This is a genomic window from Auritidibacter sp. NML120636, assembly GCF_003185945.1.
Taxonomy (GTDB): Bacteria; Actinomycetota; Actinomycetes; order Actinomycetales; family Micrococcaceae; genus Auritidibacter; species Auritidibacter ignavus.
The window spans coordinates 230,686-288,356 of sequence record NZ_QHLO01000002.1 but is presented as its reverse complement, the minus strand read 5'-3'; the positions used below and the strand labels follow the sequence as shown (position 1 = coordinate 288,356).

Genomic DNA, 57,671 nt, shown 5'->3' with positions numbered 1-57,671 from the left:
CATCGTCTCGCTGGCGTCCACCTCCGGTATAGCCGGTAACCGTGGCCAGACCAACTACGCGGCCTCCAAGGCCGGGATCATCGGGTTCACCCAAGCTTATGCCGACCGGCTGGCTACCAACGGCGGCAGCATTAATGCGGTCGCTCCCGGTTTCATCGAGACCGACATGACCGCAAAAATGCCGACGCTCACCCGTGAGGTCGGTCGTCGCGTCAACTCCTTGAGCCAGGGTGGCCTGCCGGTGGATGTGGCCGAAGCGATCGGCTTCCTCCTTTCCGATCAGTCAGCCGGCATCAACGGGCGCACCCTGCGCGTGTGCGGTCAAGCAGTGATGGGGGCCTAACCGATGACCACACCACCTCTCCTGCACGACGTCACACCACCGACACACTGGAAACATCAGGAACAACTTCCCAGCCTCGGGGCACTGTATGGCAAGGTGGCAGCCGGAACGGTCGGGGCCACCCTGTCGTCACTGATTGGCAAGATCACCCCGGGAACCTCGGCGACGGGCAAGGGCTCCGGCTCGTTGCCCACCGCCGGGTGGAAAGTCACCGGCCAGGCGGTCTCCCGCCAGCAAGTCGATGACTACATTCAGCTCTTTGGGGCCACCGGGGCTATCGGTCACGACACGGTTCCGTCGTTGGCCTTACACATTGCCACGTTCCCGTTGTCCATGGGAATGATGGCCTCCAAGAACTTCCCGCTACCACTGCTGGGCCTGGTGCATCTAGACCACACAGTAGATCATCTGCATCCGGTGGCGATCGATCAGCCGTTGATCGTGACCACCTGGGCGGATTCTCTGGGGGCACACCAACGAGGAACGACCGTGGCGATCTGGGTGCAGATCCACGATGAGGCGAACCCGCGGAAACTGCTCTGGCAGGGCCGGGCCACCTATTTATCCCGAGGAATTTTCCTCGCCGGCCGGCCCGAAGCGGAAACCGGCTCCGAAGACAGTGACTCGACAGGCTCCGCGCACCGGGATTTCCAGCCACCGGTAGCCACCGCCTCCTGGAGGTTGCCGGCTGATACCGGTCGGAACTACGCCGGGGTGTCTGGAGACGTCAACCCGATTCATATGAATCATCTGACCGCCAAAGCACTGGGGATGCCCGGGATGATTGCCCACGGGATGTATCTGGCCGGACGCATGCTGGCCGGGCGTGAGCCCCAGGCACCGTTTTCGTGGCAGATCAGCTTCGCCAAACCGGTGACGCTACCGACCACGGTCGCGGTGGCCGTGGAGCACAACTCGGAAGAGGTTACCGAGTTCACCGGCTGGAACCCGATGAAGAAATTGCCGCATTTCTTCGGTCAGCTACGAACTGCATCACCCGTTGCGCCGAGGTCTGCCAGCTAAAGCCTTGGGCATGGGCAACCGCTGCGCGACCGTAGTTCTCCCAGACCTGTGGCTGGGCCAGCGCCTGTTTCAAGGCGGTGGCCCACGTATCTGGGTTGAGGTCCTCGAGAAGTTCTCCGGTGTGACCGTGGTCGACGACAGTGCTGAGCCCTCCGGCTCGGTGTGCCAGCACACCGGTGCCGCAGGCTTGGGCTTCGGCAGCAACGAGACCAAAGCTTTCGGTCACACTGGGCATAACCACCAGATCGGCGGTGCGCATCATGGCAGCCAGCTTGGTGGGTTCCACCGGCGGGATAAAGCGCACCACGTCGGAGACTCCCAACCGATCGGCGAGCTCGGGCAGGTGCTGTGCTACCGCCCCGGACGGTGCTCCAGTGAAGATCACGTCCAGTAGCCCGGTCTGTGGCGAGCGCTGCCGATCGAGGTCCGCTTGTACCTGTGCTAAGGCGTGGAGCAGAATCTGCGGGCCTTTATGAGGTTGGAAACGACCAGCGAAAAGGATGCGGAATCCGGACTCGGGGCTATCTTCAGCGGTGCTGGGCCACCATCGGGGGCCGTGTTCGGTGTAGATCCGGTGGTCCACCCCGGGGGTGATGATCTGGATCTTGTCCGGATCGGCCCCACAATAGGTGACCAGCTCTTCAGCTTCGGTGGCGGTATTGGCGGTCAATATATCAGCTGCGGCGACGATCTGAGTTTCACCGGCTTCGCGCGCCGAGGGCTCGGGGTGAGACCGTTGGCCGGAAGCGTCCTGCCAGGCGTGGGCTTCTCCGTGATTTTTCACCGCGGCGATGGTGTGCATGCAGTGGGCGTGGGTAATTCGGACCGCCTGGTGCTCATCGCGTAGCCGGGCGACGAGGCTCCGCCCAGCCAAGCCCGATAGCCAGTAGTGGCTATAGACCAGAATGTCTTCGTCGAACCCAGGCAGGTGGCTTACGGGCCCAGACAGGTGAGCGTGGACGGCTTGCGCAAATTCCTCAACGTATTCGGACAGGGCTTCTTTGGCGATGGGCTGGCGTGGACCTGCGGGGACGGAAATTTCTGCAACATCCTCGGTGCCCGGTAGTAGCCGCCCGGCGGGCAGGGCCCCGGCTTGCGGGTCGGTGACCGGTTCGGTCGCACGGGTGTAGATCACCACCCGGTGGCCGAGGGCGCGCAGTGCCCGGGCCATATTGGCCACGTAGACGTTCATCCCGCCAGCGTCGCCGGACCCAGGCTGCGCTAAGGCTGAGGTGTGCATACTCAGCATCACCACCAGGCAACGTGGCCCCTGAGCCAGCGAGGTTCCACGACTGCTGGTTGAGTGAGCACGATCAGCTTTAGTCATGATGGATGGCAGTGTTCATCACGCGGAAGAGCTCACGGTATTCCGGGGTGGTTTCCAGATCGTCGACCAGCACCGGGTCACCGTGCAGGTTGGTGAGTGGTTGGCACCAGTTGGGATACTGGTCCTGGGTGGTGCCGGGCTGATTCTGGATGCGTTGATCAGCCACGGCATCGACCAAGGCCACGGCATGGAGCCGAGAGGGTGCGCGAGCAATGAAGCGGTGCAGCGCCTGAATCACGGGAATAAGGGGAATTTCGTCGAGGTCGTGCACACGGGCCGAACTGGCCGTCAAGAGTCCGCGTTGGACCAGGGCCTTCAGGTAGCCGCGTATATCACGGAGGAAGGTGGCTCGCTCGGCCTCGGCAGAGGTGGTTAGCAACTGGAGTTCTTCCCGTAAATCCAGGTGGACTCCGCGCAGGTAGCCGGCGGTGGGTGGCAAATCGTGGGTGTTGACAGTGGCTAGGCACAACCGGCGGTACTCGGAGGGATCGTGGGGGATGCCGTCATCTTGTTCAAACCAGACAATACTGGTGCCCAGAATCTTTCGGGAGGACAGTTCGGTAACCACCGAATCGTCGACGGTCCCCAGGTCTTCTCCGACGATCAGCACTCCGGCGCGTTGGGCCTCGAGTGCAAGAATGCCGAGCATGGCGCGGGAGTCGTAACGAACGTAGGCCCCATGGTTCGGCGTGGTGCCTTCGGGGACCCACCACAGGCGGAACTGGCCCAGAATATGGTCGATACGCACCGCACCGACCCCGGCAAAGACACTACGAAGCATCTGCCGGTAGGCCCGGTATCCGGTGGCACCGAGGGTCCGAGGGTTCCAGGGGTGCTGGGACCAGTCTTGTCCGAGCTGGTTGTACATGTCCGGGGGAGCACCTACCGAGAATGGCTCCACCAGCGCGTCCGGATGCATCCAAGCATCGGCGGTATACCGGTCAGCTCCCACTGCGAGATCCACCATGACCCCGGTGCGCATCCCGGCCTGTAGCCCGCGCTTGTGGGCTACCCGGAGCTGGGTGGTGCATAGGAACTGAAGCCAGGCGAAGAACAGCAGTCGTGAGGAATCGATCTGAGGGTGATGGTTCAGATCGTGGTCGAGCAACGACCGGCATGCTGGCAGGTCGCTCAGCTGAATCTGGTCGTCTCGTCCGTCTTCGCGCAAGACACACCAGGCAGCGAAATTGCGCAACTGAGCACCACGATCCTGGCAGAAATCATGGAAGGCCCCGGCCGTGATGGCCTTGGTCGTGAGTTCTTCTTCGAACCGGGTGAAGATCAGGCGCAACGCCTGAATTTTGGCCCGGTAGCTTGCGGTACGGTCCAGCCGGTCTGCGGTGTTGTTCGTGGCCTTCAACGGGCTAGCCAGCTGGGCAATCCGGTTTTGATCATCCACCGACAGGCCCTGGTATTCGGCCACATCTTCTACCCGGAGATACAGCGGGTTGAGGAAACTTCGCGTCACCGGCGAATACGGTGAGTCAAGAAGTGGCGGTACCGGCTCTGAGGCGTGCAGCGGGTTGGTGAGCACAAAATCGGCGCCTTCTAAGGCTGCCAGTTCCATGATCCGGGCCAGGTCGGCAAAATCACCAATACCCCAAGAGTCGCTGGAGCGCACCGAGTATAGCTGAACGGTCACGCCCCAACCGCGACGGTTGTCGTATCTTGCGGTGGCCGAAATCGTGGAAGGCACCACGATGACTGAGAGATCGACCACATCTGAAGCCGGCGCAGTCAGTCTCAGCTGGTAATCACCGACCGGAAGCCCGGCCGGAAAAATCAGTCGCGGGGCGGTTTCGGAACAGTCTGTTGAGACCCGCTGAGGCGCATGCTGTATCTCAGGGAGCAACTCCTGTGTGGACCACTCGGTTGCGATGGTCTCATGGCCTCCGAGCACATCAACGGGCTGGAATGATTCAACCACCCAGTCGCCAGTTTCAAACGGCAAGGACAGCTCTCGGCCCTGGTCGCTATCGACGATGACCGTGGTCGTGAAGGGTTGTTCAGTCGGTCGAGATTTTGCCTCATCGATGGCTTGACGTAGATCGAGTGCGCTGAGGTCGGCGAACTCCTGCGCTTGATCGGGCAGGGGTGCGGCGAAAAACTGGAGTATCTGCACCACGGTGTCGAGGTCCACGCTGGCGTCGTCCCCGTTTTGGGCTGTGAAATGCGTTTGCACCCCGTAGTATTCGGCTAGCTCCGTCAGCAACCGTTCGCGCAACGGCTGATGTGTAGGTTGACGTGCAGGCATCTGGCTTCTCCGTGCTCAAGACTCAGCGGGACTTCACCCTTTAGTGTCTCACTTTTCTTCGCCCTGGCTGAACCTTTGTCGATACCCCGACATCCTCAACATGCCTACTCAAGATGATGAGTCGTGCTTCACCCAGCATAGGTCTCAGTGAAGTGTTGATGGACGGAGGAGCTAAACCATTGTGATAGTTGCACTTTCTATATACAGTGTCCTATTGTCATCAACTTCTGACGAAAACAGCACTGAAGACTATCAGGGCTTTCGTTCGACCAGGGGTTCTCGTCACTCCGTCCGATTCACCGACCTCTTGCGGGCCATTCGTGGCACCCACACACTGCGCTTAATGATTGGCTTCCGACCTCGTTTCCAACTCATCTCGTGGGAGACCGTCAACACACTCACGAGCGGATCCACGAGACCAAAACGGTGGTCTATGGTGGCCAGTCAACGCGATGGTATCGCCTGAGGTGCGCGGTATGGTCCACCGGTCGAGGGTTGGCGATTGGGCGGTACAACACCGCGGAGGATTACCATGACTCAACCCGAAAACCAGCAGCCCCAACCACCACATGATCGCTCACAGCCACAAGCACCAACCGCCCGCTGAACTGCACACCAAGTAGCACCAGGACCAACCAGACAGTCTGCTCAGCAACAAGCTCCTGGACAGGAGCTCGGCGCCACGAAATCCTGGGTTCCCGTGGTGCTGGCCGTTCTCACCGGGGTGGGCACACTATCGCTTTTCATGCCATTAGCACAGGTTTCGTATTCTGGCGGAATTTTTTCATTCTCGGAGCCCTTGTCGGCGTCCGTCTCGGCCTTGGAGGAGGATGCTGAAACCCTCGGCTGGGTTCACCTGCTCCTGTTCCTGGTCACCCTGGCGTTCAGTTTGCTGGCTTTAGGCAAATCAGCTCGTAGCTTTCAGTTCACCACCGCGCTGTTGGCAGCCCTGGTCGGTGCCTTCCACATCATCTACATGCTGTACTGGATCAACGAAGAAGCCGGGTATGACTACACCGTTTTCTTCTTCGAAGACGGCGGGATGGCCGGAATCGGTATGTGGCTGTTGTTGCTGGCATCCTTGGGTATGGTGATCTTTTCCATCATGCTTTTGGTGCAGCTACTCGGTCGGAAGCGCACTGTATAAGCACCGCTTAAACGTAGATGAGCCCCGGAATGTCACGGCTCAAAACAGTTCGAGCCTGGGAGCAAATGCTCTCAGGCTCGAACTGTTTTCCATCCGTGCGCGGAGGGGGACTTGAACCCCCACGACCGATAAAGGTCACAGCGACCTCAACGCTGCGCGTCTACCAATTCCGCCACCCGCGCGGGTGAAGTAATGTCCCACCATGAACGGTTTAGACCGGCATCGGGGAGTGGCAACCTGTACATCTTAGCACGAGAAAAAACGTTCTGCGGTAACAGTGCTATAGCGCGTATCGTCTCACCGCGAATCTGTGACCAATTTAGCCCCTCCCGTTAGAGTGGGATACATGACAGCTTCACCGGAGTCGCACATTCCAGAACCCGGTCTGCTCAGCCAGCGGGTCGCGCAGATCACCTCGGATTTGATTCGCATTGACACCACGAATTTCGGGGGTAATAACTGTCGCGGAGAACGCGAAGCAGCCGAGTACTGTGCCCACGTGATGTCGGATCTGGGCATGAATCCCGAAATCATCGAATCGGTACCGGACCGGTTTTCGGTCATCGGTCGCTTAGCCGGGTGGGACGCGGAGGCTCCAGCACTGATTCTGCACGGCCATCTCGACGTCGTCCCGGCTCAAGCTGAAGAGTGGTCCCGGGACCCGTTCAGCGGTGAGATTGACGAGGACGGCATGATCTGGGGCCGTGGTGCGGTGGATATGAAGGGCATGGATGCCATGATGCTCACCGCACTTGAATACCTGGTCCACAACGAGCTTCGTCCCCGTCGTGACATCATCTTATGCCTGTTCTCCGACGAAGAGGCCGGGGGAGTCTACGGAGCCCAGTGGATGGTGCAGAACCGTCCGGAGCTACTTACCGATGCCACCGAGGCCATTTCCGAGGTGGGCGGTTTTTCCGCGGAGATTGCCGGGCAACGGGCTTATCTGTTGCAAACCGGCGAGAAAGGCATCGCCTGGCTGAATCTCACCGCCACCGCCTCACCGGGGCACGGATCCTCGGTGCACCCCGATAATGCCGTCACCCGACTGGCCGGAGCCATGGACCGCATTGGCCGGCACACCTGGCCACTAAATTACACCAAGACCACGCGGGATTTGATGGAGCAGGTCTCAGAGATGATGGGGGTCGATTTTGACGAGACCGATCCCTCCCCGCAGTTGGAAGCTTTGGGTTCTGCGGCAAAATTCGTCGGTTCTACCTTGCGCAATTCCGCCAATCCCACAGGCATGACAGCCGGATATAAACACAACGTCATTCCGGGGACAGCACGAGGCACAGTCGATGCTCGCGTGTTACCGGGTGAAGACGACAAGGTCATGGAACAGCTTCGTGAACTGGCCGGTGACGGCATCGAGTTCGACTATGAACACAAGGTCTCGTCCTTAGAGGTGCCCTTCTCTGGCGATCTCATTGAGCTGATGGTCGCAGCCATTGAAGCCGAAGACCCCGGCGCTCGGGTGTTGCCCTTTATGATGTCTGGTGGCACCGACAATAACCACCTGTCCCAGCTCGGCATCACCGGGTATGGTTTCATGCCTCTGAAACTTCCGGCTGATCTGGACTTCACGGCCCTTTTCCACGGCATCGATGAACGTATTCCGGTGGATTCCTTGGACTTCGGAGTACGCACCCTGGTGCGCGTGCTGGAACCCGGACACGATGAAAGGAATCGGTGAGACTGTTGACGCAGATCACCTCAGAGCATTCAGCAAAGATCAGCAAAGTTCTCACCCCTGAACTCTTAGAAACACTGCGGGCTCGCGCCGTCGAGCACGATGAAAACAACACGTTCCCACACGACGATCTCCAGGACTTAGCCGAGACCGGCTATTTGCGCGCCCAAACCCCAGTGGATTTGGGCGGGCTTGGGTGGGACTTCGCCGTGATCACCGAAGCCCAGCGGCTGCTAGCCACCGCCTCTCCGGCGACCGCGTTGGCGGTCAATATGCACCAGATCATCAACGCGGTCGCCTCGGTCTTCGCCATCCACGGAGATGACTCGCTGACGTTTATTCATCGTGGCTCTGCCAATGGTGAGATATACGCATTTGGTATCTCCGAGGCTGGCAATGACGCCGTGCTGTTCGACTCCAGCACCGAAGCCGTGGCGAACCCCGACGGCTCGGTGACGTTGACCGGAACCAAGATCTTCACCAGCCTCTCACCGGCCTGGACGCACCTGCTGACCTTCGGGAAAACGCCCGACGGATCGCAACTGATCTTCGGCGTCCTGGATCGTAGCGCTGAGGGGATCAGCGCCGATGATTCCAGCTGGGACATGCTCGGCATGCGCGCTACCTTCTCACTCGTTACCCGCTTGGAGCAGGCCACAATCTCAGCAGAAAAAGTCATTCGTCGCTTACCGGTAGGCCCCAACCAAGATCTGCTGGTCTTCGGGATTTTCTCGACTTTTTTGACGCTACTGTCTGCGGTCTACACCGGGATCGGGGACCGGGCGGTGGAACTGGCCCAGCAGGCTTTGGCTCTTCGCACCTCCACAGTTCAGGGCATCACCTTGGATCAGGATCCGGTGTTGCGGTATCACGCCGGTGAAGCAGCGCTGCGGCAACTCACCCAGAACGCGCAACTGCGCTACCTGTCCGAAGCAATCCGAGACAACAAAGACTTCGGCCCGGAGTGGTTCCCACGACTGGTGGCCAATAAGACTCACGCGGTGCGCACCGCAAAAGAACAGGTGGATTACGCGTTTCAGATATCGGGTGGGGCCAGCTTCAACCGCCACACCGAGATTTCACGGCTTTATCGTGACGTGATTGCCGGTTTCTTCCATCCCTCCAACGACGCGTCGGCACACAACACGTTGGCCACCTGGGCGCTCGGTCCGCTTGACCAGTAGCCACGGACCGGGATCCCCCAGTCAGCCCGTCTAGAGGGTGGACGCGACTTTATAGATCTTCCGACGCATCCAGAATCGGCGTGCCCCACCGCGGTAGATCAAGGACCGTTTCAGTTCCCATTTACCGTACTCGGCGTGCTCGACCAGCCGGCGACGAGCCTCTGGGAGGGAGTCATTCGGGGCAACTGTCAAAACCAGGTATTCCCAGCGGTCCTGGCGAGTCAGACTATCGACGGTTGAGACCACGGGATCTTCGCGCACAGAGCCTTCTCCTTGACGTTGTGGTGGGACCTGCACGCGTGTGGGGTGCAGGCATCCTCAGCTGGAGTCCAGACTAGCCGATCAAGGACACTCCAGGCAGGTGGGCGTAACACCGTATTGCTTACCGTGAAAGAAAATCGGACACAGATGCCGAATAAAGGTGTACCACGCCACGATTTCCAGCTAGCGTATCTACTATGAGTAGCGATCCACGCGTAGAGCTCCAGTCGTTAGTATCCGCCCTGCAGGAGCACATGATGGCGGCGTTGAATAAGGACGATTCGGACACGACCACGTTGGAGTCTGCCGAAGACGCCCTGGTTGAGGCATTTGAGAACTACGAGGACGCCCTCTACAACGTCACCGGCGAGGTCACCCCTCTCGACATTTTCGAAGATGACGACATCGACGACGATGACGACGACTTTGACGATGATGACTACGATGAGGACGACGAGGACGAGGATTACTAGGCTGGACCATCTGGTCTGATCGTCTTTCTGAACGTATATCGCTGGCCTGGGCGGATGAACCCTGTTCGACCACCACATTTTTCGACTCACCCGACCCGTGTCTAAGGTTCTCAGAGAACTGACGTAGAATCGTCCGGCGTGAGTTGGATTGAGGCAATCATTCTCGGGCTAATCCAAGGCCTGACAGAATTTATTCCGATATCGTCGTCGGCGCACCTGCGTATCGCCGGAGAGTTCTTGCCCCGGGCCGAAGATCCCGGTGCTGCATTTACTGCGATCACCCAGATCGGTACGGAACTGGCCGTGCTGATTTTTTTCTGGCGAGATATCGTCAACATCATCAGCAAATGGTTCCAGGCTTTAGCGCGTAAAGTACCTCAATCCGATCCCGACGTGCGCATGGGCTGGCTGATCATTGTCGGTTCCATCCCCATTGGAGTGCTGGGATTGCTGTTAGAAGACTGGATTGATACCAGCTTCCGTTCGCTATGGATCGTGGCAACCATGCTCATCGTCTTCGGTGTGTTGCTGGCTGTCGCCGATACGTTGGGTCGCCAGGTCAAACCGCTGGAGAAACTCACCTGGCGTGACGGTATTCTCTACGGTTTCGCCCAAGCGCTGGCGTTAATACCGGGTGTCTCGCGTTCTGGTGGCACGATTACTATGGGGCTGGCGCTGGGCTACACACGCCAAGCAGCCACCCGCTACGCCTTCCTGCTGGCGGTGCCGGCCGTGTTCGCCTCAGGTTTTTATAAGCTCTTTGGCGCCCTGACTGACCCCGCCGAAGCCCAAGGAGCCTTCGGGTTAGGTGAGACCTTCGTGGCCACCGTCGTGTCTTTCGTTGTTGGGTATGCCGTCATTGCCTGGCTGATGCGGTTCATCTCGCAGAACTCGTATAAGCCCTTTGTGTGGTATCGCATTGCGCTGGGTACGGTGCTGTTCGTTCTGCTGGGCTTTGATGTCATCTCGGCCTAATCAACATGACCAGATCAGCACCGTCGATTAGAGTCAAGACGGTACCAACGACGTTGTGAGATGACGTCGGCCATCACTGACAACACCGCTTTCAGGAGGGTCCGTGGAATCCTGGTCTGCCACACAACCACCGTCGCTTCCACCGCAATCAGCTCGCCTCGAGCTCTTCGATTCCGCAACCCGGTCCCTGCAGGATGCGACGGTCACCGGCGATCAGGCCTCCCTATACGTCTGCGGTATTACGCCCTACGACGCCACGCACCTCGGCCACGCCAACACCTACGTAGCCTTTGATCTGTTGAACCGGTTTTGGCGTAGCGCTGGCAAGTCCGTGGTCTACACCCAAAACGTCACCGACGTCGATGACCCGCTATTTGAACGCGCCCAATCCACCAACGTGGACTGGCAGCAACTCGCTGAAGACCAGACCAATCTGTTCCGCTCAGATATGGCCCAGCTGAACGTATTGCCACCGGATTACTACCTCAGTGTTTCCGAGACGGTGGACTGGGTCATTGAGATCGTCACCCAGCTCTACGAGCTCGGTATCGCCTATCCGGTGCCCGGAGACAACGGTGACCCCGACGGCGACCTCTATTTTTCTATTGAGGCTGCCGAAGCTGCCTGCAACTGGCGCTTGGGTAGCGTGTCCGGGATGAGTCTGGCGGAGATGCAGGAGGTCTTTCCCGAACGTGGGGGAGACCCGCAACGTCCCGGCAAGAAGAATCCGCTGGACCCGCTGGTATGGAAGGCCGCCCGCGAAGGGGAACCCTCCTGGGATGCGGCCGTCATCGGTCGAGGTCGTCCCGGCTGGCATATTGAGTGCTCAATGATTGCCCGCAAGACCCTCCCGGCCCCTTTCGACGTGCAAGCTGGAGGCTCCGATCTGCGGTTCCCGCACCATGAATTCTCTGCTGCCCACGCCACCGCCGTGGATCACACGCCGATGGCACGGTTATATGTGCATGCCGGGATGGTCGGTCTCGACGGGGAGAAGATGTCGAAGTCCTTGGGCAACTTGGTTTTAGTCTCCCAACTGACCGCCGACGGACACGAGCCGGCAGCGATTCGGGCGCTCTTACTCAACCACCACTACCGCACCGACTGGTCATTTACCACCCGAGAGCTCACCGACAGCGCCGATCGGATCGCTGGTTGGCGCCGAGCCCTGGCCGGTGAAGCAACACAGGATGGGGCCGAGTTGCTCTCTGCCATACACCAAGCCCTCAGCCATGACCTGGATGCTCCTACGGCACTGCAGGCCGTGGATGTCTGGGCAGAAAGCGCCCACGCACGAGGACCGCAACCCTCGGCTCACGCCCCAACCGAGGCACGCCCCGGTGTGGCGGAGGTTATGGAGGCGGTATTGGGGATCCAGCTGATTACTGCTGATCATCCCGTCGACGCAGAAACCGCTCAAATTCCCGGGCAATAGATTCACCCGAGGCCTCGGGCAGTTCTTCGGTGTCCTGGGCTTTTTCTAACCGGCGAATGTAATCGGAAACTTCCTGATCCTCCTCGGCCAGCTCATCAACGCCACGCTCCCAGGCCTCAGCGTCTTCGGTCAGCGAGCCCACCTCAACCCGCATGCCCAGTAGCTCCTCGAGCCGGGTCACCAGGCCCAGCTTCGCCTTCGGGGAGGGCGCCTGGGACACATAGTGGGGAACGACGCTCCAGACCGAGAGCACCGTAAAACCGTCACGGGCGGCTTCCTCGGCGATCACTCCGGTAATACCGGTCGGGCCTTCATAATGGGGGCTGAGCACATCCTCTAAACCGGCCCGTACCGCCGACTGGGTCGAGAACAAGGTCGCGGTCAGCGGCCTGGAGTGTGGCACGTCAGAAAGATACGAACCGACCATCACCACCGCGTCGAGGTCGAGGTCTTCGGCTACGTCCACGATCTCGGACACAAAGGCCCGCCACCGCAGTGACGGCTCGACGCCAAGCATAAAATACAGATCCGGCTGGTCTTCGGTGGTGGTTCCGGCAGCAGAATGCAGAATCCGGGTCTGTGGCCAGTTGATCTGCCCCAGGGAGTTCTCCGCACGAGTGACCACCGGGCGAGTCATCTGAAAATCGTAATAGTCGTCATCGTTGACCTGCCGGTACTGCTCGGCATGGGCCTGGGTGGCGAGTTCTTCCACCGCGTCGGTGGCCGCCTCACCGGCATCGTTCCACCCCTCAAAGGCCGCAACCATAATCCGCAACGGTCCCGGGGAACGGTACGTGGGCTGTTCTGCACGGTAGTGCAGGTAGTCCGGCAGAGACCGCACCGGTTCCCGATCATCCGGCTCGGCCTCGGCTGGCCGATCCATGGATTCTTCAAAACTCACGCTCGTTTCACCTCGGTCAACGCAATAGAGACTATTGATCCACCTTACCCACTACCGCTGGAGACATCCGGGAAATCTCCTCACGTTCATTATTGGATAAGTGCCGAGTCGGCGACGGTGAGCGAAAAGATCAGTGGGGAATGCCCACGGCGAGCGCTAGAGTTAACCTTTAGTCCTGATGCCACCGAACGTCTGAAGGCCAACCATCACCACTGTGACTGACACCAACCGCTGTGACATTCCGCCCCGAGCACTGCAGGCCGTGCTGTGGGACATGGATGGTACCCTCGTGGATACCGAACCGGCCTGGAACGCCGCCCATGCCGCGATCTTAGCCGAGCACGGTGTGGAGTTCACCGACGAGCTGGCCCACCGGCTCCAGGGCCAGACCATGGCCGCGACCGCCGAGATCTTCAGCTCACTTGGTGTACAAATTCCGGCCGAGGAGCTGACCCGGATGGAATATGAGCGAGTCACCGCCCAGGTGGTCGGCCATGCGCCGCTGACCCCGGGAGCAGCCGATCTACTGGCGGACCTCAACAAGCGCGCGGTTTTACACGCGGTGGTCTCTGCCTCGTTTACCTCCCTGATTGAGTCCGTGTTGTCTGCCGTGCCGAACCATGGGTTCACCGCCACCGTGGGGGGAGACCAGGTGACCCACGGCAAACCGGACCCAGAACCTTACCTCACCGCCGTTGCCCGGCTCGGGCTAGACCGGGCCGCTGAGTCTGGTCGCGTGGTGGTTTTAGAGGATTCGGTCCCCGGGATCCTGTCTGGACTGAGCGCCGGACTGCCCACCGTGGCCATCCGGCGCACTGGCTCGGTCCCCTTACCCGACCAGATCACCGAACACCGGCTGGCCCGGTCCGGGAAGTTGTTGGTGGTGAATTCACTCACCGAAGTGAGCTATCAGCGTTTGCAAGACTGGGTGGCCCCATCGTGAGTGCCTCATCAGCCACCGTCTCGGAGCAGGGCATTGTCATCGCCCGCTACGGTCGGACCCCGATCCGGTTGGCCTGGAGCTGGTGGATCTTCGCTACGGCCTTGCTGATCCTGATTCGCCCGTTCTTCGTGATCCTCACCCCGCCGACGGCCCCGGGCTGGTTGCCTTGGTTGCTCTCGGCGTTCTTTGTGCTCGGGCTACTGATCACGGTGCTCTGCCACGAGCTTGCCCACGCCATCGCCGCCCGGTCGTTCGGGTGGCGAGTCTATGAGATCCGACTGACCCTCTGGGGCGGATACACCTCCTTTGCTGAGCACGATGGCAACCATCCCCGCACCCCGATGCGCTCCATGGTGGTGGCTCTGGCCGGCCCGGCTGCCAATATCCTGCTGGCGCTGATATTGACCCTGGTGGCTGAGCTGACCGGCCCACACCTTCCCAGCCCCTGGCTGGGCCTGATCTCCGTGCTCACCACTGGAAACTGGCTGATCGCTGCCTTTAATCTCCTGCCTGGGCACCCGCTGGACGGTGGTAGCGTGGTGGAAACCATTGGCTGGAAGATCACCGGTTCCAAGGCCCAAGGATTGATTGCTGCCGGCTGGTCTGGGCGCCTGATCGTCGCCGCGCTGATCATCGGGGTGGTGGCTGTGCTCATCCTGAGAGGCGATCAGCTACCCATCCTGTTATTGGTCGTCGTCGGGGTGCTGGTGCTGATGCTCTGGGGGGCTGCCGGCGAGGGAATTAAACGTGGCAACGCCCTGCGTCGTGCCGAGGCGACGGTGCTGGCAGAGCTCGCCGTTGCTGTCATCCTCGTCAGTGCAACCACCCCGGTGGCCCAGGTGATCGACAAGTTGCAGAAATACCCGGCCGGCTATCACGACCAGCCACTTATTGTGCAACTCAGTTCGTCGCAGGAGACCGGTCCCCCTCGGGTGACCGGTCTGATTGATCCGGCCACGCTGGCCCAGGTACCGACCGAATTCCGCCACCAGACCAGCGCCCACGAGGTCAGCCAGGCCTTTACCGGAAGCACCCACTACGTGCCCGCGGACCGGCGGATCTCCGAACTAGGTTCGGCCCTAGCCACAGATCCCGATCAGGTCTTCCTGCTCACCCCTGGCTCAGGCACCCCGGCCAGCACCAGCCAGCTCCCGGCGGCAGCTGTGTTGGGCAGTCGCATCGCGGTATATCTGTCCACCGGCCGATAAGCCTGCGACCCCGGTCCTGGCTCCCGCACAAAAACAAACGCTATCCCTCAACCCCACAGGAGACGTCTTCAATGCCGTACACTCCCTGCACACCCGGCACACCCCGACCTACCGGCCTGACCGCCCGGCGTGGCCCATTGCTGGCCGGCCAGCGGGTGCAACTCACCGATGAGAAGGGCAAGATGAACACCATCACGCTGGTACCGGGAGAAGTGTTTCATTCTCACCAGGGGTATTTATCCCACGACGAGTTGATTGGCGGACCCGACGGCGTGGTGGTCACCAATTCCTTGGGCCACCAGTACCGGGTGTTGCGACCGCTACTGAACGACTTCGTGCTCTCCATGCCACGCGGAGCCACCGTGGTCTATCCGAAGGATTCCGGTCAAATTCTGCAACAGGCCGATATCTATCCCGGCGCCCGGGTGCTGGAGGCCGGAGCCGGATCCGGGGGACTGACCATGTCGCTGTTGCAAGCGGTCGGTGATCAGGGACAGGTGCACTCCTATGAACGTCGCGAGGACTTCGCCGACATTGCCCGAGGAAATATCGAAACCTATTTCGCCGGCCCCCACCCGGGCTGGCACCTCCACCTCGGCGATGTCCAAACTCAGGCGTTAGCGGACCACGAACCGGGCAGCTTCGACCGCGTGGTGCTGGATATGTTGGCTCCCTGGGAGTGTGTGGAGATGGTCCGTGAGCTCCTGGTACCCGGGGGAGTGTGGCTGACCTACGTGGCCACGGCCACCCAGCTGTCTCGGACCGCTGAAGCCATTCGTGAGTCCGGATCCTTTACCGCCACCCGGGCTTCGGAAACCATGATGCGGGATTGGCACGTTGAAGGTCTGGCGGTCCGCCCCGAACACCGGATGATCGGACATACCGGATTCCTGTTGGTCACCCGCCGGATGGCCGATCACCAAGAGTCTTTGCAGTTGCGCAAGCGTGATAAGTCCGAAAAGTTCAGTGACGACGACATTGAGTTGTGGACGCCCAGCGACGAGGCGCGCTGGGTACCCGAAGAACACGGCCAACGCGAGGCCAAACCCAAACGTGCCCGCAAAGAAGCCCGCGCGGCAACCCGGTACGCCCAACACGCCGCCACAGCACAGCGCACCACCCAGGTCACCACACAGCAACATTCCGGTGAGCTGGGGGAGAACAACACTCAACCTCCAGGGTCCACCGCGTAGGATACGCGTAGAATAGAAGGGTGACCTCAGAACGTTAGGAGGGTCTTCAATGACGGAACCGGCACGCGTTGATTCCGCAACCACCGCCGAGCAACAGCTGTCCTCCATGCGGCGCCGTCTGGGCTCATTGGTGGAGAAGAATCGGCAGCTACGTCATGACATTGACGCCGCCTCCCGCAATAACCGGCGGATGGTGGAGATGCTGGACCTCACCCGCGAACAGATTGCCACGTTAAAGCAATCCATTGAAGACGCAGCACTGCCACCGTTTAATTTTGCCACCGTGTTGCAGTACCACCCGGCCCGCCAGGCGGTGGAGGGCACCGAGCTAGCTGCCACCACTCGGGCGAGCGTGGATGTGCTCTACAACGGCCGTAAACTCCGCACGCACCTGTCCCCGTTGCTGGATGCACAGCAGGTCGTCTCAGGTGCCGAGGTGTTGCTCGACGAATCCCTCTGCGTCATCTCGGTCTTGGGGCACACCACCACCGGCGAGCTGGCTCGCGTGAAAGAAGTACTCGATGACGGGCTGTTACTGGTAGTCGGTCGCGCCGATGACGAGCACGTGATGCGGCGGGTCCACGAACTGGCCGACCGCCCGATCCGTGTCGGTGATGCGGTCACCGTGGACGTGAAGTCCGGTTATGTTTTCGACGTGGTTGCTCTCTCCGAGGTCCAAGATGTGGTGTTGGAGAAGGTCCCCAATATTTCCTATGACGACATTGGCGGACTGGGCGATCAGATTGAGATGATCCGCGACGCGGTCGAGCTACCGTTCACCCACCCTGACCTCTACCGCGAACACGGGTTGACCCCGCCAAAGGGCGTGTTGCTGTACGGACCCCCCGGTACTGGTAAAACCCTGATTGCCAAAGCGGTGGCCAACTCCTTAGCCCAACGTGGCTCCGGGGATCGCACCGCCTACTTTTTGAACATCAAGGGCCCCGAGTTGCTGAATAAGTATGTGGGGGAGACCGAACGCCATATTCGCACACTCTTTGCTCGGGCCCGGGAAAAAGCCTCGGACGGCTACCCGGTGGTGATCTTCTTCGACGAAATGGAGTCACTGTTCCGCACCCGCGGGTCCGGGACGTCCTCCGATGTCGAAACCACCATCGTCCCGCAGTTACTGGCAGAAATTGACGGTGTGGAGTCACTGAATAATGTGATTGTTATCGGTGCGTCCAACCGGGAGGATATGATCGATCCGGCCATCCTGCGCCCGGGTCGCCTGGACGTCAAGATTCGGGTAGAGCGCCCCAATGAGGCCGAAGCTCGCGAAATCTTTAGCAAGTACGTTACTGCTGAGGTGCCGTTGCACCCCTCCGAGCTGGCGGTGCACGGCAGTCGTGAGGCCACGGTGGAGTCGATGATCTCCACCGCTGCAGCCTACATGTACGCCCGGGTGCCACAGACCGAGTATGTGGAGGTGACCTACCTGGATGGCTCCACTCAGGTGTTGCACTTTGCGGATTTCGCCTCGGGGGCTGCCATCGCCAATGTGGTGGACCGGGCCAAAACCCATGCCATCAAGGAGTATTTGGCCGCTCAAGACCATCACCCGCAGGCAGCCAAGGGACTGAAGACCCAGCACCTGGTTCGGGCGGTCTCTGAAGAATTTGCCGAACAGCAGGATCTGCCCAATACTTCCTCCCCGGAGGAGTGGGTGAAAATTTCTGGTCACCGCGGACCCCGGGTGGTGGGATTACGGATGCTGTGTGAGGCCTCGTTCTTGGGCGATAAGAACGAGAATGCCCGCCGGGTCGAAGAAGCGGTTAAAGCCAACCAGGCTCAGCACACCACGTCAGCCAACACCACCTCAGCGGGGGAGTAATCCGGTGACCGAGCACCAGCAGAGCTCCAGCCAGCGCCCACCAACGCTGTTGCCCGCAGGCGCCCAAGACCTCGTCCCCGCCGGACGAGCCACCGTGGGATGGGGTGTCCACCGGGTGGTGGGATTAGAAACCGAGTACGGGATTCACGCCCCCACCCAGCCGGGGGCATCCCACGCAGCCCTCTCGTTCGATGTCGTCAACGCCTACGCTCAAAAGCTTCAGGACGACCACGTCCCGGTGGCCGGCACCGAGTGGGACTACGGGGAGGAATCCCCGTTGATGGACGCCCGCGGATGGCGGATCCCGGTTACCGAAGCCCACCCCACCCAGCTAACCAACCAGCCACTCAACGATGCTGAGGGCAAACCGATCCACCAGCTGGTCAACACCTTATTGCCCAATGGGGCACGGTTCTACGTTGATCACGCCCACCCGGAATATTCCTCCCCAGAGACCACCAACCCTTGGCAGGCGATGATCTACGACCAGGCCGGGGATCTGATCATCGGCTCGGCGGTAGCGTATCTGAACGCCCACAGCCATCGGGCCGCGGTCCAAATCTATAAAAACAACACCGACGGCAAACTCGCCTCCTATGGGGCCCACGAGAATTACCTGGTGGACCGAGGCCTGAATTTCGAAGAACTCACCGCCCGACTCCTGCCGTTTTTCGTTGCCCGGCAGGTGATCACCGGCTCGGGCCGGGTCGGGATCGGCATCAGCGACCGCCGGGCTGGGTTCCAGCTCTCCCAACGCGCAGATTTCTTTGAAGAAGAAGTCGGGATCGAGACCACTATTCACCGCCCGATCGTCAATACCCGCGACGAACCACACGCGACCGCCTCCAGCTATCGGCGGTTGCACGTCATTATTGGTGATGCCAACCTCAGTCAGTGGGCCACCTGGATGCGGGTGGGCATGACCTCGCTGGTGTTGCACATGATCGAGCTAGGAACCGCCCCCGCCCTCGAGCTGGCCGACCCGGTCGCAGCGTTGCAAACCATCAGCCACGATCCGTCGTTGCAGGCCACAGTGACCGTCAATGGTGCCGGCCAATATACCGGGCTGGATTTACTAGAACGCTACCTGGAGGCCGCCGAAGACCACGTGCAACGTTTTCAGATCACCGATGAACAGACCCGTCAGGTGCTCTACGAGTGGCGGACTGCCGTGGACGGGTTGCGCACCGACCCGTATCAGTTCAGTGACCGGATCGAGTGGCTCGGCAAATACCGGTTGCTCGATGCCATGCGCGCTCGGACGGCCACTGGCAGGTGGGACGAGGCCAAACTGGCCATGATGGACCTGCAGTGGGCCGATATTCGTCCCGACAAGGGCCTCTACCACGCGCTGGTAGCCCGGGGGAGCATCCGCCAGCTCGTCGACGATACCGTCGTTCACCGGGCGGTGATGGACCCGCCGGAGGACACCCGGGCTTATACCCGCGGTCGCAGTATTGGCATCTTTGGCGCCCATCTGGCCGGGGTGTCCTGGGACAACCTGGTCTTCCGGCCCTACCACGAGGGCCGGCTCTACCGGCTGGACCTGCGTGAGCCCTTGGCCGGTAGCAAGGCCGAAATTCGCCACCTGCAAGAGCTGTCTACCGGTGCCCCGGTTGGGGAGGACACCGAGATCTTCCGCCCCGGACGCGAGCCAGTCCCGGCGACACCCTCACCGCAGACCAATCAGGCACTCACCGAGGTGCTCACCGTGCTGAGCCGATACCACAACGGGCCACGCTCTCAACGCAGCACCCGGTATGACCGCTAGGCTCAGGACCACCACACACCATTAGGACCGATCAGGAGGATCACCATCATGGCAGCTCAACAGAACTCACCCCAGTACCGCGACCAACGTGAAGATCAGGGCGACCCGGGCACCCCGGAACCGGCGACCGCACCGGCGACCAGTAGCAGCTCCTCGGCCGGGGACCTGGACTCGTTGCTCGACGATATTGACGACGTCTTAGAAACCAACGCCGAGGAATTCGTCAAAGGTTTCGTCCAAAAAGGTGGCCAGTAAACCCTCGATAGCACCACCAGCACCACGAAGGCCACAACCGTCTCAGACATTGTACCCTCGGCGTGGCTGAGACACAGAAAGGGGAGCCTCACACCATGGACCATCGCGCTTTCGGCGTGGAAACCGAATATGGGGTGCACTATGTTCCCTCCGGAATTGACCCCCGCACCGGCAGTCCCACCGGCCGGCTGAACCCCGAGGACGTGGCCCGCTACCTGTTCCGGCCGGTGGTGTCCTGGGGTGGCTCCTCCAACGTGTTCATCTCCAACGGGTCTCGGCTCTATCTGGACGTGGGCTCCCATCCCGAATACGCCACCGCCGAGTGCAGTCTGCCCAGTGAATTGATCGCCTCGGACAAAGCCGGTGAGCGCATCTTCGGTGAGCTGGCCCACCGGGCCGAAGCGGCCCTGGCCGAGGATGGATTTTCCGGAACCATCTATCTCTATCGCAATAACGCCGACTCCCAGGGCAACGCGTTCGGCTCCCACGAGAACTACACCATCACCCGGTCGCTACGGTTTCGGCGGCTCACCGATGCGTTGATTCCTTTCTTGGTCACCCGCCAGCTGATGACCGGATCCGGTGTGGTCATCCCGGACCCCTCGCAACTACCCGAGCAGGCGAGGTTCCCGGTGAACCCCGAGCCCCATTTCGCCTTCTCTCAGCGTGCCGACTACGTCCAAGAAGGGGTGTCATCCTCCTCCACCAGGGCGCGTCCGATCATCAACACCCGCGATGAACCCCATGCCGATGCGGCGGTACACCGGAGGCTGCACGTCATCGTCGGGGACTCGAATATGTCCGAGACCACCCAGTTGTTACGGCTGGCCACCACCGATCTGATGTTGCGGATTCTGGAGGCTGGGGTGCCCCTACCGCAGTTGCAACTAGCTCACCCGGTCCGCGCCATTCGGCAGGTCTCCCATGATTTAACCGGAACCGAGCAACTTGACCTCGCTGAGGGTGGTACCCGTTCGGCATTAGAAATCCAGTGGGAGATTCTGGCCTTGGCGCAACACTTTATTCAACGACATGGTGCCCACCACGATGAATTATCGGCGGCCATGCAACTCTGGGAGCGCACCTTGGAGGCCGTGGAGGCCCAAGATTTTTCTCGGATTGATACCGAGATCGACTGGGCTATTAAGTACCGGTTTATCAACCGCTATTGCGAGAAAAACGGTTATGGTCTTGATCACCCGCGGGTCAAACAATTGGATCTGTCCTATCACGACATCAACCCCGATCGGAGCTTGTTTTACTTGTTGCAATCACGCAATGCAGCCCGTCGGGTCCTGACCGATCAGGACATCACCCACGCCACCGAACACCCACCCACAACCACTCGAGCCAGTATTCGTGGCCGGTTTATCCGTGCTGCCCGCGATGCGGGGATGGGATACGCCGTGGACTGGACGCATCTGAAATTTGTCGATTTCCCGCTTCATACCGTTCATACAAAAGATCCGTTAGACACAGATTCCAGTCAAGTCGATGAACTCTTGGCACGCGCTGGGATCGAGGGATAAACCACGGTGCAAAATCTGTCACGCCTGCCGATGTTTGTGTAACCATTGGTAAAGAGAACCCCACCGGGAATGTCTATATCAATTACATGATCGAGGATCTATTTGTCCATGGCTAAGTTGTCTTCCCCTTGTTCACAACGCGCAACCCGACGCGCAACACTGATCACGAGCCTCGCCCTGAGCGCGTCCCTGATACTGTCCGGTTGTGGTGGCGCCGAAGGCACCGGCGACGTTGATGCTCTGGATGTCGTTGACTTCGAACAGTCCGACCCACAGCAGGCTCCTGACGTGACCGTGGATGGAGCGATCGAGGCCGATGAGGTCTCCACCCGAGTTTTGGAACAAGGCGACGGCGAAACCTTGGATGACGAAGATCTGGCCCTGATCCACACGGCTGTGGTTGACCCGACCAATTCTGAGGTGACACAAGAATCGTTCACCGGCAATGGGGAGGCCCTCTACATCGATCCCCGCTTAGCCGAAGAAGACCCGACCTTACACGAAGCGCTCACCACGAACCCCGTCGGGTCCCTGATGGCCTACTACGTGCCAGCCAACACCTATGGCAACGGCACACCCGATCAGCTCTTGGTGTTTCGGATATCCGAAGAATTGCCCACCCACGCCGACGGCGAACCCGTGGACGAATCAGAATTAGACCCCGCCTTGCCGACCGTCACCGAGAACGAGGAGACCGGTGAGCCCACCATCGAAACCCCGGAAGGCGACCCCCCGGAAGACCTCGAAGTCGAGGTGCTGAAGGAGGGCGAGGGCGAACAGGTCGATTCCAACTCGTTTGTGACCGTCCAGTACCGCGGTATTAAGTGGTCTGATGGTGAAGAGTTTGACTCTTCCTGGGCCAACGGTAGCCCAGCACAGTTTGACATCAACGGCTTGATTGAGGGTTGGAAGGAAGGCCTGGACGGTCAGCAGGTCGGCTCCCGCGTGCTGATCTCGGTTCCGCCCGAGCAAGGTTATGGCGATTCGGAAGGTCATGAGCTCCAGGAGGAAACCCTGGTGTTCGTCGTCGACATTCTGCACAAAGTCGACATGACCCCGCCCGAAGGTGCCGACCAGCCTGCTCCTTCAGATGAGGCCTCTGAATAGGACGACAAACACGATAGGGTGTGCCCCAACACCCCTAAATAGCAACTCTGTGAGGATTCACCATGTCTTTTGGCCAACGCCACTACGACCGGACCCGTCCCGAGATCGATTTTCCGGGGGAGACGCCTCCGACTGAGCTGGTCATTGAGGATGTGATCACCGGGGCCGGCCCCGAGGTCACAGCCGGGGATAAAGTTTCCTGCCACTACGTAGGTGTCGCCTGGTCGACCGGTGCCGAGTTTGATGCCTCGTGGAACCGGGGCACACCTCTGGACTTCACGGCCGGAATCGGTCAGGTGATCCCAGGCTGGGATCAGGGGTTACTCGGCATGAAGGCCGGAGGCCGTCGTCGCTTGGAGATTCCACCCCACCTGGCTTATGGTGAGCGTGGTGCCGGTGCTGACATCGGCCCGAACGAGACCCTGATTTTCGTCGTCGACCTGGTGAGCGTGAACTAATTAGCACCAAACAACAGCGCAGTGTTGAACGCATCGTCTCCCTGATGTGGCTCCTGCTGGACTCCACACAGGGACTGACGAAGCGTCAGATTCGGCACTGCGTTGACGACTATCGCGAACTCAACGACGACAGTTTCGACCGACAGTTCACCCGGGATAAGACCAGTCTGCGAGACATCGGCATCCCGCTGGTTTCCGATGAGATCGAAATGCTGGAGCACACCGAGCACCGGTACCGGATTGATCGGGACCAGCTATTCTTGCCTTCCATCGATCTGGAACCAGAAGAGTTCCGTGCCCTGAATCAGGCCCGTGGGGTCTGGGACCATACCCCACTGCAAGCTGCAGCACGACGTGCCACCGGCCGGATGGGACTGCAGACGGCCACTCAGTACGAGCACGGTACCGAACCCAGCCTCTCAGCACAGCTGGCCAATACGTCGAAAAACCTGGTGCAACTGTCCGAGATGGCTCTCGCCCAGCAGGTGATCCGATTCGGCTACCGTGCTGCAGATGGCACCTACTCGGCCCAGCGGTCCGTCCGGGCCTGGGTCGTGGTCATGGCCAACGGACAGTGGTATCTGGTGGGGTGGGATCTGGACCGACAAGCGGTCCGGAATTTCCGCCTGACTCGGTTCACCACTGATCCCAAACCGGTCACCGACCGTGACCCGAATACACTACCGACCGACTCCCAACGCCCGGTAGATCTGGACGTGTCCGCACTGCAACGTCAGCTGATCCCCACCGACGATCCGCTCACCACGGTGCAGGTTTGGGTTGCGGACGGCCACGGCCCGCAATTGCGAATGCTGGGGACCGTACTGCAGTCCTCGAGCTCGACCCCGGGTTGGGACCTGGTAGAGATTCCAGCCGCACACACCGTGGGCATCCACCAGCTTTTGGCTCGCGCGGTCGGCCACGTCGTGGTGGACCCACACCATCACCCCGATCTGGCGCAGTCGCTTCTGGCCCAGTGGCAACAGGTCATCGACGCCCACCAGCGACCCGATCCCGCCGGTTTTGATCTTCGAGCACCCAAACGTGAGCGCTTACGGGCCGCCGAAACCGAGCGGATCGCCCGTTTGCTCGACATTGTCGCAATTCTCAATGTCCGCGGTCGAACCAGTCGCGAAGAGCTCAAGTCTCGGCTGGGTTTGAGCGATCAGCAACTGAGCAAAGATCTCAACGTATTGCAGTTCTGTGGGATGCCCGAACGAGATTTTGCCGGCCAGCAATTTGATATCGACCAGGTCGGTGATTCGGTGGAAATCTACCAGGCCGAAGACCTACAGGCGCCGCGCCGGTTCTCACGGCCCGAGGGCACGGCCCTGCTCTCAGCCCTGGATGCCCTGCAACGACAGGGAATCGCCAGCGAGCAGGAACTACAGGCCATCCGCAGTGCCCGGGCCAAAATTGATCGTGCCATCCGAACCTCAGCACCGGCCGATCATGATGACCCCGACCAGTCCCTTAACATCGTGGCTTTATTCCCGGACCTATCCTTGGGCCCCTACCAACAGCTGGCTCAAGATATTCACCGGGCCATCAGTGACCGCCGGGTGATCGTTATCGACTACTACGGCCAGTTCGCTGATCGAGTCACCACCCGGGAGATCGAACCGTTGCGATTACTGTTCTACCGGCAACACACCTATGTGCAGGCCTGGTGTCGTCGTGCGAATGCCGAACGGTCCTTCCGGCTCGATCGGATCGGGCGTTTGGCCGAGAGCGAGGACACCTTCACCCCACGTGTGGCCTTGCACGCATTGGGCCTGCCCACCACCGGCGAGACGCATGATGACCACGAGACGTTGGTGGTGCAGTGCCTGTTCTCCTACCGTTTGAAGGATCTGGTACCCACCTACGATCCTGTCCGTGTGGCCGAACTCGATGACGGTCGCGTGGTTGCGGAACTACGCATGCATTCGATGCGTGCTCTGCAGGATCTGGTCACCTCCCACCCCGGAGAGATCCAGGTGCTGGGCACCACACCACAGTCCCGTCGCGTGCGAGATGAGCTCGTCGAACGCCTGGATGGAGCAATCGCCACCCAGCACCGTGCCATGACAAAGCAGGACTTTCTGTCACCGGTGACATCTAGATCGCTGTAGACTGTTCCACAGCTACGGAAAGGACGTGCCATGTTACCTAAGGGTTGGCCACTGGTCATCGTTATCATTCTTATTCTTCTGCTGTTTGCAGCACCCAAATTGCCGCAGTTGGCCCGCAACCTGGGCCAGTCCATGCGCATTTTCCGCTCCGAGGTCAAGCAGATGAAAGATGAGGACCAGGACTCCGAGAAGTCCCAGACCTCGCAGAAGGACTCCGCTGAGTCCGAGCAGGGCTCCGATATCCGCGCCGTGGAAGGCACGGTGGTCGAAGACGAGCCGGACCAACAACACTCTGAACACACCGCTCAGAACAACAACCGCTCCTAAATTTTTATCGGTGTGACTTTTCACGTCCATGACTGAAAACTCCTCCTCCGACCCTGGTTCGAGTAGCACGAGCACCACCGGCAAAAAGAAGTCGCGCACCACCACACGTCGCCGTCACAACCCCGAGGGGCAAATGCCCCTGAAGGCCCACCTCACAGAGCTCCGCAACCGCATCATCAAAGCAGGGCTCGCCCTGGTGGCCGGCACGATCGTGGGTTTTATCCTCTATCAGCCCACCTTCACGATGATCACCGAACCGGTGTCACGGTTAGACACCGCAGAGCATCCGGCCGAGGTCGTGTTTTCTTCGGTCGCTCAGCCGTTCGACATCATGTTGCAGGTCGCGCTTTTTACCGGTGTGGTGATCTCCAGCCCGATCTGGCTGTATCAGTTGTGGGCCTTCATCATGCCGGGGCTGAAGAAAAACGAGAAGATCTACACGCTCGGTTTTCTCGCCGCGGCAATCCCGCTGTTCATCGGCGGGGTGGTGTTGGGCTGGGTCGCGTTGCCCCAGGCACTGTCTTTTTTCACCTCACTGACTCCGGAAGGTACCGCGCACCGGATTCAAGCCACCGTCTATATTCCCTTTGTGCTCCGGTTGTTGCTGGTCTTCGGGGTGGCCTTGGTGTTGCCGGTAATCTTGGTGGGTCTGAATATGGCCGGGGTGATCTCGGGCAAACAGATCCTGAAACAGTGGCGGATCTCGGTGATTGTCATCGCCGTGGTGGCAGCCATGGCGGCCCCGGGCTCGGATGTGATCACCATGTTCTTCATGGGGCTGCCACTGACCATCTTGTTCTTTGTGGCCTTGGTGATCTGTCTGGTTAATGACAAGCGTCGGGTGAAGCGTCAGGCCAAAAAACAACGACAGCTCGATGAGGAGATTCAGCGCGGGGCGAGGCCACTAGGGGAACTTTAATCGTTTCCCCTAGGCTAAATAGCATGACCGAGGCAGATCAGCACTTATCACCCGCCGAACGCTATGCGCTGGATGCCAAGCGTCGACGGCAAGCTCGCACTCCGCTCGGCGAGTTTTCCGCCTCACTGGGTTTTCAGCTCGATGAGTTCCAGCAACAAGCCTGTCAGTACCTGCAACAGGGCCACTCGGTCTTGGTAGCTGCGCCCACCGGGGCGGGAAAAACCATCGTGGGAGAGTTCGCAATTCATCTCGCCCAGTCCTCGGGGCTCAAGGCTTTCTATACCACCCCGATTAAAGCGCTCAGCAATCAGAAGTACACCGATCTGGTTCAGCGCTACGGAGCCGCGCAGGTGGGGCTACTCACCGGGGATGTGGCTCGCAACCCGGATGCTCCTATTGTCGTGATGACCACCGAAGTGTTACGTAATATGCTCTATGCCGACGCGGAGCCACTGAGAAATCTCGGCTACGTCGTCATGGATGAAGTCCACTACCTGGCCGACCGTTTCCGCGGCGCTGTGTGGGAAGAAGTGATTATCCATCTTCCCGAGCACGTTGCGTTAGTGTCGTTGTCGGCTACGGTCTCCAATGCCGAAGAGTTCGGCGCCTGGCTGGATACGGTGCGGGGTTCCACCAAGGTCGTGGTCTCCGAACACCGCCCGGTCCCACTCTGGCAACACGTCATGGCCGGAAAGAATCTTTACGACCTGTTTGCCACCACCGGTGAAGGTGTGGAGAAACCCAAGCTCAATCCGGAGCTGGCGAAGATTGCCAGCGAACAGCAACGAGCCGGTCAGCCCGCCCACTGGGGTAAACCCGGTTCCGGAAAACGCGGTCGCGGTGGCAAGAGAGGAAAGGGTGGCAAAGGAAGCGCATACCGCTTCCGCAACCACACCTCCCAGCACCGCCACAGTCCCGGCCCGCGCGCCCAGTCGATGGCTACACAGACCCGAACCTCCCGCCCAACGATGGTGCGGGTACTCGAACGCGAAGCGCTGTTGCCCTGCATTACCTTCATCTTCTCCCGTGCCGGTTGTGATGCTGCGGTAGAACAGTGTCTGCAAACCGGCCTGGATTTGACCACTCCGGCAGAAAAACGCGCCATTGAGGATCTGGTTGACCAAGCCGGAGCGACGCTACCCGAGCACGACCGTGACGTGCTGGGCTTTTGGGGGTGGCGCGATGGCCTGAAACGTGGTTTCGCCGCCCACCATGCCGGCATGTTGCCACCGTTCAAAGAGGTGGTGGAGGAACTGTTCGCCGCCGGGCTGGTCAAGGTCGTGTTCGCCACCGAAACCCTGGCGTTGGGCATTAATATGCCAGCCCGTACGGTGGTGTTAGAGAAGTTGGTGAAGTTCAATGGTGAAACCCACGCACCCATCACGCCGGGGGAGTACACCCAGCTGACCGGGCGAGCTGGACGACGTGGCATTGACATTGAGGGGCACGCGGTGGTGATGTGGTCCGACCACCGGTTCGAACCTCATCAGGTGGTCGGGTTAGCCTCGCGTCGCACCTACCCGCTGAATTCCTCGTTCAAGCCCACCTACAATATGGCCGTTAACTTATTGGCGGTCTACGGTCTCGATACTGCCCGGGGGATTCTGGAGTCGTCGTTCGCCCAGTTCCAGGCCGACCGGTCCGTGGTGGGTCTGGCCCAACAGGTCAAAGAACAAGAAAAGTCCTTAGAGGGATACCGGCAGGCGATGAGCTGTCATCTGGGGGACTTCACCGAGTATGCTGCCCTCCGCCGAGAGCTGGCCGCGGCTGAAAAATCTGCGTCCCGGGTGAAAAAACGTGCCCGGCGCGATGCTGAAGAACAATCCTTGACCCGGTTGGTGGTTGGCGACATTATCGAGGTCACAGGTCCCCGGAAATTCGGGGTGTGTACCGTGGTCTCCACCGCCGGCAACCCCCATAACCCCCGAGTTGCGGTCATTACCCATAAGGGGCAGTTTCGCCGGGTCGGCACTGATGATCTCGCGGAACCGGTGGAACCGATCGGGTCGGTGAATTTGCCCAAGAATCTGCTCACCAAGACTCCCACGCAACGCAAAACGATCGCTTCCTGGGCTCGCGAAGCCCTGCGCCGGAATCAGAAACCTCGGCCGCGCGAAGAAATCACCGGGTTCCGGTACCGGGATGAATCCGCGATCGAACGCGTCGAAGAGTTGCGGGCGATGTTGCGCGCCCATCCGTGCGATACCTGTGCCGACCGAGAAGAACACGCCCGCTGGGCCAACCGGTGGGCCACGTTGCGCTCTGAAACCGACCGGTTGATCTCCACGATCGACTCGCGGACCAACACGATTGCCACCACCTTCGAACGCATCCTGGGCTTGTTGGCCGATTACGACTACGTCGATCTGGAAACCGAGACGCTCACCAAACCCGGACACGTCCTGCGCCGGATCTATGGGGAACGTGACCTGTTGACCGCATTGTTGCTTCAAGACGGGGTGACTGACACCATGTCGCCCGAAGACCTAGCCGGTCTGGCGGCGCTGTTGGTATTTGAGGGCTCCGAGGAGGAATTGATCGTCCAACCCGATATGCCCACCCCGGCACTGACCGAGGCGCTGGATGCCAGCGACGCGATCTGGTACCAGCTCCAAGATGCCGAGTCACAAGCCAGTCTGAAAGTCACCCCGCAACCGCACCCGGGGTTGGTGTGGCCAGTCTTCCGGTGGGTTCGCGGTCAATCGTTGACCCTGTGCCTGTCCGGCACCACGCTAGCGGCCGGAGACTTTGTCCGGTGGGCCCGGCAAGTGATCGATATGCTGGACCAGCTGGCGAAGGCCAGCCCGGATGCGGATTTTTCCCGGCGGTGCTTTAAAGCCAAGGACCTGGTTAATCGCGGCATCGTCTCCTACTCCGCCAGCCCCGACCCGCTGGGGGAGGATGGCCCCGACCCCCTCGATTCCCTGGAGTCGGACGAACCTACTGGGACCACCGATGAGACCCGCTGAGAACAGGAGAGAGAACACGCTATGAGCCTGCTACTGCGTAACGGCTTCATCCACACCGCTGATGACCCTTTTGCCACCGCGGTGCTCATTGAGGATCAGACCATCTCCTGGGTGGGGTCCGAGGAAACCGCTGACGCGATGGTCAAGGCCACTACCGACCCCGAGCCCACTGTCGAAGTGGACTTGGCAGGAGCCTTGGTGGTGCCAGCTTTCATCGATGGTCTGAGTACTCAGGCCCCCGACGTGACCACCGGATCCGAAGACCGGCAACTGGTGTCGATGACGACCGAGGCGGAATCGGTGGAGGACCACAATGCGGTGGTACGCTACGGTCCGATCGGCTCTGTAGCCCCACAGTGGTGGATCCCTCACCAGGAGATCGATGACGGGTTGACCCAGTTGCTCGAACACAGTGACCGGACACCGGCGGTGCAGGCGTTGATCGGCTCGAGGTCACCACACGAGTTGGATACGATTCTGTCTCGACTCGAAGGAGCCGATGCCGGTTGGCTAATGCGGGCCCGCCACCGGGTAGTGGCCAATCACCCGCTCAGCGCCGAGCAGATTCAGCGCATGCGAGCAACACAGTTGTCGTTGACTGTCACACCGCTCTGCTCGGACACACCCGAATTGCAGGCGCCGCTGGCCGATGTGGTCGCAGCCGGCATCCACCTCAGCCTGGGTTCCGGGGATGATGAAGCCAGCCACGAGAATATGTGGCGGGTCGTCACCGCAGCGGTGGAACACCCAGACCCCGCCCAGCGACTATCCACCCGGGCAGCCTTTCATGCGGTGACTCGCAACGGGGTACGGGTTTTGCCCTCGGTGATCTCCCAGCGGTTATTCCAGCACGGTCGGATTAGGGTCGGCTCACCGGCGCGGTTGGGTGTCTACACCGGGACCGAGCTGGGCGTGCAAGTGCCGGATGAATCCAGCGCCCAATTTTCCACAGATGCCCGGGCCGGCTCGGCGTTATTGCCGATCGTGGATTCCGCTACCCCCTTGCCGCAGCGCCAGGCCACTGTGGTGGGAGAGGACTACCGGGGGTGACGGGGACGCAAGCTCAGCTACCACGAGAAGAGAACACTCCGCGCTATACTCATGCGAGGAGAAGTCCAGCACGGCTAATCGAGGAGAGCCATGAAAGTACTGACCATCATCCCAACCTATAACGAGGCAGAATCCTTGCCCGGAACTCTACAGCGCGTGCGAGTGGCTAACCCCGAGGTGGATGTCTTGGTGGTCGACGATAATTCTCCCGACGGCACCGGCGAGTGGGCCGATGAGCAGGCAACTCAGGACTCTCAGCTCCACGTGTTACACCGCACCGAAAAGAACGGGCTAGGTGGGGCCTATTTGGCTGGTTTCGCCTGGGGCCTGGAGCGTGGCTACGACGTGCTGGTGGAAATGGACGCCGACGGCTCCCACCAGCCTGAACAATTGCACCGGCTCTTAGACGCGGTCAATCAGGCTGATCTGGTGATCGGTTCGCGCCGGGTGCCCGGTGGCAAGATGGTCAACTGGCCTTGGTACCGCAAGCTGATTTCGATGGGTGGCTCGGTATACCCACGAATTCTCTTGGGGCTGAAACTCACCGATATCACCGCCGGTTACCGCGCCTACCGTGCTGACACGCTTCGGGAGCTTGACTTGGATGCTGTCCAGTCCAAGGGGTATGGCTTTCAAGTGGACATGACCTTCCGCACCGCGCTGGCCGGTAAGCGTATCGTTGAGGTGCCCATTACCTTCGTTGAGCGCGAGTTCGGCGAGTCCAAGATGAGTGGCAATATCATCACCGAAGCACTGGTAAATGTCACCAAGTGGGGTGTGCAGGCTCGCTGGGAGACCGCCAAGAAAAAACTCGGCCTGAACTAAATTCACTGCCAAGAGCCAAGAGCTGAGACACCCCTCCCTTAAGCACCACGCAGGAGTGGGAAAGGGTGCCTGTCGCTACGGCAGTGGCTCTTCACCACGACGTTCCCGCAGGGCATTCAGCCGTTGTTTGAGCGATTCTTCGAGTTCTTCGATACTACGACGCTCCAGCAACATATCCCAGTGGGTCCGTACCGGTTTGGAGTTGTCTTCGACGTGCTGTTCACCGTTGACCAGCCGCGCCTCTTTACCGGTTTTTGTGGTCCAGGTGGGGGGAACTTCAGCTTCAGCGGCGAAGGTGACAATGACGGTTTCACCGTCTTCGCAACGGTACTCCACCCGCTGTCGGGCTGCCGGCTCCACACCGGCTTCAGTTTCCATGGACTGCGAACCTAGCCGCATCCCGCGAAGACTGCGATCACTCATCCAATAACTCCTCTATATCAACCTCAGTGGTGCTACCGCTGGCCCGGCAGAACACCGGCGCAAACTACCACTATAGATCATTGCTGATCGTCAGCACGACCGGCCTGCGGTGGATGCGGCGGACGGGCCGGCAGTCCATCCGCAGTGAAATCAGGCTCGGCCAAGGCCTCTTCCAAGCTGGTGTGCGACAGCTTGGGAGCCTTGGGAGCGTGCTCAGCAACCTCAGCGGCAGTAGTCGGCCGGGGCTTACGCCGGGCGCGACGCTGTTCGGACTCTGCAGTTCCAGCGGAGTCATGCTCCGAAGTACGCGGGGTCCAAGTAGTCTCAGCGCCATCGGCCGAGGAATTATTCCCAGCCCCGGTCTGAGGTGTCGACTGGGAACCATTCTGGTTAGTGGGGTTTCTCGGGCCGACGGGATCGCCACTGGGCCCTGGAGCGTGGAAACCGCCAGCAATATTCTTCAACGCGTCAGTCAGTTCAGACGGGATGATCCACATCTTATTGGAGTCGCCTTCGGCCAGTTTGGGCAAGGTTTGCAAGTACTGGTAGGCCAACAGATCCTGATCCGGGCGACCGGCGTGGATGGCCTCGAATACCGTGGTGATGGCCTCAGCTTCGGCGTTGGCACGCAAAATCCTGGCCTGGGCCTCACCTTCAGCAGCCAGCACCGAAGCCTCACGATTACCTTCCGCGGTCAAGATCTCGGATTGCTTTTCACCCTCAGCTGTGAGAATCGCGGCACGACGATCACGCTCTGCGCGCATCTGCTTTTCCATCGAGTCCTGAATTGAGGGCGGGGGATCGATAGCTTTCAGCTCTACACGAGAGACCCGGAGCCCCCATTTGCTGGTGGCTTCATCCAGCACGCCACGCAACTGAGTGTTAATCGAATCGCGGGAGGTCAATGCCTGTTCCAGGTTGAGACCACCTACCACGTTGCGGAGCGTGGTTGTGGCCAGGTTTTCCACGGCGTGAATGTAGTTGGCAATCCCGTAGGTGGCGCGGTTAGGGTCGGTGACCTGGAAATATACCACCGTGTCAATGGAGACCACCAGGTTGTCCTCGGTGATGACCGGTTGTGGCGGGAAGGAGACCACCTGTTCACGCATATCAATCAGTGGTAGCATCCGGTCGATGATCGGTACCAGCATGGTCAGGCCCGCTCCTTGAGTACGCTGGTACTTCCCCAAGCGTTCCACGATGCCCGCGCGAGCCTGGGGGACGATTTTGATGGCACTCGCCAGTACCGCGATGATCACGATGGCCAAGATGATCATCACGACGACAAGAATGATTTCTCCGGCACTCATAGTTCCTCCGGGATGAGTTTGTTGGGGCCTTTCAATTGTTCAACGCAATGAACGCTTTAGGGTGACAGATCTAACACGAGTATAGCGAGACCTCGCAGACGGGCATAGCCACCGCACCGCCTATCGCTGAGGACGGACCCATAAGATCGCGCCGTCAACCCGCTCGATCACGACTTCCTGATCCACCGCCAGAGGCATCGGGCTGGTGGTGCGAGCCGACCAAATCTCGCCATCGAGCTTGACGAAACCCGCGTGTTCTGACACCTCGCTAGTCACCGCCGCATTCCGGCCCGGATAGGCCTCAATCGAGTCATCGTGCGGATGACTGCCCGGCAAGCTCAAATGTCGCATCGCCACCGGACGCAGGGCAAATAACAACACCGCTGCTACCGCCGCGAACACGCCAATTTCCGCCGCGAAGGGAATGCCGAACAACGAGGCGATCAAGGCTCCGAGCGCACCACCGGCAAGCATGAGAAAGATCAGATCCAACATCATGAGCTCAACGAGCACTGAGCCGGCAGCGACGACCAGCCACAGCACCCAGGTGTTGTCAGACAGCCAGTCGAACATCCTGTGACCTCCTGAATGTGGTCGCCGAAGCACTCTCGGTTCCGTTGTGTCGTAGCCTACCGAAAAGCACCGCCCAACACAGTAGTCACACTTGACCACACAGACGATTCTATTTATAATTCAAGTAATAAAAATATCGATATCGACCCAGGGGAGAGGTAGCAACGATCCCAACGTTCACTATTCAATCCCAGAATCACACTGACCCTCGGGACCGAGATTGTCGAAGAACATCACTCAACCCCGTAAACTAGAAGAATGGCTACTGTATATCTCGCCGAAACAGAACCAGATAGAAATAGCATTCTCTCGGATTGGGTTGCTTCCCAATACTGGGGATCTGATGAAGACATAGAGATCGTCGGTAGCTACCATTTTGATGACACCGAAGGCTCCATCATGCTCGAAGGGTTCATCCTGCATCAAGGTGAACGCTTCTTACACGTGCCGGTTACATACCGCCTGAAGCCCCTGGCTGGCGCTGATTCATACCTGGTTGCCGAAATGGAGCACCCAGCGGTCGGACATCTGTGGATCTACGATGCGCTCGCGGATCCTGTGGCCGTACATTTGCTCAATCTGGCGATTGCCGGAGAAATTCAGCAAGCTGTTCCGTATTTCTATAATGCCGATGGACAGTACCTGGGGTCCGAAGAGTCAAACATCACACTGATCGTGCGTGGCGAGGTTCCTGAGCCCTGGGGCCAGGTCGGTGCACACCACGTCTTATTGCCAGACCAAACCGAGAGCACCACACGACGCATCGTGGCGATGTGGGACTCTGGTCAGTCCACCATCTATGAGCTCCTGGCACCGCAACCAACCTCGGATGAGACCACCACACCAGAAGAGACCGGCTCGATCGACTAAAACCACGAGCGAAAATCAGCCCGGGCGACCGTCTCTGGCCGGACCAATGGGTAAAACGCCGATAATCTACATTATGTCAACTTAACTCTGTATCGAGGTTTTCGGAGGGATCATCTGTCTATGTCAGCGCCCGTCTCCACCCCGCACGGCTCCTACCCCCGTCTCACGCTGGGTACGGCCACCTTTGATGCAGCCAATCCTGCGATCATCACCCCGCTCATGGGTTCGGGACGAAAACAGCTTCTGGGGCAGGCGGCATCGATCCGGGCCCATCCCGACTTCTCTTCGATCTCCGTGGTCGAATGGCGCGTGGACTTCTACGACAAATATGCCCAGCCGGCAAAGGTCACAGCCGTTTACGAGGAACTCATCGAGTTCTTTGGCGAGGTGCCGGTCTTGGCCACACTCCGAACGAGCGCCGAAGGCGGTCAGGCCGACGTCAGTGATCAGACGTACGTGCAGATTTTGACGGCGCTGGCGACCACACCGGGTGCTGTGATCCTTGATATTGAAACGGCGCGAGGCACCGCAGTCGAAGCGCTTGACCAGGCGCAGGCTCATAACGTCGCCACGCTGGGGTCTTACCACGATATTGAGCACACCCCATCGAGCTTCGATATTCTCGAACGACTCCAAACCATGGGTTACCGCGGATATGATCTGGCCAAGATCGCGGTGATGCCCAACTCCCCCTCGGACGTGATCCGGATCTATGAGGCCACCTATCAGGCCACCTCGGTCCTGACGCAACCAGTGATTTCCGTAGCCATGGGCCCGCTGGGCGTGGGATCACGGCTCTCGGGCGGAGTTTTCGGTAGCGCCGCGACCTTTGCCACCCTTCAGGGCGCTTCAGCGCCGGGCCAGGTGCCTGTGCGCTTGGTCGTTGAGGCTGGCCAGGCGATCTATACTTCGGCGAAAAATTCAAAGGATGAGACACCATGACTCACCCAGTCCCCTCCCCCTCGCGAGCAACCGAACAAGTCACCCAGCCTGTCCCAGGTGGCCGATGGCGCCCGATCGTGGCAGTGGTGATCGATATCGCCCTGGTGGCCGGATTTGCCGCACTCGGGATGAGTTCACACCAAGAAGAGATCACCGGTAGCGAGTTGTTCCGCGTGGCCGCCCCCTTTGCCATCGCCTGCCTATTCGCCAGTATCATGACAGGTTTTTGGCACAGCTGGCAGCGCATGTGGCCCGCTGGACTGGTGGTTTGGCTCTCCACAGTGTTTATTGGTGTGGCATTACGCGTGCTGATTTTCTCCGACGGTTCCCACTGGAGTTTCGTCACCGTCTCACTCATCGTGTTGGGCATCCTGCTACTCGGGCGCCGGGCCATCTCCCAGCTGATCACCGCAGCCCTTATCCGATCCGCACAGCGCAGTGTAGAGACAGACTAGACTAAGGGTCAGCCCGTCGTTGAACCGGCAGATATCGAAGGAGACACGGTGATGGTTACTGCGTTCGTGATGATCAAGACGGACACGAATCGTATTCCGGAGGTCGCAACTGAACTGGTGGATCAGGACGGTATCGCTCAGGTGTATTCGGTCACCGGATCGTGGGACTTGGTGGCCATTGTCCGGGTGCGTGAGTTCGACGACCTCGAAGACGTGATTTCTGATCGTCTCTCCAAGATTGAGGGCATCGTCGATACCGAAACCATGCTGGCGTTCCGTGCCTATTCCCAGCACGATCTAGGAGAAGGCTTCGCCCTGGGATTCGACTAACAGTCGACAGCACCGAGTAGGTTTTACCCAGCCCCGGAAACTGGCTGGTGGCTAGTTCCCCTGTGAAACCGCAACCCAGGTGGTCAGCACCTCAGCGGCCGCACCGGAATCAATGGACTCTCGGGCTCGATCCATGTTCTTGCCGATACGTTCAAACAGATGCCCTTCGGCCGAGGTGTCATAGGCAGTGAGCCCGGCGGCGGTGTTCAGTAGCACCGCATCCCGCACGGGACCTGGCTGACCAGCCAGCAACTTGCGAACGATCGTGGCGTTGTACTCGCCGTCTTTGCCGGCCAGCGCTTCGACCGGTTGCAATGAAATCCCGAAGTCCTGCGGGTTCAGCTCGTAGGTTTCAACCGCGCCGTCGCGAATCTCGTAAATCGTCGACGGACCCGAGGTGGTGATCTTATCGCGCCCGTCGCAACCGCGGAAGACCATCCCGCGAGTTCCACGATCCCTTAACACGCCGGCCAGTTTCGGGGCCATGGCTTCATGGGCGCATCCCATCGCCTGGGCCTCCGGGCGCGCAGGATTGGACAGTGGCCCGAGGAAATTGAAAGCCGTGGGCACACCGAGTTGTTTCCGGGTGGGCGCAACGAAACGCATCGAGGGGTGGTATTCCTGAGCAAACAGGAAGGTAATACCGGCCCGTTCCAGACACTCGGCCGCGCGGGTGTGCGCCATGGTCAGATCAACACCGAGGGACTCGATCACATCAGCGGCCCCTGCCGTGGAGGACGATCCACGGTTACCGTGTTTAATGACTTTCGCTCCGGCTCCTACCGCCACCAACGAAGACATGGTCGACAGGTTTACCGTACCTAACCGGTCTCCCCCAGTGCCCACGATATCGACCGCATCGGGGCTCAGATCGATCTGGGCAGCTTGCGCGAGCATCGCGTTGGCCAGTCCCATCAGCTCTTCGACCGTCTCACCCTTGGACGCCAGTGCGACGAGAAAACCAGCGATCTGGGCGTCCGACGCGTTGCCAGACATCATCTCGGTCATCGCCCACGAAGCAGATTCTACGGACAGATCTTCGCCGTGGATCACCGACGATAACAGGCTCGGCCAGGTGTGTGTGGAGCAGTTCGCTGTGGTATGCACGATCTCATCCTAGTACCTGCACGGCGCAGAACGTGCGCGAGTGAACACCAACATCACAGCCTCACGCCGCACCCGCTCATCACGAAACCTGTGCTGGCAACTCGGACCGCGAAAAGTCTCCTTTATGCCACGACGCCCTCGCTTCGCGGGTATTCACCTGCCGACGTTATCGCTCGTCGAGAATATGCGCGAACAAAACCAGCGCCTTCCGGAAATTGACATGTCGCAGAAAATTGATCCCACGGCACGACGCATCATCATCTGGGCGATTCTTCTTGTCCTGTCTTTGGCTCTGTTCGGCATCTCAGTGCTTGCTCAAACGCACCTGTCGAACAACGCCGCGACGTTGTCAACCGATCAAGTCAACCTGTCAGACGCAGTCGTTCTCTGGTGCGGTTTGCCCGGCATATTCTCCGCGACAATCCTCATCATCCTCGCTTTGAACGCCGACGAAACCCGGTTTTTGGAGAAAGCAGGGCTCCCCTCATCACCAAACACAGGTGCTTACCCATGCTTCGGGCGTCATCTTCCATGGCCTGCCGAAAACTGACTAAAAGGGTGTTGAAACCTGCAAAAACACTGAAAAATCAGGCCACTTGAGGGCCTCTAAGTGTTCTGTGTCACTCATTTTCCTCGTGAAACACGGCTCAACGATTGGAGAACGAGCCCACTTTCAGTCCATAATGAGAGGGTGACAACTACGACTCAAACCATCTCGCACCCCACCACAGGTTTCCCCTCCCGGCCGAATCTCGTCCAGGTCGGGACCATTGTTTGGTTGGCCTCCGAAATTATGTTTTTCGGCGGGCTGTTTGCCATGTACTTCACCCTTCGCTCGACGTCTCCGACCCTCTGGGCGGAAAACACCGAGATGCTCAGTGTGCCACTGGCGACTGTAAATACCTTGATTCTGGTCGCCAGTTCTTTTACGGCACAGTTTGGTGTTTTCGCTGCTGAACGCCTGCAACCCCGGCGCACCGGAGGCGTCTTGAATATCGGCAAATGGGGCATGGTCGAATGGTTCGTGCTGACCTTCATTATGGGCACGGTCTTCGTCGCCGTTCAGTCCTTCGAATATGCCGAGCTGGTTCAACACGGCGTCACCATCGCGTCCAGCGCCTACGGGTCAGCGTTCTACATCACCACCGGCTTCCACGCCTTGCACGTGGTCGGTGGTCTGGTCGCGTTCCTGTTCGTGATCGGTCGGGCTTTCTTGGCCAAGCGGTTCGGACACCATGAGGCCACGACCGCTATCGTGGTGTCGTACTACTGGCACTTTGTGGACGTTGTCTGGGTGGTGCTGTTCGGAATTATCTACTTCCTTCAGTAACCTAAGACTGTAAAACTTAATCACCATTCGCACCCTGAGGTCGTCGAGCCGGAAATGTCACGTCGGGCTTGACAAAAACGTAAGGAAATCATCAGTGAAGGCTCTTTCACAGAACCGTCGCCACCCCGCCGTGGCCGTCGCATTGCTCCTCATCGGGCTGCTGTTGACCGGTGGCCTGTACGCGTTGGCCAGTAGCCTCAATACTGCTAGCGCTACGACGGCTCAAGAGTATTCCGAATCCGATGTCGCTGCCGGCGAGCGACTGTTCAACGCCAACTGCGCCACCTGCCACGGCATGAACGCCACCGGCACCTCCGTTGCACCGTCGCTGGTGGGTGTGGGTGCTGCGTCTGTGGACTTCCAAGTCGGTACTGGTCGTATGCCGATGCAAATGCACGGACCGCAGGCTCAGCAGAAACAGCCCCAATTCAACGACGAACAAACCCAGCAGATGGCAGCCTACGTTGCCTCTTTGGGTGCTGGACCGGCTGTGCCAGAGGACGAATACCTCGACGTCGACCACGACGACGTTGACCTCGCTCGTGGTGGCGAGATCTTCCGCGTCAACTGCGCCATGTGCCACGCCGCCTCGGCTGGCGGTGGTGCCTTGACCCGCGGTAAGTTTGCGCCCACCCTGCATGGTGTGGAAGAAAAACACATCTATGAGGCCATGCAGACCGGACCGCAAAACATGCCGGTGTTCTCGGATGCCAATATTTCCCCCGACCAGAAGCGCGACGTGATCGCGTACCTGAAAGAATTTGAGAACCAGGGCCACCCCGGTGGATTTAGCCTGGGCTCTCTGGGCCCGGTTGCTGAGGGGCTGTTCATTTGGACTGCCGGGCTGGGTCTGGTTATCGGCTTCATGGTCTGGCTGACCTCGCGGTCGTCCTGACCACTGTGGCCACTGAGCGCTACCGATAACCCAACACAAGCACATTCATCACTCGAGTAAAGGAATCAGATCTATGGGCGAGCAACGCCACGGAGGACCCGAGACATCGGGCACCGTCGAGCGCGCTGGGGAAGATTCGGGTCGTTACGCAATCGACAACCCGGGTCTACCGCCACACCGGCGGCGTCTTGCTGACGAGGATCCACGAGAAGCCAAGAAAGCTGAACGGCAAGTCTCTGTGCTGTTCATCATTTCGATTATCGGCACGATCGTCTTCTTCATCGGCTACTTCGGTGTCGGTCAGATTGGCCCCGATACCGGGTTCGACACCTTGCGCTTGCAGAACACGCTACTAGGTCTTGGCACGGCCTTCGCGATGTTGGGTATCGGTGTGGGTATTGTGCATTGGGCCAAGACCCTGATGCCCGACCATGAATGGGTCGAGGACCGCCACGAGGTCACCAGCGCTGAAGACCAAGAGGAAGCTCGCAAGATTGTCAACGACGTCGTTGATGAGTCCCAGATCAAGCGTCGCCCGCTGTTGCGCAATACTCTCATCGGTGCACTCGCCCTGGCTCCGTTACCCGCTATCGCGATGTTCCGCGATCTGGATGACTCCGATAACCGCTCGGATAACGTCGCTGAGAACTTCGGCGTGGAGCGTTTGCGTCACACCATGTGGGACGAAGGCGTCCGGTTGGTCCGCGACATCACCGGCACCCCGATCAAGGCCAGCGACGTAACCATCGGCTCAGCTTTCCATGTGGTTCCTGAAGGATTGCTGGAGCTCGAGCACGACAAGCTGAACCAGAAGGCCAAGGCCGTAGTGCTGTTGATGCGGTTGAACCCCGAAGACTTGCAGATTTCCGAGGGTCGCGAGGACTGGAACGTTGATGGCATCGTGGCCTACTCCAAGATTTGCACCCACGTTGGTTGCCCGGTGGCGCTGTACGAACAGCACACCCACCACCTGCTGTGCCCCTGCCACCAGTCAACTTTCGATCTCACGCAGGAGTGCAAAGTGATCTTCGGACCGGCTAGCCACGCGCTGCCGCAGCTACCGATTACCGTTGACGATGAAGGCTTCCTGGTTGCGCAAAGCGACTTCCACGAGCCTGTTGGACCTGCCTATTGGGAGCGTGACAGGAACCGATGACCACAGTCCACGATTACAATGCATCCACTCGCACCGGTAAGATCGCGAACTTTGTCGATACTCGCGTTGGTGCTTCCAAGATCATCAAGGAGTTCGGACGCAAGCTGTTCCCGGACCACTGGACCTTTCTGTTCGGTGAAGTCGCGCTCTACAGTTTTGTGATCCTGGTGCTCTCCGGAGCTTTCCTGACCTTCTTCTTCGACCCGTCGATGTCCCACGTGACCTATGAGGGTTCATATAAACCGCTCTACGGTGTGGAAATGTCGGCAGCCTATGCATCCGCTCTAGATATCTCCTTTGATATTCGTGGCGGTCTGTTTATGCGCCAACTGCACCACTGGGCAGCTCTGCTGTTCATGGCTTCGCTATCCTTCCACATGTTGCGTGTGTTCTTCACCGGTGCCTTCCGTCGCCCGCGCGAACTGAACTGGGTCGTGGGCTGTACTTTGCTGGTGCTGGGCATCCTGGCTGGCTTCACCGGTTATTCCTTGCCGGACGATGTGCTCTCCGGTAACGGTCTGCGTATTGTCGACGGCATGATCAAAGCCGTTCCGATTGTCGGTACCTACATCTCGATGTTCCTCTTCGGTGGCGAGTTCCCCGGCGAGGACATCATCAGCCGGTTGTACTCCTTGCACATTATGGTCATCCCCGGTCTACTGATCCTGTTGATTGCAATCCACCTGTTCATGGTGGTCACTCACAAGCACACCCAGTACCCGGGTCCTGGCCGCACCGAGCAGAACGTGGTGGGCTACCCAATTGGCCCCGTGTACGCTGCCAAAGCCGGCGGGTTCTTCTTCATTGTCTTCGGTATCCTGGCCCTGATTGCCGGCCTGTTCCAGATGAACGCGATCTGGAACTACGGACCGTATGACCCCTCCCCCGTTTCGGCTGGTACCCAGCCTGACTGGTATGTCGGCTTCGGTGACGGTGCCTTGCGTCTGATGCCCGGTATGCTCGGTGATTTCTCCTTCCTGTGGCACATTCCCATGCCGTGGGGTGAGAACGCTCTACCGATGGGTGTGTTGGCTCCGTTGATCCCCATGGGCCTGTTGATCCTGGGGATGTTCGTCTGGCCCTGGATTGAACGCTGGATCACCAAGGACAACCGCGAACACCACGTTCTGGACCGTCCGCGTAACGCCCCGGGTCGTACCAGTGTCGGCGTAGCCGGTGTCATCTTCTACTGTGTAATGTGGGCAGCAGCATCCTCGGACTTGATCGCTACCCACTTCCACGTTTCGCTCAACGACGTGACCTACGTGCTCCGCGTGCTGTACTTCTTGGGCCCGATCCTTGGATTCATCATCACCCGCCGAGTGTGCCTGTCGTTGCAACGCAAGGACCGCGAGATCGCCTTGCACGGTCGTGAGGCCGGTATCATTCAGATGTCTCCGGGCGGTGGCTTTTCCGAGAAGCACGAACGGGTCAGCGACTACCGTCTCTATGAGTTGGTGGCCTTCGAATCCCAGAAGCCGGTTCCTGCTCAGCCCAATAAGAAGGGCAAAATCGGTGGCATGGAAAAGATGCGCGCTGGCCTGGCACGGTTGCTCTACGAAGAGCGAGTCGAGCCGGTTTCCCGTGCTGAGCTGGCTGAAGCCGAGGCCCACGATCACGGTCACGAGGAAATCACCGACGCCACCTCGGACACCAACTCGCTGGAGCGCTAAGCCGGCAACGACATAGTCTGTGGCCCACTCCCCTGTTGCGGGGTGTGGGCCACAGCTGTCTATCGTACGTTTAGGTAAAGGGTGACTCGTCTTGCGTTTGTGCCTAGGCTGGGTGGTATGACGACCATTAACAGTACACAGATTCATCTGCAATCTCGCCCGCAGGGCGTCCCGACCCACGACAATTTTGCGACCGTCACCATCGGCCTTCCTGATCTGGGCGACACCGAGGTGCGTGTGGCCAATGATTTCGTCTCGGTTGATCCATACATGCGTGGACGGATGAGTGATGCCAAGAGCTACTCAGCCCCCTATGAGGTCGGCGAGGTCATGAGCGGTGGCGCTGTAGGACACGTCATCGAGTCTCGTGATCCCAATCTCCCAGAGGGCACCATCGTCCTCCACAATCTGGGATGGCGCGATATTGCTCAGGGGCCCTCCGAGATCTTTCGCCCGATTCATCCTGCATCCGACGACATCCCCTTATCGCTGTACTTCGGACTACTCGGTATGCCCGGCAGAACGGCCTATGTTGGTTTGACGCGTGTCGCACGATTACAGCCAGGCGAAACAGTCTTCGTCTCCGGTGCGGCCGGCGCGGTGGGCACCGCCGTGGGCCAGTTTGCACGGTTGCTGGGCGCCAGCAAGGTATATGGCTCAGCGGGCGGACCCGAAAAGTGTGCGTTAATCACCCAGAAGTACGGATTTGATGAAGCCATCGATTACAAGGCCGCCCCGATTCGAGAGCAAGTCAACGAGGTCATCGGTGACGATGGGCTCAATGTGTATTTCGATAATGTCGGAGGCGACCACCTGGAGGCTGCCATCGACGTGCTGGCACCGTTCGGACGCGTCGCGATGTGTGGTGCGATCGGTCAATACAATGCCACGGAACCGCAACCGGGGCCCGACAACATGACCAAAGTCTTGCGCCAGAAATTGCGCATTCAAGGCTTCATCGTCGGAGACTACACTGACGACCTCGGCGATGAATTCGACACTGTGGTCGGCAACTGGTTTGCAGACGGAAAGCTGACCTACGACGAAACGGTGGTCAACGGCATTGAGAATAGCGTTGATGCCTTCCTGGGGCTCCTGCGGGGAGAGAACTCCGGGAAAATGGTCGTCAAGATCTAGCCTAGCCGTCTCCGCTCAGCCCAAGATACAACGCCAGCACGGACCGGTTCCGTGAACACCACATAAACAAGGACCGGCCGTTATCCGCCAAGCAAAGCGGATAACGGCCGGTCCTTGTCTGTCACGTCATACTAGGCGGGGCTGAATTTTCGCCTTAGTGGGCGTGCTCCCCCGTCGAGAACTCGAAGACCCATCCAATGAGGAAGAACAAGCCCAGCGCGGCACCGATGAAAAAGATCCACCAACCGACAGCAACGCCGAGCACAATGACTGCGCAGGCCACGCCCAGCCCAAGCGGCCACCAGCTCCACGGTGCAAAGTTGCCGTAGGTACCGGAGTATTCCTCGATCTCACCGTCTTCCCGATCGGACGGTCCGGTCTTGAATTTCCGGTCGGTGAGCCACAGGTAGAAGGAGATCATCCAGCTCATCGCTGCCAGGGCAAAGAATGCCGGGATGCCAACCCATTCGGTGAAACGCGTGGCGAACATGTAGATCACAGCGACGATGACGAAGAAGGCACCAATGATGTTGAAAACGGCGATTGATGGTTTCATGCCCTTGCACCTTCCTTGTCGATACGGTATGAGGACTCAGGATCCGGCGAACTGGGCAGCAACTCGGGATGGTGCAGGTCCAGTGCCGGGCGCTCGGAACGGATCCGCGGCAGAGCGTGGAAGTTGTGGCGCGGTGGCGGGCAGGAGGTTGCCCACTCCAGCGACCCACCGAATCCCCACGGGTCGTCGACGGTGACCTTCTTGGCCTTGCGGTGGGTGATGTAGATATTCCAGAAGAACGGAATCATCGAGGCACCCAGCAACATCGCAAAGACCGTGGAGAACTGGTTCATACCGGTGAAACCGTCTTCCGGCATGTAGTCGGCGTAACGGCGAGGCATGCCCATGACACCCAGCCAGTGCTGGACCAGGAAGGTTCCGTGGAAGCCAAGGAACAGCATCCAGAACTGGATTTTCCCCAGACGTTCGTTGAGCATCTTTCCGGTGAACTTCGGCCACCAGAAGTAGAAGCCGGCGAACATCGCGAAGACCACAGTACCGAAGATCACGTAGTGGAAGTGTGCCACCACGAAGTAGGTGTCGGAAACGTGGAAGTCCAGCGGGGGGGAGGCCAGAATGACACCGGTTAGACCACCGAAGAGGAAAGTGACCATGAAGCCCAGCGTCCACAGCATTGGGTTCTCGAAGGTAATGGATCCACGCCACATGGTACCGATCCAGTTCACAAACTTCACACCGGTCGGGACCGCGATGAGCATGGTCATCAGCGAGAAGAACGGCAACAGTACCGAACCGGTAACGTACATGTGGTGTGCCCACACGGTCATAGACAACGCAGCGATAGCGGTGGTCGCAAACACCAGAGACTTATACCCGAAGATCGGCTTGCGGGAGAAAACCGGGATGATCTCTGAGGCAATACCGAAGAACGGTAGTGCGATCACGTAGACCTCGGGATGTCCGAAGAACCAGAACAGGTGTTGCCAAAGGATGGCGCCACCGTTCTCGGGGTTGAAGATGTTGCCATCAAAACGACGGTCCAGACCCAGTGCAAAGAGCGCGGAGGCCAGTGGCGGGAAGGCCATCAGGATCAGGATACTGGTGATCAGGGTGTTCCAGGTGAAAATCGGCATACGCCACATGGTCATACCTGGAGCACGCATACTGATGATGGTGGTGATGAAGTTGACACCACCCATGATAGTACCGAAGCCCTGGAGCGCCAGACCAAAGACCCAGAGGTCACCACCCACACCGGGTGAGAATGTCGTGTTGGATAGGGGCGCATAGGCGAACCAACCGAACGAGGCTGCACCCTGCGGCGTCAGGAACCCGGCGGTGGCGATCAGCGAACCGAACAGGAAGAACCAGAAGGCCAGGGCGTTCAGCCGAGGGAAGGCCACGTCCGGGGCACCAATCTGTAGTGGCACCAGCACGTTGGCGAAACCTACGAACAGCGGTGTGGCGAACATCAACAACATCAGGGTTCCGTGCATGGTGAACAGCTGATTGAACTGTTCTTTGGTCTGCAGGATCTGCATACCTGGACTGAACAGCTCGGCACGAATCAGCAGTGCCATCACACCGGCGATACAGAAGAACGCAAAGGAGGTGATCAGGTACATGTACCCAAGCGTCTTGTGGTCAGTGGTGGTGAGCCAGTTGACGACAATGCGCCCCTTGGATACCGGAACTACTCGAGGTTGAGCTCGAGTCTGCGAGTCATCCTGGGTGTATTCATAGGTGGTCATAGTTATTACTCCTCAACCCGTTCCGGGTCACCGAGCGGAATCTCAGCATCTTGCTGACCGTCTTCGTTCTGGTTGGTGTTACGGTTCAGCTCATCACCGGAGAGACCCTCAGGCATCTGCTCGAGTTGGTCGCGGAATTCTTCTTCCGAGACAACTTCGACGTTAAACAGCATTTCTGAGTGGTATTCACCGCACAGCTCAGCACACTTGCCCTGGAAGGTCCCTTCTTCCTGAGGGGTCAGGTACATATGGTTCGTCTGGCCGGGAACCATATCAAGCTTTTGCAAGAAGGCTGGGATCCAGAAGGAGTGGATCACGTCACGAGATTTCAGACGGAACTCGACAGGAACATCAACCGGCAGATAGAGGGTCGGCAACGTTTCTTCGACGCCTTCGGACCCGTCGAGGTGAGCCTGCTCGCCGTAGAAGTGACGCTCTTCGCCATCGTATTCGTAGTCGAAGTCCCACGCCCACTGCTTACCGTAAACGGTGACGGTCAGCGGGGAGTCTTCAACCGGAGTATCGACCGAGCGCTGCACGCGGTCGGTGAAACCCCACAGGGTGAGGACCAAGATGATCGGGATGATAGTGAACATGGTTTCCATCGGAACGTTGTAGGCGTTCTGACGCGGAAAACCACGATCTTCCTTGCGACGACGATAGGCGATCATGCACCACAGCATCAGGCCCCATGCCGCCACGCCGATGACCAAGGCGGCGATCCACGAGCCGACCCACAAGTGGGTCAGTTCGTCCGTGTGGTTCGTGGTGTCGTTGCTGCCTGGTAGCCAGCCACGCTTTACTTGTTCTGAACATGCCGTGAGAACAAGCAACCCGATGGTGGCTAGCGCTCCTCCTTGGAGAAGCCGTTTACCGTGGCTGCCGGCTTGATTCTGCGATCTCACAGACGGCCCTTCCTCTTCATTACAAATCAGTGCGAGTGTGTCTATATAGAACTGTACCCCGTTTTCCTCAGCGGACTGAAGTCTGGGCACAGACCGAGACCATTATGGTGTTTTCTATTTTAGAGTCTCAGGACCACCTGGGGTGAACAATGACACGAGACAGCGGACCAGATCATGGGCTCATGGTTTGGTCCGCTGTCATTTACTGTCCCGTACCTCGGTACTGCGCTCTGGTCTGGTTCCTGAGCCGTTAGTGGAAGGAATCACCGCAAGCGCACGATCCTGCAGCGTTTGGGTTGTCGATCGTGAATCCCACTTTGGTGATGGAATCTTCAAAATCAATGTTGGCGCCGATCAAATACGGAACTGACATCTTATCGACGATCACCTCAACGCCGTCGAAATCGCGGACGGCATCTCCGTTAAGGACGCGCTCATCGAAGTAAAGCTGGTAGATCAGTCCGGAACAGCCGCCGGGCTGAACAGCGATGCGCAACCGAAGATCTTCGCGGCCCTCTTGGGTGAGTAGCTCGCGGACCTTCGCGGCCGCAACGTCACTGAGGGTGACCTCGTGGGTGGGCAACCCGTCGGCAGGTGCGGCCGGCGGCAGATTCACGGACGACTGTTCCTGTGCTTCAGTAGTCATTTTCCGCCTTCTCTCAGATCGTTCAAGGAGATCACGTAGATCGGATGGGTCAATCAGTTCGCACCTGGGCCTGACGGCCTCACGGAAGCCATAGCCTCAGATGCTTTGTCTTCCATTGTAGACACTCTCTTATCAAGGGCCGGGTGTTTTGTCACGCAGAGCGCAACCCGGGGTCTCAGCGACGGTCCCCTGACCACCTGGTAGATCGTCGCCCCCAGTGTGCCCGCTGAAACAGACATGATTGTTAGCGTGAGTCATAGGTTACCGAACAAGTTCGTTTTCAGAAGCGTTAACAGCACGACCGCACTATCGTAGAAAGGATCTTGGCTAGGATGGCCTCGATCTTCCGCCCGCGTACGGTCACCATCCCCGAGGAGCACCTGGACGAACTTGACACAGTGGTGCGGGGAATGCCGCAACGATATGGCAAACAGGTCGCGACTTTCGGTGATGAACTCTGGACGGTCGAGGGCCAGCCTCAGCTCGGTCCGGAGCCCTACGGTAGCGGTGACAGTTTTCGCTACACGACTACCTTTTCAATCCTCGAGGACGATCTCTCAGCACAAGCACAACAACAAGTTGTCGAGGATTTCCAGGACCTCGCCGACGAGTTGGGGCTAAGCCGCAACGAGGGCAACCCGTCCGAGCTAACCGCCAGCGACTGACCCAGCGGTGGGATTGTTCTATTGTTCACGATCTGGCCCGATTAAGCAGACGGGCCAGCAACAGGATTTCGGCGGTAATGCACCGGTAGAAATCCGGAAGGTACAAGGACTCGTTGGCCGAGTGCGCCCGGGTATTTGGGTCCTCCACCCCGGTGATCAAAATAGTGGCTTCGGGGAAGACTTCGGCGAGATCTCCGGTCAGGGGGATGGACCCGCCCAGACCGGTGGCGACCGGGTCGGTCCCAAAAGCATCCCGCAGACAGGACAACATCAGCTGGGTGGTGGCCGAGTCGAGGTCAGTGCTAAATGGTGAACCTTTCTCGCCCGGTTCCAGGGTGATCTCGGCGCCGAAAATATCGAGGGACTCCACGTGCTCCCGGACGCGTTGCATCGCCTCGTCGGGGGTCACCCCGGGGCCGATGCGTAGTGAGAACTTCGCCCGGGCCTGCGGGATGATGGTATTTGAGGCGTGGTTGAGCTCCGGTAGGTCGGTTCCCAAAATGCTCAGGGCGGGTTTATGCCAGAGTCGTTCGGCAATCGACCCGGTGCCGGCTAACCGCACCGAGTCCACGATGCCGGCCTGGGCACGCAGGTCCTCTTCGGGGTAGTCCACCTGGGCCTGGCCCGATGTTCCGTGCAGGCCGGGGATGGCCACGTCTCCGTGCTCGTCGTGTAAGGTCGCAATAACTTTGGAGAGCACGGTGGCCGCATCAAGTACCACTCCCCCAAACAGGCCCGAGTGCACCGCGTGATCGAGGATTTTGACATGAATGGTGCCATCAACCACCCCGCGTAGCGAGCTGGTGATCGCGGGCACGCCTTCGGCCCAGTTAGCTGAGTCGGCAACGACCACCACGTCGGCGGCGAGCTTGTCGCGGTGGCGGTCAAGGAAGGCGCGGAAGGTCGGTGAGGCGACTTCTTCTTCACCTTCAATCAGCACGGTGATCCCCAGCCCGTGGTCAGTACCCAGTAGCTCGTTGAGTGCGGTCACCGCTGCCACGTGGACCATAATCCCGGCTTTATCGTCGGCGGCCCCGCGACCGTAGAGGCGGTCGCCGATACGTGTGGCAGTGAAGGGGCCGGTGTCCCACAGGGCCAGATCTCCGGTGGGTTGCACGTCGTGGTGGGCATAGAGCAGGATCGTGGGGGCTCCCGGGGCCGGCGCCCGGCGGGCGAGCACGGCCGGGCCACCGCGGTCGCCTTCCGGTTGCTTCGGATCCAGCGGTTCGCTCAGGATCTCTACCTCATCGAAACCGGCCCGGGTCATCAGGGCTTTCACGGCTTCAGCGCAGGTGTCCAGCACGGTGCGGTCGTAGCCGGGAAAGGCGATGGAGGGGATCGCGACCAGCTCGGTGAGGTGTTGCAGAATCTGGTCAGCGTGAGCGGTGACCCAGTCGGTGGCATCGTCAGCGGTGAGTTCAGTGTGATCGGCCATGAACACCACAGTAGTTGTTGGTGCGGGTCGGGTGGCAGAGGGTGAGGGTGATTCCGCATAGAATAGGGGACGTGTTTGGACGTAAGAAGACTGAGAAGACTGCTGAGGTCGACGAGGTAGAGGCCACCATCGAGCCGGTGGTGGAGAAGAAGAACTCGAAGACGACCCCCGCTAAGGGTGCCCCGACCCCGAAACGTCGTGATCAGGAGGCAGCCAACCGTCGCCCGCTGATTATGGATAACCGCAAGGAGGCCAAACGGGCCCAGCGCCAGGCGGTCGCCGAAGAGCGCGCCAAAATGCGTCGTGCCATGGAGACCGGCGATGAGAAGCACATGCCCTATCGCGATAAGGGTCCCCAGCGGCGTTATGCCCGGGACTTTGTGGATGCCCGCTATGGGATTAGCGAGTGGCTGATGATCATGGTGCTGGTGTTCTTATTGCTGTCTTTTGTCCAGATTCCAGAGGTCCAGGTCTTTATTTCGGTGGGCCTGATGGTGCTGGTCGTGGTCGTGGTGGTCGAAGGCTTCTGGGTCGGCCACCAGCTGAAGAAACGTCTGACCGAGAAATTTGGGGAGCTGGAGCGCGGTGTGCGCTGGTACGGTGCCATGCGCGCGTTGCAGTTGCGCCGGTTACGCCTGCCGAAGCCCCAGGTCAAGCGTGGGGAATTCCCCCGCTAACCCGCTCGTGACGCCAAGCGCTCAGGTTATTGCGCAGATCCCGGTTGATCCGGTAGACCCACAGCGGTCCTTGATAGAGGAAGGCCGTATAGCCCTGCACTAAGTCAGCTCCGGCACGCAGGCGCTGGATAACATCCGCTCCGGTGGTCACTCCCCCGACGGACATCACGGCCAGCGAGGATCCAGTGGCATCCAGGTGGGCACGCAACAGAGTGAGCACATCCAGGGAACGCTGGCTAAGGGGTTTGCCGGACAGTCCCCCACCGCCGTAGGACTCCACGGTGGTCGGGTCGGTGACCAGGCCCTCACGGGAGATCGTGGTGTTGGTGGCCACCAAACCGTCCAGCCCGAGTTCCCCGGCCAGGTCAGCCACCGCCAGCACATCCTCATCGGCGAGATCGGGGGCGATTTTCACCGCCAATGGCACGTGACGGCCGGTAGATTTCAGCGCCTGATCGCGCACCGCCGTCAGGATCGGACGAAGCGCTTCCACGGCCTGGAGTTGCCGGAGACCGGGGGTATTGGGGCTGGAGACGTTGACCACCAGATAGTCGGCGTGGCGAGCCAGCCGATCGGTGGACTCGCGGTAGTCTTCCACGGCGTTGTCGAGTGCGACCACTTTGGTTTTGCCAATGTTGACCCCGAGGATGGGGCGGTGGGTCCCAAACCGGCGGGTGAGTTTTTTCCGCGTTGCAGCCAGCCGGGGTTCAATAACGCGGGCCCCGGCGTTGTTGAACCCCATACGGTTGATCAGGGCCTGGTCCTGAGGTAGTCGATGCATTCGCGGTGCCGGGTTGCCGGGTTGTGGTTGGGCGGTGATGGTGCCGACTTCCACGTGCCCGAAGCCCAGGTCCATCAGCGCGGCAGTACCCCGGCCTGCTTTATCGAATCCGGCGGCCAGCCCGAAGGGCGAGGGAAACTCCAGGCCCATCACCCGCGTCCGCAGGGCCGGGTCAGCAGTAGCGAGCTTTCGGTACGCTAAAGAGAGACCAGTTGATTCCGCTGAACGGATGGCCTGAAATCCGATCCCGTGTGCTCGCTCGGGTTCCATGTTCTGGAAGACCAGCCGGAAGACCTCCGGGTAGATCCGTGGTGTGCCAGACAGGTTCCAGTCGGTGGATTCAGCGGTCATGCCATCATTGAACCATATTCTGTTTCGCCTCGTCGTGATCCTCTCCGCCTGCTCTCTGACCGCGACCTGATTCAGCCGAAGGTGTCCTGTATGTCCGAGCAACCGATTCATCCTGCACCAGATCAGCTTCCGGATTACCTCACCGATACTGCCCCGGGGGTGTGGGAACCCGACATCATGCGGGGATTTCAACGGCTATCTTTGCCCCTGGGCTATGACGACCAGGGCCCGGTCTCGGCCACCCTGGTGCGCCGTGCGCCGGCAGACGTTGACTGGAGCCTCCCGGTGCCCGGGCGTAACTGCAGCGCCGAACCAGACACGATTCCGGTGCTCTCGGTACACGGGTGGTCGGATTATTTCTTTAACGCCGATGAGGCCGAGGCCTTCGAGCAGGCCGGCTACCGGTTTTACGCCCTGGACTTGCGCAAATATGGCCGGTCGTTGCGGAGCTATCAAACCCCGGGATTCATTGACTCGCTGTCCAATTACGATGATGAGATTCGCGCCGGGCTGGCGGTGCTGGACCGGTTGCATCCGGGACAGCGGCCGGTTCTGCTCGGGCACTCCACGGGGGCGTTGACCTTATCGCTGTGGACCCAGCGACATCCGGGGCGGATTCGGGCGCTGATCATGAATTCGCCGTGGTTGGAGTTGCAGGGCAACTCGTGGGTGCGCGGCATGGCCCAGGCGGTGATGGAGCCGTTGAGTAAGATCTCGCCGAACTCGATGGTGAACCTGCCGCACACGGATAGTTACTGGCAGTCACTATCGGCCCAGGCGCACGGTGAGTGGAACCTGCACCCGCTGTGGCGGCCCCGCTACTCGTTTCGGGTGCCGCGGACCTGGCTAATCGCGGTACTGACCGGACACCGTCTGGTGGCCAGTGGTCTAGAGATTCGGGAGCCGATTTTGGTACTGACTAGTCGGGACACGAAGTTCACCATGAAGTATCAGCCCGAGGTGCAACGGGCTGACGCGGTGATTGATGTCAAGGTCACGGCCGACCGGGCCGCGCACCTGGGACGAACGATGACGCTGGTAAAAATCACCGATGCGCTCCACGATGTCTTTGCCTCAGCACCCGAGGTTCGTCGGGAGGCGCTGACCGTGGCGACCACCTGGTTGGAGTGGGCCTTGGGCTGGCCGGAAGTCTAAACGTTGCTCCGCTGGGCTTGCGGCGGTGGTTACCGGCCGGTGATCTGGTCGACGGCTACGCCGTAGCGACGATCCCGTCGGGCGTAGGTTTCGACGGCTTCCCACAGCGTACGGCGGTCCACATCGGGCCAAAGGGTGTCGGTGAAGACCATTTCGGCATAGGCAGATTGCCATAGCAAGAAATTTGAGGTGCGCTGCTCTCCGGAGGTGCGCAGAAACAAATCTACGTCGGGCACATCGGGTTCATCCAGGTGGGCGCTGATGGTGTCCTCAGTAATGTGCTGTGGCTTCAGCTTCCCGGCAGCCACCTGCGCGGCGATGGTTTTGACCGATTCGGTAATCTCGGCGCGTCCCCCGTAATTGACGCACATCATCAGCTGACAGCGGTCGTTGTCCCGGGTGAGTTCCTCGGCGGCGCGTAGCTCGTTGACCACCGAGTTCCACAGTCGCCCGTGTTGACCGTTCCACCGGATGCGCACACCCCAGCTGTTGAGCGTGTCGCGTTGGCGACGCAAGACGTCCCGCGAAAAGCCCAAGAGGAACCGGACCTCGCTGGGAGAGCGTTTCCAGTTCTCGGTCGAGAAGGCATACACCGAGACGTATTCGATGCCCAGCTGGAGGGCACCGGCCATCACATCCAGTAGCGCAGCTTCTCCGGCCCGGTGCCCTTCGGTGCGCGGCAGTCCTCGCTGATTGGCCCAGCGACCGTTTCCATCCATCACGATCCCCACGTGGCGGGGCAACACCTTGGCAGGAAGTTGTGGCGGTTGTGCTCCCGAGGGGTGGGGTGCGGGATCCAGGTAGTCGGTACGAGTCACGGTGGACAGGGCCTTCCGATGGGTCAGAGCTCGCGCTGGTTCATGACCTGCAGCGAGTGCAGGTTTTGTTCAACATGGAATCTTAAATATTGTGCCACGATCGCGGAGGCCTCCTCGATGACACGACTGGGGTCCAGCTCGTGGGCTGTGGCATCGGCCAACGCCTGCCCGGCAGCATCCCAGTCACCGGTGGCCAGCGCGGCCAACAGGCTGATGGCCTGCCGGCTGGGTGCCAGCGCGCCCTGGGGCCGGCAGTCGAAGCACACGGTCCCACCCAGCAGGATGGAGACTTGCACGTGAGGTCCCGGCGCCCCACACGAGACACAGTCACCGAAGTGGGCACCCCATCCGGCCAGCGCCAGGGCCCGGAGCAGGTAGGAGTCCATAATCAACCGCGGCGGGTGCTGGTGTTTGGCCAGTGCGGCCATTGCCCCATAGAGCAGTCGATAGTGCTCGGCGGTCGTGGGCGTGTCCTCTGCTCGGGTGAGTCGTTCGGCAGTTTCGACCATCGCGGAGGCAGCCCCGTAGGAGTCGTAGTCGGCGGCAATGATGGCCCCGTAGGGGTGGATGGTTTGAGTTTGGGCGATGATGTCTAAGGATTTTCCGGGCACTACTTGCAGGCCGGTGTGCATAAATGGTTCCAGGCTGGACCCGAACTTCGAGGTGGTGCGCCGCACTCCGCGGGCCACGGCCCGAATCTGGCCGTGCGTGTTGCTCAGTGCGACAATAATCCGGTCGGCCTCGGCGAGTTTATAGGTGCGTAGCACGATCGCATCGCACCGGTAGCTCTGAGCAACATAGCTGGCCCCGGCACGACGCGATCGGCTACCACCGGATCCACCACGAGTCTTACTCAGCGGTGGCTTCCTCATCCCGAATGAAGCGGTTCACCGCGGAGGTGACGGCTTTCAGTGATGCGGTGGAGGTGTTGTGGTCCAAGCCCACGCCCCACAGCACGCGGTCGCCAATCGCGCATTCGACGTAGGCGGCCGCCATGGCCTCGCCACCTTCGGACAGCGCGTGTTCGGTGTAGTCCAGCACGCGCACATCCACCCCGGCGTCGTGGAAGAGCTTCACCATCGCCGAGATGGGGCCGTTGCCCTCGGTGGAACGGCTGTGGACGGTGCCATCGACCATCATCTCCACGGTCATCGAGAACTCGCCGGACTCGGTGGTCGTCGAAGAAGAGGAGACGAACTGGTAGCGGCCCCAGCGGTCGGCTTCTTCTGGGCTGGGCAGGTATTCCTTGGTGAAGACCTCCCAGATTTGGTCGCCGGAGATCTCCCCGCCCTGAGCGTCGGAGAGGTCTTGGATCACCCGGGAGAATTCGATCTGGGCCCGCCGTGGCAAGTCCAGGTGGTGCTCGGAGCGCAACAGGTAGGCCACCCCGCCCTTGCCGGACTGGGAGTTGACACGGATCACGGCCTCGTAGCTACGACCCAAGTCTTGGGGATCCACCGGCAAATAGGGCACTTCCCAGACCAGATCGTTGACGTCCACGCCCTTTTCGGCGGCGGTGGCGTCCATGGCATCGATGCCCTTCTTGATTGCATCCTGGTGGGAGCCGGAGAAGGCGGTAAAGACCAGGTCCCCGGCCCAGGGCGAGCGGGCGTGGACCGGCATCTGGTTGGCGTATTCGGCCACTCGGCGGATCTTGGGCATATTGGAGAAGTCGATCTCGGGGTCGATGCCCTGGGTGTAGAGGTTCATGCCCAACGTCACCAGATCGACGTTACCGGTGCGTTCGCCATTACCGAATAAGCACCCTTCAATCCGGTCGGCCCCGGCCATATAGCCCAGTTCGGAGGCGGCCACCGCGGTGCCGCGGTCATTATGCGGGTGCAGGGAGAGGATGATGGAGTCGCGATGGGCCAGATTGCGGTGCATCCACTCGATGGAGTCGGCGTAGACGTTGGGGGTAGCCATCTCCACGGTGGCCGGCAGGTTGAGAATCATCTGCCGGTCTGGGGAGGCCTCCAAGACCTCCATCACGGCCTCGGAGATTTCGGCGGCGAACTCCAGCTCAGTGCCGGTGAAGGATTCCGGGGAGTATTCGTAGACAATCTCGGTGTTTTTCAGCTGGTCTTCGTATTTGCGACACAACCGCGCACCCTGGGTGGCGATATCGATAATCCCGGCCCGGTCTTCACGGAACACGACCCGGCGCTGGACGATGGAGGTGGAGTTGTACAGGTGGATGATGGCCCGGGGCGCACCTTCCACGGCTTCATAGGTGCGTTCAATCAGGTGTTCCCGGGACTGGGTGAGCACCTGGATGCTGACGTCGTCGGGGATGCGGTCTTCTTCAATCAGCTGGCGAACGAAACGGAAGTCGGTTTCAGAGGCCGAGGGGAAGCCCACCTCGATTTCCTTATACCCCATCTCGACCAACAGCTCGAACATGGCCAGTTTACGGGCCGGACCCATCGGGTCGATCAGGGCCTGGTTCCCATCGCGCAGATCCACCGCACACCAGCGGGGCGCTTTGGTGATGACCTGATCCGGCCAGGTTCGGTCCGGCAACTCCACAGTGATGTGGTCCTGGAAGGGAACGTATTTGCCGATGTTCATACCCGAGGGTTGTTGACGATTCTCCATGAGATGTTCCTGCCTTTGTGAAAGCTTTGTGTGAGTTCAATGCTGTGGCAGGCCGTGAGTCAATACTCCGTAACGGGGTCCGGCCTCAAGTGAAGTTGTTGCGTTTAGTCCATCACCTTGGCCCCGCTACGGCACGATAGTAGCAGGGTGAGAGCCGAGAGAACCGGTGAGGAACGCATACCGCAACTCTAACACGTGGTGTGTGTTCTCAGTGATGGCTGCCACGCCGGGTCAGTATCCGGGGTGGTGCCGCAGGTCGTCGTCTCAGAGGTCCTCAAAGCCGACCCGGCGCATTTGTTTGGGGTCGCGTTGCCATTCTTTGGCGACTTTGACCCGCAGGTCCAGGTACACCTTGGTGCCCAAGAGTTTTTCAATCTCGGCCCGGGCCCTCGCCCCGATTGTGCGCAGCTGGGCTGCTTTCGTGCCGATGACGATCGCTTTCTGAGAGTCACGCTCCACGTAGATGGCGGCGTATACATCGGTGATGGGTGCTTTGGTGTGGCGTCGAGACGCGCGCTGCCCGTCTCCGGCGTCGTGTTGCGCGGTGGTCTCCTCGTCGCGCTCGCGCAGGCTCATCTCCTCGACCACCACGGCCAGGGAGTGTGGGAGTTCGTCGCGGAAGTCTTCCAGGGCGGCTTCTCGGATGAGTTCAGCGACCATGACCGTGTCGGCTTCATCGGTGAGTTCATCGTCCGGGTACAGTTTCGGGGATTCGGGCACGTAGTTGGCCAGCACCGTGGCAACGGTGTCGACCTGGAAGGCCGTCAAAGCCGAGACTGGCACGAGCTCGGCGAATCCCCCGTGCTCGGCTAGCATCTCATCGCCCAGCGCCTGGACGTGAAGTAGCTTCTCCCCGAGGTGTTGTTTGGTGACTTTATCGGCTTTGGTGACCAGCGCGATCACGGGGGTGTCCTTCAGGTAGGACAGTTGGGTGACGATGAACCGGTCGCCGGGGCCGATGGCTTCATCGGCGGGCAAACACAATCCGACCGCGTCCACCCCGGCCAGGGTTTCGGCCACCAGGTCGTTGAGCTTTTCTCCCAGGAGCGTGCGGGGCCGGTGGAGGCCGGGGGTATCGACCAGGATCAGCTGGTAGTCCTCGGTGGAGATGATGCCACGGAGCACCCGCCGGGTGGTTTGGGGCTTGGAGGAGGTGATGGCCACTTTGGTGCCGACCAGCGCGTTGGTGAGGGTGGATTTTCCGGCATTGGGCCGACCCACCAGGCTGATGAACCCGGCCCGGTAGCCGGGAGTGTTGTCGGCGGGATGCTGGGGTGCGTGGTGATCGTTCATCGGTGTCCTGGGGTGTGTCTAGCTGGCCTCGGAACTGGTGGCGGATTCGGTCTCGGCGCCGGTCTCGACATCGGTCTCGGTCTCGGAAGGATCCTGGTCGGTACCACGCCGGTCTCGTTCGGTCACCCAGACCCGGATCTGGTCGACGCGGTTGCGTCGGGGTTCGAGGCTTTCGACCTCGAGTCGAAGGTTTTCGATCTCCACCGTGGAGGATTCGATGGGGATGCGGCCGAGATGTTTGGCAAACAGACCGCGCACCGTATCCACATCGTCGTTGTCATCCATCGACAGATCAAAAGTTTCGGTGAAATCGGAGACGGACATGGACCCGGTGACCAAAAATTCCCCCGGGGCGAC

Annotated in this window: 55 protein-coding genes and 1 tRNA gene (2 of these 56 only partly in view); 36 read left to right on the top strand and 20 right to left on the bottom strand. The window is 59.9% G+C overall.

The genetic code is table 11. The features are described 5' to 3' along the window. Both DCC25_RS03110 and DCC25_RS03105 read left to right on the top strand, forming a co-directional pair. Positions 1-343, top strand: the final stretch of a protein-coding gene (locus DCC25_RS03110; protein ID WP_110100572.1) for a 3-oxoacyl-ACP reductase. Its footprint begins 1,034 nt before the window's first position; only the last 343 of its 1,377 coding nucleotides appear in the window; its start codon lies off the left edge, out of view; it ends in the stop codon at positions 341-343. Between the two features lie 3 nt (positions 344-346). Then, the gene (locus DCC25_RS03105) at positions 347-1,366 is read left to right on the top strand and encodes a MaoC/PaaZ C-terminal domain-containing protein (protein WP_110100571.1); all 1,020 of its coding nucleotides are present in this window, start codon (positions 347-349) and stop codon (positions 1,364-1,366) included. Here DCC25_RS03105 and DCC25_RS03100 read toward each other — a convergent pair. Together DCC25_RS03100 and malQ are read right to left on the bottom strand one after the other, a co-directional pair. Further along, positions 1,278-2,693, bottom strand: coding sequence for a glycosyltransferase (locus DCC25_RS03100; RefSeq protein ID WP_110098331.1), 1,416 nt, complete (start codon positions 2,691-2,693; stop codon positions 1,278-1,280). The two genes, DCC25_RS03105 and DCC25_RS03100, sit on opposite strands and share 89 nt — an antisense overlap. Further along, entirely contained in the window at positions 2,686-4,947 is a 2,262-nt protein-coding gene (malQ, locus tag DCC25_RS03095; RefSeq protein ID WP_110098332.1) for a 4-alpha-glucanotransferase, read from the bottom strand. Before malQ ends, DCC25_RS03100 begins: the two co-directional genes overlap by 8 nt. A gap of 745 nt (positions 4,948-5,692) precedes the next feature. Here malQ and DCC25_RS03090 point away from each other — a divergent pair. Continuing rightward, the gene (locus DCC25_RS03090; protein ID WP_146206402.1) at positions 5,693-6,094 is read left to right on the top strand and encodes a hypothetical protein; all 402 of its coding nucleotides are present in this window, start codon (positions 5,693-5,695) and stop codon (positions 6,092-6,094) included. Between the two features lie 96 nt (positions 6,095-6,190). Here the strand turns inward: DCC25_RS03090 and DCC25_RS03085 are convergent. Continuing rightward, a tRNA-Leu gene (locus DCC25_RS03085) sits at positions 6,191-6,276 on the bottom strand. Between the two features lie 164 nt (positions 6,277-6,440). Between DCC25_RS03085 and DCC25_RS03080 the strand changes: the two genes are divergently transcribed. Together DCC25_RS03080 and DCC25_RS03075 are read left to right on the top strand one after the other, a co-directional pair. Continuing rightward, the gene (locus DCC25_RS03080) at positions 6,441-7,793 is read left to right on the top strand and encodes a M20/M25/M40 family metallo-hydrolase (protein ID WP_110100569.1); all 1,353 of its coding nucleotides are present in this window, start codon (positions 6,441-6,443) and stop codon (positions 7,791-7,793) included. After that, positions 7,790-8,974, top strand: coding sequence for an acyl-CoA dehydrogenase family protein (locus tag DCC25_RS03075; RefSeq protein WP_334228078.1), 1,185 nt, complete (start codon positions 7,790-7,792; stop codon positions 8,972-8,974). The genes DCC25_RS03080 and DCC25_RS03075 overlap by 4 nt, the downstream gene beginning before the upstream one ends. A 30-nt stretch (positions 8,975-9,004) precedes the next feature. On the opposite strand, the gene DCC25_RS03070 is transcribed toward DCC25_RS03075, so the two are convergent. Then, positions 9,005-9,235, bottom strand: coding sequence for a DUF5703 family protein (locus DCC25_RS03070; protein ID WP_110098335.1), 231 nt, complete (start codon positions 9,233-9,235; stop codon positions 9,005-9,007). A gap of 197 nt (positions 9,236-9,432) precedes the next feature. Here DCC25_RS03070 and DCC25_RS03065 point away from each other — a divergent pair, with 197 nt between their 5' ends. From DCC25_RS03065 to mshC, 3 genes are all read left to right on the top strand, one after another. Beyond that, positions 9,433-9,708, top strand: coding sequence for a hypothetical protein (locus tag DCC25_RS03065; RefSeq protein WP_110098336.1), 276 nt, complete (start codon positions 9,433-9,435; stop codon positions 9,706-9,708). Positions 9,709-9,846: 138 nt separating this feature from the next. Continuing rightward, positions 9,847-10,683 (top strand): undecaprenyl-diphosphate phosphatase, encoded by an 837-nt coding sequence (locus tag DCC25_RS03060; protein WP_110098337.1) that lies wholly within the window; start codon positions 9,847-9,849, stop codon positions 10,681-10,683. Positions 10,684-10,786: 103 nt separating this feature from the next. Continuing rightward, positions 10,787-12,118 carry a cysteine--1-D-myo-inosityl 2-amino-2-deoxy-alpha-D-glucopyranoside ligase gene (mshC, locus tag DCC25_RS03055; protein ID WP_110100568.1) on the top strand — a complete coding sequence of 444 codons (1,332 nt, stop codon included), beginning with the start codon at positions 10,787-10,789 and terminating at the stop codon, positions 12,116-12,118. On the opposite strand, the gene DCC25_RS03050 is transcribed toward mshC, so the two are convergent. After that, entirely contained in the window at positions 12,066-13,019 is a 954-nt protein-coding gene (locus DCC25_RS03050) for a PAC2 family protein (protein WP_233242928.1), read from the bottom strand. The genes mshC and DCC25_RS03050 overlap by 53 nt on opposite strands. 214 nt (positions 13,020-13,233) lie before the next feature. On the opposite strand from DCC25_RS03050, the gene DCC25_RS03045 reads away from it, so the two are divergent. The 15 genes from DCC25_RS03045 (at position 13,234) to DCC25_RS02975 (ending at position 31,521) form a co-directional block, all read left to right on the top strand. Beyond that, positions 13,234-13,962: an HAD family phosphatase gene (locus DCC25_RS03045; protein ID WP_110100567.1), complete on the top strand. Its 729-nt coding sequence runs from the start codon at positions 13,234-13,236 to the stop codon at positions 13,960-13,962. Next, positions 13,959-15,170 (top strand): site-2 protease family protein, encoded by a 1,212-nt coding sequence (locus DCC25_RS03040; protein WP_158524704.1) that lies wholly within the window; start codon positions 13,959-13,961, stop codon positions 15,168-15,170. The genes DCC25_RS03045 and DCC25_RS03040 overlap by 4 nt, the downstream gene beginning before the upstream one ends. 71 nt (positions 15,171-15,241) lie before the next feature. After that, the gene (locus tag DCC25_RS03035) at positions 15,242-16,363 is read left to right on the top strand and encodes a tRNA (adenine-N1)-methyltransferase (protein WP_110098341.1); all 1,122 of its coding nucleotides are present in this window, start codon (positions 15,242-15,244) and stop codon (positions 16,361-16,363) included. 49 nt (positions 16,364-16,412) lie between these two features. Next, positions 16,413-18,197: a proteasome ATPase gene (gene arc / locus DCC25_RS03030; RefSeq protein ID WP_233487876.1), complete on the top strand. Its 1,785-nt coding sequence runs from the start codon at positions 16,413-16,415 to the stop codon at positions 18,195-18,197. Between the two features lie 4 nt (positions 18,198-18,201). Next, positions 18,202-19,968 carry a depupylase/deamidase Dop gene (gene dop, locus DCC25_RS03025; protein ID WP_233487874.1) on the top strand — a complete coding sequence of 589 codons (1,767 nt, stop codon included), beginning with the start codon at positions 18,202-18,204 and terminating at the stop codon, positions 19,966-19,968. A gap of 48 nt (positions 19,969-20,016) precedes the next feature. Next, positions 20,017-20,223, top strand: coding sequence for a ubiquitin-like protein Pup (locus DCC25_RS03020; RefSeq protein WP_110100564.1), 207 nt, complete (start codon positions 20,017-20,019; stop codon positions 20,221-20,223). A gap of 95 nt (positions 20,224-20,318) precedes the next feature. Next, positions 20,319-21,752 carry a Pup--protein ligase gene (pafA, locus tag DCC25_RS03015; protein WP_110100563.1) on the top strand — a complete coding sequence of 478 codons (1,434 nt, stop codon included), beginning with the start codon at positions 20,319-20,321 and terminating at the stop codon, positions 21,750-21,752. 108 nt (positions 21,753-21,860) lie between these two features. Further along, positions 21,861-22,859 carry an FKBP-type peptidyl-prolyl cis-trans isomerase gene (locus DCC25_RS03010; protein WP_110100562.1) on the top strand — a complete coding sequence of 333 codons (999 nt, stop codon included), beginning with the start codon at positions 21,861-21,863 and terminating at the stop codon, positions 22,857-22,859. A gap of 62 nt (positions 22,860-22,921) precedes the next feature. Then, positions 22,922-23,317, top strand: coding sequence for an FKBP-type peptidyl-prolyl cis-trans isomerase (locus DCC25_RS03005; protein WP_110098346.1), 396 nt, complete (start codon positions 22,922-22,924; stop codon positions 23,315-23,317). Positions 23,318-23,361: 44 nt separating this feature from the next. Next, complete coding sequence (locus tag DCC25_RS03000; protein ID WP_110100561.1) at positions 23,362-25,431, top strand: YafY family protein; 2,070 nt, start codon at positions 23,362-23,364, stop codon at positions 25,429-25,431. Between the two features lie 30 nt (positions 25,432-25,461). Beyond that, on the top strand, positions 25,462-25,758 hold the full coding sequence (gene tatA / locus DCC25_RS02995; RefSeq protein WP_110100560.1) for a Sec-independent protein translocase subunit TatA: 297 nt from the start codon (positions 25,462-25,464) through the stop codon (positions 25,756-25,758). Positions 25,759-25,786: 28 nt separating this feature from the next. Continuing rightward, positions 25,787-26,677, top strand: coding sequence for a twin-arginine translocase subunit TatC (gene tatC, locus DCC25_RS02990; RefSeq protein ID WP_233487870.1), 891 nt, complete (start codon positions 25,787-25,789; stop codon positions 26,675-26,677). A 23-nt stretch (positions 26,678-26,700) separates the two neighbouring features. Next, positions 26,701-29,646 carry an RNA helicase gene (locus DCC25_RS02985; RefSeq protein WP_110100559.1) on the top strand — a complete coding sequence of 982 codons (2,946 nt, stop codon included), beginning with the start codon at positions 26,701-26,703 and terminating at the stop codon, positions 29,644-29,646. Between the two features lie 21 nt (positions 29,647-29,667). After that, a complete protein-coding gene (locus DCC25_RS02980) occupies positions 29,668-30,696 on the top strand; it encodes a hypothetical protein (protein WP_110100558.1) in 1,029 nt (342 codons plus the stop codon). Between the two features lie 90 nt (positions 30,697-30,786). Continuing rightward, the gene (locus DCC25_RS02975; protein ID WP_110098351.1) at positions 30,787-31,521 is read left to right on the top strand and encodes a polyprenol monophosphomannose synthase; all 735 of its coding nucleotides are present in this window, start codon (positions 30,787-30,789) and stop codon (positions 31,519-31,521) included. Between the two features lie 75 nt (positions 31,522-31,596). Here DCC25_RS02975 and DCC25_RS02970 read toward each other — a convergent pair whose 3' ends face one another. From DCC25_RS02970 to DCC25_RS02960, 3 genes are all read right to left on the bottom strand, one after another. Beyond that, positions 31,597-31,944: an RNA polymerase-binding protein RbpA gene (locus DCC25_RS02970; RefSeq protein ID WP_110098352.1), complete on the bottom strand. Its 348-nt coding sequence runs from the start codon at positions 31,942-31,944 to the stop codon at positions 31,597-31,599. A 77-nt stretch (positions 31,945-32,021) separates the two neighbouring features. Then, positions 32,022-33,221 carry an SPFH domain-containing protein gene (locus tag DCC25_RS02965; RefSeq protein ID WP_370443904.1) on the bottom strand — a complete coding sequence of 400 codons (1,200 nt, stop codon included), beginning with the start codon at positions 33,219-33,221 and terminating at the stop codon, positions 32,022-32,024. 153 nt (positions 33,222-33,374) lie between these two features. After that, entirely contained in the window at positions 33,375-33,827 is a 453-nt protein-coding gene (locus DCC25_RS02960) for an NfeD family protein (protein WP_110098354.1), read from the bottom strand. 258 nt (positions 33,828-34,085) lie between these two features. Here DCC25_RS02960 and DCC25_RS02955 point away from each other — a divergent pair, with 258 nt between their 5' ends. The 4 genes from DCC25_RS02955 (at position 34,086) to DCC25_RS02940 (ending at position 36,424) form a co-directional block, all read left to right on the top strand. Continuing rightward, positions 34,086-34,697 carry a hypothetical protein gene (locus DCC25_RS02955; RefSeq protein WP_110098355.1) on the top strand — a complete coding sequence of 204 codons (612 nt, stop codon included), beginning with the start codon at positions 34,086-34,088 and terminating at the stop codon, positions 34,695-34,697. Positions 34,698-34,817: 120 nt separating this feature from the next. After that, positions 34,818-35,639 (top strand): type I 3-dehydroquinate dehydratase, encoded by an 822-nt coding sequence (gene aroD / locus DCC25_RS02950; RefSeq protein WP_110100556.1) that lies wholly within the window; start codon positions 34,818-34,820, stop codon positions 35,637-35,639. Continuing rightward, positions 35,636-36,094 (top strand): DUF3054 domain-containing protein, encoded by a 459-nt coding sequence (locus DCC25_RS02945; RefSeq protein WP_110100555.1) that lies wholly within the window; start codon positions 35,636-35,638, stop codon positions 36,092-36,094. The genes aroD and DCC25_RS02945 overlap by 4 nt, the downstream gene beginning before the upstream one ends. A 51-nt stretch (positions 36,095-36,145) precedes the next feature. After that, positions 36,146-36,424, top strand: a complete 279-nt coding sequence (locus tag DCC25_RS02940; RefSeq protein ID WP_110100554.1) for an Lrp/AsnC family transcriptional regulator — start codon at positions 36,146-36,148, stop codon at positions 36,422-36,424. 51 nt (positions 36,425-36,475) lie between these two features. On the opposite strand, the gene trpD is transcribed toward DCC25_RS02940, so the two are convergent. Further along, complete coding sequence (gene trpD / locus DCC25_RS02935; protein ID WP_110100553.1) at positions 36,476-37,534, bottom strand: anthranilate phosphoribosyltransferase; 1,059 nt, start codon at positions 37,532-37,534, stop codon at positions 36,476-36,478. A gap of 37 nt (positions 37,535-37,571) precedes the next feature. On the opposite strand from trpD, the gene DCC25_RS02930 reads away from it, so the two are divergent. From DCC25_RS02930 to DCC25_RS02905, 6 genes are all read left to right on the top strand, one after another. After that, complete coding sequence (locus DCC25_RS02930; RefSeq protein WP_146206401.1) at positions 37,572-38,081, top strand: hypothetical protein; 510 nt, start codon at positions 37,572-37,574, stop codon at positions 38,079-38,081. Between the two features lie 141 nt (positions 38,082-38,222). Continuing rightward, positions 38,223-38,861, top strand: coding sequence for a heme-copper oxidase subunit III (locus tag DCC25_RS02925; protein ID WP_233242921.1), 639 nt, complete (start codon positions 38,223-38,225; stop codon positions 38,859-38,861). 94 nt (positions 38,862-38,955) lie between these two features. After that, a complete protein-coding gene (locus DCC25_RS02920) occupies positions 38,956-39,756 on the top strand; it encodes a c-type cytochrome (RefSeq protein ID WP_110098369.1) in 801 nt (266 codons plus the stop codon). Positions 39,757-39,829: 73 nt separating this feature from the next. Continuing rightward, positions 39,830-40,912, top strand: coding sequence for a ubiquinol-cytochrome c reductase iron-sulfur subunit (locus DCC25_RS02915; protein ID WP_110098370.1), 1,083 nt, complete (start codon positions 39,830-39,832; stop codon positions 40,910-40,912). After that, positions 40,909-42,585, top strand: coding sequence for a ubiquinol-cytochrome c reductase cytochrome b subunit (locus DCC25_RS02910; protein ID WP_110100551.1), 1,677 nt, complete (start codon positions 40,909-40,911; stop codon positions 42,583-42,585). Before DCC25_RS02915 ends, DCC25_RS02910 begins: the two co-directional genes overlap by 4 nt. Before the next feature lie 117 nt (positions 42,586-42,702). Further along, positions 42,703-43,722, top strand: coding sequence for an NADP-dependent oxidoreductase (locus DCC25_RS02905; RefSeq protein WP_110100550.1), 1,020 nt, complete (start codon positions 42,703-42,705; stop codon positions 43,720-43,722). Between the two features lie 154 nt (positions 43,723-43,876). Here the strand turns inward: DCC25_RS02905 and DCC25_RS02900 are convergent, their stop codons facing one another. The 4 genes from DCC25_RS02900 to DCC25_RS02885 form a co-directional block, all read right to left on the bottom strand. Next, a complete protein-coding gene (locus DCC25_RS02900; protein ID WP_110100549.1) occupies positions 43,877-44,278 on the bottom strand; it encodes a cytochrome c oxidase subunit 4 in 402 nt (133 codons plus the stop codon). After that, on the bottom strand, positions 44,275-45,990 hold the full coding sequence (gene ctaD, locus DCC25_RS02895) for a cytochrome c oxidase subunit I (protein ID WP_110100548.1): 1,716 nt from the start codon (positions 45,988-45,990) through the stop codon (positions 44,275-44,277). The genes DCC25_RS02900 and ctaD overlap by 4 nt, the downstream gene beginning before the upstream one ends. Positions 45,991-45,995: 5 nt before the next feature. Continuing rightward, positions 45,996-46,895, bottom strand: coding sequence for a cytochrome c oxidase subunit II (gene coxB / locus DCC25_RS02890; protein WP_110100547.1), 900 nt, complete (start codon positions 46,893-46,895; stop codon positions 45,996-45,998). Between the two features lie 250 nt (positions 46,896-47,145). Then, positions 47,146-47,541 carry an iron-sulfur cluster assembly accessory protein gene (locus DCC25_RS02885; protein WP_110100546.1) on the bottom strand — a complete coding sequence of 132 codons (396 nt, stop codon included), beginning with the start codon at positions 47,539-47,541 and terminating at the stop codon, positions 47,146-47,148. 332 nt (positions 47,542-47,873) lie between these two features. On the opposite strand from DCC25_RS02885, the gene DCC25_RS02880 reads away from it, so the two are divergent. After that, positions 47,874-48,206: a hypothetical protein gene (locus DCC25_RS02880; protein ID WP_110100545.1), complete on the top strand. Its 333-nt coding sequence runs from the start codon at positions 47,874-47,876 to the stop codon at positions 48,204-48,206. Between the two features lie 25 nt (positions 48,207-48,231). Here the strand turns inward: DCC25_RS02880 and DCC25_RS02875 are convergent, their stop codons facing one another. Then, positions 48,232-49,641, bottom strand: coding sequence for a M20/M25/M40 family metallo-hydrolase (locus DCC25_RS02875; RefSeq protein WP_110100544.1), 1,410 nt, complete (start codon positions 49,639-49,641; stop codon positions 48,232-48,234). 71 nt (positions 49,642-49,712) lie between these two features. On the opposite strand from DCC25_RS02875, the gene DCC25_RS02870 reads away from it, so the two are divergent. Further along, on the top strand, positions 49,713-50,318 hold the full coding sequence (locus tag DCC25_RS02870) for a DUF3043 domain-containing protein (RefSeq protein WP_110098379.1): 606 nt from the start codon (positions 49,713-49,715) through the stop codon (positions 50,316-50,318). Here the strand turns inward: DCC25_RS02870 and DCC25_RS02865 are convergent. Further along, a complete protein-coding gene (locus DCC25_RS02865) occupies positions 50,293-51,450 on the bottom strand; it encodes a quinone-dependent dihydroorotate dehydrogenase (protein WP_110100543.1) in 1,158 nt (385 codons plus the stop codon). The two genes, DCC25_RS02870 and DCC25_RS02865, sit on opposite strands and share 26 nt — an antisense overlap. A 90-nt stretch (positions 51,451-51,540) precedes the next feature. On the opposite strand from DCC25_RS02865, the gene DCC25_RS02860 reads away from it, so the two are divergent. Beyond that, positions 51,541-52,605: an alpha/beta hydrolase gene (locus tag DCC25_RS02860; RefSeq protein WP_110098381.1), complete on the top strand. Its 1,065-nt coding sequence runs from the start codon at positions 51,541-51,543 to the stop codon at positions 52,603-52,605. A 29-nt stretch (positions 52,606-52,634) separates the two neighbouring features. Here the strand turns inward: DCC25_RS02860 and DCC25_RS02855 are convergent, their stop codons facing one another. From DCC25_RS02855 to DCC25_RS02835, 5 genes are all read right to left on the bottom strand, one after another. Beyond that, a complete protein-coding gene (locus DCC25_RS02855; protein WP_233487867.1) occupies positions 52,635-53,423 on the bottom strand; it encodes an isoprenyl transferase in 789 nt (262 codons plus the stop codon). A gap of 23 nt (positions 53,424-53,446) precedes the next feature. Beyond that, on the bottom strand, positions 53,447-54,295 hold the full coding sequence (recO, locus tag DCC25_RS02850; RefSeq protein ID WP_110100542.1) for a DNA repair protein RecO: 849 nt from the start codon (positions 54,293-54,295) through the stop codon (positions 53,447-53,449). Then, complete coding sequence (gene leuA, locus DCC25_RS02845) at positions 54,273-56,021, bottom strand: 2-isopropylmalate synthase (RefSeq protein WP_110100541.1); 1,749 nt, start codon at positions 56,019-56,021, stop codon at positions 54,273-54,275. The genes recO and leuA overlap by 23 nt, the downstream gene beginning before the upstream one ends. Positions 56,022-56,285: 264 nt before the next feature. Continuing rightward, positions 56,286-57,314 (bottom strand): GTPase Era, encoded by a 1,029-nt coding sequence (gene era / locus DCC25_RS02840; RefSeq protein ID WP_110100540.1) that lies wholly within the window; start codon positions 57,312-57,314, stop codon positions 56,286-56,288. 18 nt (positions 57,315-57,332) lie between these two features. Then, positions 57,333-57,671, bottom strand: the 3' portion of a protein-coding gene (locus DCC25_RS02835; protein ID WP_110100539.1) for a hemolysin family protein. 1,011 nt of this gene lie beyond the right edge of the window; only the last 339 of its 1,350 coding nucleotides appear in the window; its start codon lies off the right edge, out of view — the gene reads right to left on this strand; it ends in the stop codon at positions 57,333-57,335.

Coding starts and splice junctions, on each gene's coding strand:
- DCC25_RS02900 (WP_110100549.1), bottom strand. CDS start 44,278: ATGAAACCATCAATCGCCGTTTTCAACATCATTGGTGCCTTCTTCGTC.
- DCC25_RS03010 (WP_110100562.1), top strand. CDS start 21,861: ATGGCTAAGTTGTCTTCCCCTTGTTCACAACGCGCAACCCGACGCGCA.
- DCC25_RS02910 (WP_110100551.1), top strand. CDS start 40,909: ATGACCACAGTCCACGATTACAATGCATCCACTCGCACCGGTAAGATC.
- DCC25_RS02985 (WP_110100559.1), top strand. CDS start 26,701: ATGACCGAGGCAGATCAGCACTTATCACCCGCCGAACGCTATGCGCTG.
- ctaD (WP_110100548.1), bottom strand. CDS start 45,990: ATGACCACCTATGAATACACCCAGGATGACTCGCAGACTCGAGCTCAA.
- DCC25_RS02960 (WP_110098354.1), bottom strand. CDS start 33,827: ATGTTCGACTGGCTGTCTGACAACACCTGGGTGCTGTGGCTGGTCGTC.
- DCC25_RS02955 (WP_110098355.1), top strand. CDS start 34,086: ATGGCTACTGTATATCTCGCCGAAACAGAACCAGATAGAAATAGCATT.
- aroD (WP_110100556.1), top strand. CDS start 34,818: ATGTCAGCGCCCGTCTCCACCCCGCACGGCTCCTACCCCCGTCTCACG.
- DCC25_RS03035 (WP_110098341.1), top strand. CDS start 15,242: ATGCCGTACACTCCCTGCACACCCGGCACACCCCGACCTACCGGCCTG.
- DCC25_RS02945 (WP_110100555.1), top strand. CDS start 35,636: ATGACTCACCCAGTCCCCTCCCCCTCGCGAGCAACCGAACAAGTCACC.
- DCC25_RS02905 (WP_110100550.1), top strand. CDS start 42,703: ATGACGACCATTAACAGTACACAGATTCATCTGCAATCTCGCCCGCAG.
- DCC25_RS03000 (WP_110100561.1), top strand. CDS start 23,362: ATGTGGCTCCTGCTGGACTCCACACAGGGACTGACGAAGCGTCAGATT.
- pafA (WP_110100563.1), top strand. CDS start 20,319: ATGGACCATCGCGCTTTCGGCGTGGAAACCGAATATGGGGTGCACTAT.
- DCC25_RS03090 (WP_146206402.1), top strand. CDS start 5,693: ATGCCATTAGCACAGGTTTCGTATTCTGGCGGAATTTTTTCATTCTCG.
- DCC25_RS02965 (WP_370443904.1), bottom strand. CDS start 33,221: ATGATCATCTTGGCCATCGTGATCATCGCGGTACTGGCGAGTGCCATC.
- arc (WP_233487876.1), top strand. CDS start 16,413: ATGACGGAACCGGCACGCGTTGATTCCGCAACCACCGCCGAGCAACAG.
- DCC25_RS03105 (WP_110100571.1), top strand. CDS start 347: ATGACCACACCACCTCTCCTGCACGACGTCACACCACCGACACACTGG.
- DCC25_RS03080 (WP_110100569.1), top strand. CDS start 6,441: ATGACAGCTTCACCGGAGTCGCACATTCCAGAACCCGGTCTGCTCAGC.
- DCC25_RS02940 (WP_110100554.1), top strand. CDS start 36,146: ATGGTTACTGCGTTCGTGATGATCAAGACGGACACGAATCGTATTCCG.
- malQ (WP_110098332.1), bottom strand. CDS start 4,947: ATGCCTGCACGTCAACCTACACATCAGCCGTTGCGCGAACGGTTGCTG.
- recO (WP_110100542.1), bottom strand. CDS start 54,295: ATGAGGAAGCCACCGCTGAGTAAGACTCGTGGTGGATCCGGTGGTAGC.
- DCC25_RS03100 (WP_110098331.1), bottom strand. CDS start 2,693: ATGACTAAAGCTGATCGTGCTCACTCAACCAGCAGTCGTGGAACCTCG.
- leuA (WP_110100541.1), bottom strand. CDS start 56,021: ATGGAGAATCGTCAACAACCCTCGGGTATGAACATCGGCAAATACGTT.
- DCC25_RS02970 (WP_110098352.1), bottom strand. CDS start 31,944: ATGAGTGATCGCAGTCTTCGCGGGATGCGGCTAGGTTCGCAGTCCATG.
- DCC25_RS03005 (WP_110098346.1), top strand. CDS start 22,922: ATGTCTTTTGGCCAACGCCACTACGACCGGACCCGTCCCGAGATCGAT.
- tatA (WP_110100560.1), top strand. CDS start 25,462: ATGTTACCTAAGGGTTGGCCACTGGTCATCGTTATCATTCTTATTCTT.
- DCC25_RS03065 (WP_110098336.1), top strand. CDS start 9,433: ATGAGTAGCGATCCACGCGTAGAGCTCCAGTCGTTAGTATCCGCCCTG.
- DCC25_RS02975 (WP_110098351.1), top strand. CDS start 30,787: ATGAAAGTACTGACCATCATCCCAACCTATAACGAGGCAGAATCCTTG.
- DCC25_RS02875 (WP_110100544.1), bottom strand. CDS start 49,641: ATGGCCGATCACACTGAACTCACCGCTGACGATGCCACCGACTGGGTC.
- DCC25_RS02980 (WP_110100558.1), top strand. CDS start 29,668: ATGAGCCTGCTACTGCGTAACGGCTTCATCCACACCGCTGATGACCCT.
- DCC25_RS02865 (WP_110100543.1), bottom strand. CDS start 51,450: ATGACCGCTGAATCCACCGACTGGAACCTGTCTGGCACACCACGGATC.
- era (WP_110100540.1), bottom strand. CDS start 57,314: ATGAACGATCACCACGCACCCCAGCATCCCGCCGACAACACTCCCGGC.
- DCC25_RS02880 (WP_110100545.1), top strand. CDS start 47,874: ATGGCCTCGATCTTCCGCCCGCGTACGGTCACCATCCCCGAGGAGCAC.
- tatC (WP_233487870.1), top strand. CDS start 25,787: ATGACTGAAAACTCCTCCTCCGACCCTGGTTCGAGTAGCACGAGCACC.
- DCC25_RS02915 (WP_110098370.1), top strand. CDS start 39,830: ATGGGCGAGCAACGCCACGGAGGACCCGAGACATCGGGCACCGTCGAG.
- DCC25_RS02885 (WP_110100546.1), bottom strand. CDS start 47,541: ATGACTACTGAAGCACAGGAACAGTCGTCCGTGAATCTGCCGCCGGCC.
- DCC25_RS02860 (WP_110098381.1), top strand. CDS start 51,541: ATGTCCGAGCAACCGATTCATCCTGCACCAGATCAGCTTCCGGATTAC.
- DCC25_RS03020 (WP_110100564.1), top strand. CDS start 20,017: ATGGCAGCTCAACAGAACTCACCCCAGTACCGCGACCAACGTGAAGAT.